Source organism: Qipengyuania citrea, assembly GCF_009828015.1.
GTDB classification, from domain to species: Bacteria; Pseudomonadota; Alphaproteobacteria; order Sphingomonadales; family Sphingomonadaceae; genus Qipengyuania; species Qipengyuania citrea.
Map to the genome: position 1 here is coordinate 1014223 of NZ_WTYG01000001.1, position 57671 is coordinate 1071893.

The following is a 57671-nucleotide window of genomic DNA, read 5'->3' on the forward strand; positions in this document are numbered from 1 at the left end:
TGCGCGAGACGCGCGACGGGGTCAACGGCTGGCGGATCGATGGCGAGAAGATGTGGATCACCGGCATGCATGTCGCCACGCATTGCGCGATGTTCGCGCGGACCAGCGGCCACAACGGCAAGCCCAGCGGGATAACCTGCTTCCTCGTCCCCAATCCCACGCCCGGCCTCGAGATCGAGGAATGGATGTGGACCTTCAACATGCCGACCGACCATCCGCGGCTGTCGGTGAATGACGTCTGGGTGCCCGATTCCGCGATCCTGGGGCGCGAGGGCGGCGGGCTGGCGCTGGCACAAAGCTTCGTCCACCAGAACCGCATCCGCCAGGCCGCCTCCAGCCTTGGCGCGGCGCAATACTGTATCGAGCAGAGCGTCCGCTATGCCCGGACCCGCAAACCCTTCGGCGAGGAGCTGGCCAAGAACCAGGCGATCCAGTTCCCGCTGGTCGAGCTCGCGACCCAGTGCGAGATGCTGCGCCTGCTGATCTACAAGACCGCGTGGGACATGGACAACATGCCGCACGAGGACATCGAAAAGACCATCTCGGACAAGGTGTCGATGTGCAATTACTGGGCGAACCGGCTGGTCTGCGAAGCCGCGGACCGCGCCATGCAGGTCCACGGCGGCATCGGCTATTCGCGGCACAAGCCGTTCGAGCACATCTATCGCCACCACCGCCGCTATCGCATCACCGAGGGCGCAGAGGAGATCCAGATGCGCAAGGTGGCGGCCTATCTGTTCGGCTATATTGGGCCGCGGCGGGGCAGCTTCGACGAAGCCTGATCGGTACGGTCCGCCGATGCTCGTGCTCCCACCCGGTCAATCGGCGCTTGACCCGGGCAGGCGGGCAAGGCCTTGTAAGCGGCAGATATTCAGGGGACCCATACGATGACACCGAAACTTCGGACACTGGCTGCCGGCCTGTTGCTTTCCACCGCCACCACTGCGCTCGCGCAGCAGGCTCCGATTGTTCTGCCCGGTGCGCCCGGCGCCGCGCCGCGGGTGATCGACGAAGACGAAGCCACGCGTCTGTCCGACACGCGTTTTTCACCCGCCGATGTCAAATTCATGCAGGACATGATCGTCCACCACCAGCAGGCGGTCGATCTTGCCGCGCTGGTCGAGGGCCGCAGCAACAATTCCGATATCGTGGCGATCGCGGGGCGCATCGATGCCAGCCAGGCCGATGAAATCGCCTTCATGCGCGAATGGCTGGCCGAACGCGGGCAACCCGCGGCGATGCAGCATCACGCGGGAATGGATCATGCAGCGCACCACCTGATGATGGGCATGGCCACGCCCGCGAAGGTGGCCGAACTCGGCACGCTGGAAAGCACTGCATTCGACCGCCTGTTCCTGCAGCTGATGGTGCGCCATCACGGCGGCGCGATCGACATGGTCGAAACGCTGCACGACCAGCCCGGTACTGCCTACGATCCGGTGATGTTCGAATTCACCAATGACCTGGTCAAGGAACAGCAAGCCGAGATCGACCGGATGAACGCGATCCTCGCCGAATTGTCGGACGACCCGCGGGCCAATCTCGCGGCAGGCTTTCGCGATGCCGAGGAGGCGATCAGCAATCTGCGGCTGGTCGCCGCGCTGCCCAAGCCGACCGGCTTCTACGATCCCGAGAACCCCGCGCAGCTTGCGCCGCGTATCGCGGAAGACGCCGAAGCCGACGAGGCGGGTGATCTGGTCGATACCGCGCGCCCCGATATCCGCGAGGAAGAGGACGAGGACGGCAATCCGCGCTTTGGCGAGCGCGGCTCGCTGCTGAGTTTTGCCAACACCGACATGGCGTTCAGCGGCGATCTTCTGGTCGCGGGCAATTACCACGGCTTCAACGTGTACCGGTTGGGCGATGACGGGATCCCGCAGCTGGCCAGCTCGATCGTCTGCCCCGGCGGGCAGGGCGATGTCTCGATCGCGGGTGATCTGCTGCTGATGAGCGTGCAGGACAGCCGTGCGCGCAAGGATTGCGGCCTGCAGGGGATCGAAAGCAATATCAGCGACGAGCGGTTCCGCGGCCTGCGCATCTTCGACATTTCCGACGTCACCCGCCCGCGGCAGGTGGGCCAGGTGCAGACCTGCCGGGGCAGTCACACCCATTCGATCGTCAGCGCCGACGACCAGCGGCTGGTGGTCTACAATTCGGGCACCAGCTACGTGCGCGACGATCGCGAACTGCCCGGCTGTTTCGAACGCGGCGGCGACACCACCGCGCTGTTCAGCATCGATGTGATCGAGATCCCGCTGGCCGATCCGGCCGCCGCGCGGATCGTCGACAGCCCGCGCATCTTCGCGCAGGACGGGCGGATCGCCGGCCTGTGGCGCGGCGGCGACCATGGCGAAGGCACGCAGGAAACACGCGTGACCGACCAGTGCCACGACATCACCGTCTTCCCCTCGCTCAATCTCGCCGCGGGCGCGTGTTCGGGCAATGGCATCATTCTCGACATCGCCGATCCGCTGGCGCCGAAACGGCTCGACGACGTTACCGACACGGGCTTTGCCTACTGGCATTCGGCCACCTTCAACAACGATGGCACCAAGGTGCTGTTCACCGACGAATGGGGCGGCGGCGGGCGGCCGCGCTGCCAGGCGGGCGACCCGATGACCTGGGGCGCCAATGCGATCTATGCGATCGAGGATGGCAAGCTCGCCTTCCGCAGCCTCTACAAGCTGCCGGCCCCGCAGAGCGACGTGGAGAACTGCGTCGCGCACAACGGTTCGATCATCCCCGTGCCGGGCCGCGATATCTTCGTCCAGGCATGGTATCAGGGCGGCATTTCGGTGATCGATTTCACCGATGCGGAAAACCCCTTCGAAATCGCCTATTTCGACCGCGGCCCGGTCGATGCGGACCAGCTCATCACGGGCGGATACTGGTCGGCCTATTGGTACAACGGCCGCATCTACGCCACCGAGATCAGCCGCGGGCTCGACGTCTTCGCGCTATCGCCGAGCGAATTCCTGACGGCGGAGGAAATCGCCGCGGCGGAAGCGGCTCAATACGATGGCGGCGTGTTCAATCCGCAGACGCAGACGCAGGTCAGCTGGCCCGAGGCGGCGATCGCCGCAGCGGCCGCCAGCCGGAAGGGCGGATAGGATGGCTGCCCGCGAACGGACCCGGGGCAGCGGCCGGACACGCGCCGCGAAAATCGTGATCGGCCTTCTCGTGCTGCTGGTTGGCACTGCGCTGATATCCTTGCTCGACACCAATCGCGGTTCGGTCCGCATGCTCGACATGGTCCGCGAACCCTCGGTTTATCTGGCGGCGGCGCTGGCGGTGCTCGGCGTGATCCTGGCGCGCAGCCGCGCCGTCGTGGTGGTGGGCCTTGCCGCAATCGCCATCGGCATCAACATGTGGCGGTTGTGGCCCTATACGGCGCTTGCCGCGACGCAGGTTCCGCTACCCGACGAAGTCGACGGGATGAGCTGTGCCCGGCTGCTGTCGTTCAATGTCCTGCAGGGCAACGACCGGCACCGCGATACCGCCCGGCTGATCGAGCGGGTCGATCCCGACATCCTGCTGCTGATGGAAACCGACCAGTCGTGGCTCGATGCGCTCGAACCGGAGCTGTCGCGCTATGGCTACCGGCTCGACCGCCCGCTCGACAACAAATACGGCATGGCCTTCGCCACCCGGCTGACGGTGGATCGCGCCGAAATGGTGGCCAACACCAGTTCGAACACGCCGACGCTCTATGCCACGCTGCGGATGGGCGACGGGGCGCGGTTCGAAATGATCGGCCTTCACCCGCGGCCGCCGCTGCCCGGCCAGTCGACCGAAAGCCGCGACGCCAATATCGCGCACGCGGGTGCGCGCACGCCCGACGGCCTTTCGAACGTGCTCGCCATCGGCGATTTCAACGATGTGCCCTGGTCCAACACCACGTCGCGTTTCGTCGCCGAAGGCGGCTACCGCGATCCGCGCGCGGGCCGGGGCAGTTTCGCGACCTTTCCGGCGGACTATGCCTGGATCGGCTGGCCGCTCGACCAGATCTTCGTGAAGGACGGGGTGAAGGTGGAAGAGCTCGAGATCGGCGATGATGTCGGGTCCGATCACCTGCCGCTGATTGCCAAGGTGTGCGTGGATCCGATGTCGGCCGATGCGGATATCGAGGGATTGTTCGCGCCGGACACCGCGCCAGCGGGCGAGCTCTAGCGGCAGCGTCCGACAGCGCTTGGAGCCCCAATCAAAAAGGCCCGGCAGGATCGCTCCTGCCGGGCCTCTTCATGTGACCTGTCGGTCGGGGGCGGGGCTTAGAAGCCCATTCCGCCCATACCGCCCATGCCGCCCATGTCGGGCATTGCCGGGGCGCCCGACTTGTCGTCGGGCTTCTCGGCGATCGCAGCCTCGGTCGTGATCAGCAGGCCCGCCACCGAAGCGGCATCCTGCAGCGCGGTGCGCACGACCTTGGTCGGGTCGATGACGCCGGCCTTGACCAGGTCTTCATAGGTGTCGGTCGCGGCGTTGAAGCCCAGCGAGGTATCGTTGGCGTCAGTCAGCTTGCCGGCAACCACAGCGCCGTCATGGCCAGCGTTCGAGGCAATCTGGCGGACCGGAGCCTGCAGCGCACGACGGATGATGTCGATGCCGCGGGTCTGGTCGTCATTGACGCCTTCGAGGCCGTCCAGCGCCTTGGTGGCGTAGAGCAGCGCGGTACCGCCGCCCGGGACGATGCCTTCTTCGACGGCTGCGCGGGTTGCGTGCAGCGCGTCGTCGACGCGGTCCTTGCGTTCCTTCACCTCGACTTCGGTCGCACCGCCGACCTTGATCACGGCAACACCGCCGGCGAGCTTCGCCAGACGTTCCTGCAGCTTTTCACGGTCGTAGTCGCTCGACGTGTTGTCGATCTGCGCGCGGATTTCACCGACGCGAGCCTTGATGTCGCCTTCCGAACCGGCACCGTCGACGATGGTCGTGTTGTCCTTGTCGATGGTGACGCGCTTGGCTTCGCCGAGCATGCCCAGCGTGACGTTCTCGAGCTTGATGCCGAGATCTTCGCTGATCATTTCGCCCTGCGTCAGGATCGCGATGTCCTGCAGCATGGCCTTGCGGCGATCGCCGAAGCCCGGAGCCTTCACCGCTGCAACCTTGAGGCCGCCGCGCAGCTTGTTGACCACGAGGGTGGCCAGCGCTTCGCCTTCGATGTCTTCGGCGATGATCAGCAGCGGGCGACCGCTCTGAACAGCCGCTTCGAGCACCGGCAGCATTGCCTGCAGGTTCGACAGCTTCTTTTCGTGGATCAGGATGTACGGGTTTTCGAGTTCGACCGTCATCTTGTCCGGATTGGTGATGAAGTAGGGCGACAGGTAGCCGCGGTCGAACTGCATGCCTTCGACGGTTTCGAGCTCGAATTCGAGACCCTTCGACTCGTCGACGGTGATCACGCCTTCCTTGCCGACCTTTTCCATGGCTTCGGCGATCTTTTCGCCGACTTCACGGTCGCCATTGGCCGAGATCACGCCGACCTGGGCGATTTCTTCGCTGCCCGAAACGTCCTTCGAACGGCCCTTGAGGTCTTCGACGACCTTGGTCACGGCGAGATCGATACCGCGCTTGAGGTCCATCGGGTTCATGCCTGCAGCAACCGACTTCATGCCTTCGGTCACGATCGACTGGGCAAGAACGGTTGCCGTGGTGGTGCCGTCACCGGCGGCGTCGTTCGCCTTCGATGCGACTTCCTTGATCATCTGCGCGCCCATGTTCTCGAACTTGTCGGTCAGTTCGATTTCCTTGGCGACGGTGACGCCGTCCTTGGTGATGCGCGGGGCGCCGAAGCTCTTGTCGATCACGACGTTGCGGCCCTTGGGGCCCAGCGTGACCTTGACGGCATTGGCGAGGGTGTCGACGCCGCGCAGGATGCCTTCGCGCGCGTCGCGGCCGAACTTTACGTCCTTGGCTGCCATTGGTGTTTCTCCTGGAATTCGTGTGTCTGGGGGAAAGCGTCAGGATCCGGCGATCAGCCGATGATCCCCATGATGTCGCTTTCCTTCATGATCAGCAGGTCTTCGCCATCGAGCTTGACCTCGGTGCCGGACCACTTGCCGAACAGCACGCGGTCGCCTGCCTTCACGTCGAGCGGGGTAACCGTGCCGTCTTCCGCCTTGGCGCCCGAACCGACGGCGACGATTTCGCCTTCGCTCGGCTTTTCCTTGGCGCTGTCGGGAATGATGATCCCGCCGGCGGTCTTTTCTTCGGCTTCGATGCGACGGACCAGTACGCGGTCGTGCAGCGGACGAAATGCCATGATGATGACCTCTCTCTGTAAGAGTTGAAACATGCTTTGGCACTCCCATGCGGAGAGTGCCAGCGAGGCGCATTTGGGGATGCGCCGAAGCCGAGTCAACGGGTCGCCGGACAAAAATTGAACTCATCGGCAGGTGCCGCGTTGGGGGTGGCAAGAAGCGCGCGCCCGTTGCACCGGGCCGCGCCGCGAACTGCCAGAACGCCGCGAAAGGGCCGCAACCGAATGACGACCGACCAGACGATAGCCGCATTGACGATTCCGGAACAGATCTGGCTGTGGTTGCGGCTGCACATGATGGACATCGCCGGGGCTTTCGCCGTGCTCATCATCGGGCTGTTGCTGGCCGGGATCATATCGCGCTGGGTCGAACGCGCCATGACCCGCTCGTCGCGGTTCGAACCGACCGTCGCCAATTTCCTGTCCAGCGTGGTGAAATATGCGCTGTGGGCGCTGGTGCTGGTGACCGTGCTCGCGCAGTTCGGAGTGGAGACCACCAGCATCCTCGCCGCGCTCGGCGGGATGGCGCTGGCGGTGGGTCTCGCGCTGCAGGGCACGCTCAGCAACGTCGCTTCCGGGGTGATGATCCTCGTCCAGAAGCCGTTCAAGGTGGGCGAGGCGATCTCGGCCGGTGCAGTGACGGGAACCGTCCAGCAGATCGGCCTCTTTACCACCGAGCTCAAGCAATTCGACGGCCTGTTCGTGATGGTGCCCAATTCGGAGCTGTGGAACCAGGCAATCGTCAACTTCACGCGGCATGCGACCCGCCGGCTCGAACTCGTGGTGGGCATCGGCTATGGCGACAGCATGGATCAGGCGCGGCGCGAACTGCTGGCGCTCGCCGAAGCCGACGACCGCGTGCTCGACGATCCCGCCCCGGTGACCTTCGTCAATTCGCTCGACGACAGTTCGGTCGGCATCGGCATGCGTGTCTGGTGCAAGACGCCCGACTATCTCGGGCTGTCGTGGGACCTCACCGAAGCGGCCAAGGCGCGGTTCGACGAAACGGGCATCTCGATCCCCTTCCCGCAGCGCGAGATCGTCCAGCGCAGCGCGTAATTCAGCCCGGGAGCGGGCGCCGGGTCAGGCCCAGCCGCTCGCGCCGGTGCCAGCGCCAGCCCAGCAGCACCGCTGCAACGGTGAGGCCGGTGGCAAGGCCGATCCACACGCCAACTCCCTCGAGCGGGGTCATGAAGCCCAGCACCAGCGAGGTCCCGATTCCGGGGACCCAATACGCGAAGGCCGCGATCCACATCGGAATGCGCGTATCCTGCAGCCCGCGCAGGGCGCCCGCAGCCACCGCCTGCATCCCGTCGACCAGCTGGAACGCCGCTGCGATGACGATGTACTGCAGCGCGAAGCCGACCAGCACCGCGTTCTTGGGGTCCCATGGATCGACATAGATCGCGATCAGTGGCTTGGGGATGATCACCATCGCCAGCGCGGTGAGCGCCATGAAGCCGGTGCCGACGACGATCGCGGTCCAGCCCGCGCGCTTGACCCCCTCGGGGTCGCGCGCGCCGTAGAAATAGCCGACCCTTATGGTCGCCGCCTGACCGACCCCGAAGGGCACTTGGAAGGCGAGCGCGGCGATCTGCAACGCCACGGTGTGCGCAGCCAGCTGGCTGGCGCCGATATTGCCCATCAGGAAGGCCGCCGCCCCGAAGATACCGGCCTCGGCAGTGATCGTCAGCGCGATCGGCGTGCCGACACGGACGATATGCATGAGCCGCGCCCAGTCGGGCGACCACCAGCGACCGAAGACGTGGTAGCGGTGCAGTTTCTTGTCCAGCCGGATCGCGACCACATAGGCGGCCAGCGTGGTCAGCGTGGTGAAGATCGTCGCCACCGCAGCGCCCTTCAGCCCCAGTTCGGGCGCGCCCAGATTGCCGAAGATGAAGGCGTAATTGGCCAGCGCATTGACGAAGATGCCGCCCGCGGTGATCGCGGTGGCGAAGATCGGCCGGTCGAGCGTGGAGACGAAACTGCGCAGCACATTGCAGAACAGCATCGGGACCAGGCTGACCACCAGCAGCGTGTTGTATTCTATCGCCATGGCGATGATGTGCGGCTGCTGGCCCGTCACGCGCATCAGCGGGCCGAGCAGCAGGCACACGCCGATCCCGGCAGTGCCGGAAAACAGTGCCAGCCACAGGGCCATGCGCACCGATCGGCGGACCGCTCGCAGGGCCGGGGCCCGTTCGCCCAGTTCGGCGGCAACTACCGGTGCGACCGCTCCGGTCAGGCCCGACAGCGCCCACAGCACCAGCCCGAACAACGCGACCGCCAGCGCCGACGCGGCGAGCTGGTCGTCGCCCAGCCGCGCAATGAAGATCACATCGATCGCATAGGTCAGCATCTGCAACAGGTTCGCTGCCGCCAGCGGCCAGCTCAGCCGCAACGTGGCACGCAGTTCGGCGCGCCAGCCATCGCCGCCACGGGGCGGGGGCTCCATGGCGTATGCGTTCGTCATGCAGCCGGACCGGATAGGGGCAGGGCTGCGGGTGCTCAAACACTAAGTCCCGGCGCTGCACAGAACGCAGCCCGGGTGCGCCCGCCCGGCCACACTCAGCGGCATCGCCCAAGGGGATCGCGCGGCGTGCCGGGTGGATGGCGCTACGCTATCGGATCGGATCCGGATGCAACAGGATTGGCCAGCGGGTGTATGGCAGGCTCATATGAAGGCCATCTCGCACAAGTGGGGAGCGCGCATATGGGAGTTTCCGCCCTTGCCGACCATGTCGGCATCCTGCAGCAATTCGTCACCCGGTTCGGCGAAATTCGCCTGTTTTCGACCAGCGCCGCGGTGGTCACCTACCCAGCGCCGCTCTACAACGTGATCGGCAGCACGGACGATCCCAAGGTGCCCGGCTACTCCAGCTGGACCAGCCTGCTCCAGGGCAAGGGGATCGGCGTCGGCAGCGATAATCACTGCTATGTCGATCCGCAGGTTCCCGACCGGTCGCATCCCGGCTTCCAGGTCGGCGGACACATGACCCCGAACCAGGACGGAAGCGTCCCCGCGACCCAGACCTGCTATCTCATGCCGCTGTGCAAGCTGCACAACGGGAAGGGCTACAACCACGTAGCGATGTCGCATTCGCTGACGCAGATCCTCGAACTCAGCGGCTATATGACCGGCGAACCGGCCGCCACCTTCCTCGCGCGAATGGGGGGCGAAGCGCCCGCGGCGCTCGTTTTCGCGGACGAGGAGGGGGTCGGTTTCCAGACGCTGTCCGCCGAGGATTTCGTCCGGGCCAAGGAAAGCACGATCACCGAAGCGCTGGGGACGAATGCGCCGCCGCGGCATATCGTGCTGCACCGCCGCCGCGACGGGGACTCGGTCTATTACACCGTGGAGCACGCGCAGCTAGACTGATCCGAGCCGCTTGCGGGCACCGGCCAACAACGCAAAAGGGCGGCGCCTTGCGGCACCGCCCTTCCGTGATCTCGCGAAACGAGATCGAAGCGTAAGCGCCCAAACGGGCAGTCGCTTACTTGAGCTCGACGGTACCGCCGGCTGCTTCGATCTTGCCCTTGATTTCTTCGGCTTCTGCCTTGTTGACGCCTTCCTTGAGCGGCTTGGGTGCGCCTTCGACGAGAGCCTTGGCTTCCGAGAGGCCCAGGCCGGTGATGGCGCGGACTTCCTTGATGACCTGGATCTTCTTGCCACCGTCGCCGGTCAGGACGACGTCGAATTCGTCCTTTTCTTCGGCTGCGGGGGCGTCACCACCGCCGGCGGGGCCAGCAACAGCAACGGCAGCGGCGGCGCTTACGCCCCACTCTTCTTCAAGTGCCTTGGCAAGCTCAGCGGCTTCCAGGACGGTCAGCTTCGACAGTTCTTCAACAAGCTTGGCGATATCGGCCATGATGTTTCACTCCAAAATTAGGGCCGGGGTTCCCGAAGGTATTGCCCCGATGAATATATGTTCGTGCGTCGAACCAGCTCTTACGCGGCTTCCTTGGCGCCATAGGCACCGAAGACACGAGCGAGCTTGGCTGCGGGGGCGTTGACGACCTGGGCAACCTTGGTTGCCGGTGCGTTGACGAGACCCACAATCGTGCCACGAAGTTCGTCGAGGCTGGGCAGCGAGGCGAGTGCCCGTACCCCTGCTTCGTCGAGCTTCTGCGCGCCCATCGAACCACCGAGAATTTCGATCTTGTCGGTGGTCTTGGCGAACTCCACCACGGCCTTGGCCGCGGCGACCGGATCTTCGGAATAACCGAGAGCGGTCGGACCGGTCAGGAACTCGTCGAGTCCCGTGTAGTCGGTGTCCTTCAGGGCGAGCTTGGCGAGACGGTTCTTGGCAACCTTGTAGGTCGCACCGGCTTCACGCATCTTCGTACGCAGTTCGGTGGACTGATCCACCGTCAGCCCCAGATTGCGGGTGACAACCACCACGCCGGACTGGGCGAAGACTTCGCTGAGCTGGGCGACCGCGTCGGCTTTCTGCGAACGATCCATGCCATACTCCTTCACTATGGCCGCGCCGGGAGAACCCGCCGCGACCGGCTACGTTTGTCCGTTCCGGCGAACCGGGACGGGCGAGTCCGTTGATGGGGAAGGAGTGCGCCAGTTGGCGCGAAACGGCGCCGAAGCACCGGAAATCTCTGTTCCCCGCCTAGGTTGGAGATTAAGAAAGCGCCAATTCGCCTTCACCAACTGTCTCGGACGGATGCAGGGCGGAATCGAAAAGACCCGCCGTTGCGTGGCGGGCCTTTAGCGGTTTGGTTGCTGCGGTCAAGCCTGTCCGGCGCTTCCGCGCGGGCATCACATTGCGGCGTCGTCGTCCATCGCGGTCTCGTCGGCCGCGTCGTCGTCGCCCATCGGCTCCATGTCCGATTGCAGCAGGCCGTCTTCGCCGGGCTCGTAATCCAGCGGGCCGTCATCGGGTGCATCGGCAGCGGGCGCGGTGGTGGTGTCGTTGCCGAGATCGGCCGTGTCGCTGCCGTCGATCGGCTCGCCGCAGGCGCCAAGCGTCAGCGCCAGGGGAAGGGCGGCAAGAAGTGCGGTCTTGTTCATGTCTATTCTCCTGCGTGTGCGACGAAAATGGACCTATTCGGCGATTGTTCCCGCTGCGGCCCGCTGCCGCTGCGGGGCGCCGGGCAGCGGCGCGGGGCGGGTGGCGATCACGTATTGGGCGCAAATCATGACCAGGGCGAGCCATGCGGTCACCACGCTGTCGAGCCCCAGCATCACCCATTTGGTCGCATCCCCCGCGACGAAGATGGCCCCGATCCCGAGCGCGTAATGCACTGCCATCAGCGGGAGCATCGCGGCCAGCGGGAAGAGGATCGCGAAGACCGCATCGCGCGCCATTACCCGGATCGACTGCAGCGGGCTGATCAGCGTGCCCAGCGGTGCGGCGACGACGAAGCGCACGATCAGCGGCATGAAGATCAGGCCGAAGACGAAGAAGCCGATGGCGATCGGTCCGCCGGTCCAGACATAGAGGCCGAGCCACGCGAACAATGCTTGCAAGCCGATGACGAGGCCGAACAGCGCGGTGGCGGGTTTTTCCAACCGGACGGCAAAACCGCGATCGCCCTTGCTGTGCAGCCAGCGGATGAGGAAATAGGCGGGCAGGCCCAGCGCGATCGTCTTGAAGAAGCCGGCCAGGATCCGGTCCGGGTCGTTCTCTGCCAGTTGCGCGGCTTCGACGCCGGCATACATGCCGACACGCATCTCCACCACGTGCTGGACGAACTCGGCCACCAGAGGAATGGCCGCGGCGAACGGCAGCGCGGCAGCGAAGGCGAGGCTGCGGGTATGAACGGCGCGGAAAGCAGGCAGGAAAGTGGTCATTGGTCGATTCCCCCGGTTTCGGAATAGATCAGAAGGTCACCCGGCTGGCAGCGTAGCTCGCGGCAGATTGCCTCCAGCGTGGAAAAGCGGATCGCCTTGGCCTTCCCGGTCTTGAGGATCGAGAGATTGGCCAGAGTGAGTCCGATGCGGTCGGACAGTTCGGTCAATGTCATGCCGCGCTCGCGCAGCAGTTCGTCGAGGCGGACGGCGATGAAGGAGGTCTGGTCCGTCATCAGACCGTGCCTTCGAGATCGTCGCGCATCGCCGCCCCTTCGCGGAAGACATGCGCCAGTACGAACAGCAGCGGCACCGCGACCCAGCCGGTCAGCGAGAGCGACCAGCCGAAGTATTCGCCGGTGGCCGCGCTGGCCCGCACCGACAGCCAGCCATAGACGAGATCGGCGAGATTGATTGCCAGCAGGCACCAGCCGATGGTCCGCAACCGGTCCGCGTTGGCTTCGCTCAGCGCCGTGCCTGTACGCGCGTCGTGCACCAGCCCGGCCAGGCGGGTCAGTATGCGATCTATCGCGAGCGCCATCGGCAGAACCAGTCCGGTAACACCGAGCAGGTAGCCGCGCACCTGCGCTCTCACCGCGAGATCGCCTTCGACACCGGCCAGCACCGAGGTCCCGAGGCCCCCGGCATCGGTCAGCAGTACCACGAAAAACAGCGTCAGCAATGCGGCGACGATCCAGTTGACCCAGCGGAAAAACCTGAGCCCGGCGAGGATGAAAACGTACACGGTGCGATCTCCAATATCGAAAAACGATATGAATCGCCGTTTCCTTATCGTCAATCGATAATATCGGGAATCGATAAATTCTCGCTTGCAAGCCGTTCGCCGCTTGCCGCATGCCATTGGTGGAACAGCGGTCGCGGCTGCCGGGCGGATCGGCCATCCGGACTTCCGGCTCGCTGGAGGTATGGGATGCCGCGCTTCGCGTTATTGCTGATGGCCATGATGCTCGGCGCTTGTTCGCCGGGGGATTGCGCGCAGCCGGAGAGCATCGAACCGCGCCCGGCCGGGAGCCTGACCTCGGGCGACCGTGCGGCGCTCCGCGCGCTCGACAAGGCCTATGCGAAAGCGTGGCTGGTTCCCGACGCGGCGGCGCGCGAGCAGGCGCTCATGGCGCTGTTTGCCGAAGATGCGGTCGTCTATCCGGGCCATGGCACTTCGCCCATCGACGGCAAGCAGCGCCTGCGTGCATTCTGGTTCGCCGAAGAGGGCCAGCCGGCCGCGGTCGAGTTCATCGAGCACGACACTCTCGCCATCGAAGGGTCGATCGCGCTCGCGGCGATTACCGGCCACAGCCGGATCGCCTTCTTTTCGCGCGGGACGCGGGTTGCGCAGGAGGGGCATTACATCATCCATGCGCGCCCCGACGACCAGGGTTACTGGAAAATCGAACGGATGATGTGGAACGCCCGCGCGCCCGAATAAGTGGCCGATCCCGCGCCGCAGCGGTATCGCTATGCGGATGCCGATCTGCCGGTTTGACACGGCGCGGCGCAAATCCTACATGATGCGGCAACCGCACGCTTCGAGCGAATCCGATTCATGCGCGGGAATCGGGTACAGGATGGAAGCGGCGTTTCCATAATCGCGACGCTAGAGAAGCTGCAGCAGGCCGCCGGACGGGTGTGCTCACGCTGCGGCCTTTTCGCGTCCCGGCGATGGATCTCACGCGCATGAGACACGAAATTCCGGCTCTGTCCGCGCAGCGGCCGATGCACACGAGAAGAGGTATCTACCCCTTATGGCTACCAAGGCGAAGGCTCCCAAGAAGACCCGCGGCGCAAATGCGCAGGGTACGGCGAAGCGGCGCATCCGCAAGATCTTCGGCGACATTCACGAAGTCGTGGACATGCCGAACCTGATCGAGGTGCAGCGCGAGAGCTACGAGCACTTCCTGCGTTCGAACAAGGAGATCGACTACGTCTCCGGCCTCGAAAAGACGCTGCGTTCGGTTTTCCCGATTCGCGACTTCGCCGGCACTGCCGAACTCGATTTCGTCCATTACGAACTCGAAGCACCCAAGTACGACATCGTCGAATGCCGCCAGCGCGGGATCACCTATGCCGCGCCGATGAAGGTGACGCTGCGGCTGATCGTGTTCGAGGTGGACCAGGAAACCGAAACCCGTTCGGTGCTCGATATCAAGGAGCAGGACGTCTACATGGGCGACATGCCCCTGATGACGGGCAACGGCACCTTCGTGATCAATGGCACCGAGCGTGTGATCGTGTCGCAGATGCACCGTTCGCCGGGCGTCCTGTTCGACCATGACCGCGGCAAGACGCATTCCTCGGGCAAGCTCCTCTTCGCGGCGCGAATCATTCCTTATCGCGGCAGCTGGCTCGATTTCGAATTCGACGCCAAGGACGTCGTCAACGTGCGGATCGACCGCAAGCGCAAGCTGCCGGTCACCGCGCTGCTCTATGCGCTCGGCCTCGACAGCGAAGACATCCTCTCGCACTTCTACGACACCGTCACCTGGAAGCGGGCGACCGGCAAGAAGGGCGAAGGCTGGAACATTCCCTTCGTCGCCGAAAACTGGCGCGGCCAGAAGCCTGCCTTCCCGCTGATCGATGCCAAGACGGGTGAAGAAGTCTTCGCCGCCGGCCAGAAGATCAGCCCGCGCGCGGCCAACAAGGCGGCCAAGGACGGGCTCGAAACGCTGCTGCTGCCGACCGAGGAAATCTTCGGCCGCTACGCCAGCCGCGACCTGATCGACGAGAAGACGGGCCGCATCTACATCGAAGCGGGTGACGAGGTCTCGGCCGAGAATCTCGAAGTCCTCGACGCTGCCGGCGTCGACGTGATGGAACTGCTCGACATCGATCACGTGACCACCGGTCCGTGGATCCGCAACACGCTCAAGGTCGACAAGGCCGAGAACCGCGACGAGGGTCTCGAGGCGATCTACAAGGTCATGCGCCCGGGCGAACCGCCGACCAAGGAAACCGCCGAAGCGCTGTTCGAAGGCCTGTTCTTCGACAGCGAACGCTACGACCTTTCGGCAGTCGGCCGCGTCAAGCTCAACATGCGTCTCGAGCTCGATGCCGAAGACACCGTCACCACGCTGCGCAAGGAAGACATTCTCGCCGTGGTCAAGGAACTGGTCGACCTCAAGGACGGCAAGGGCGACGTCGACGACATCGACAACCTCGGCAACCGCCGCGTGCGTTCGGTCGGCGAACTGCTCGAAAACCAGTACCGCGTTGGCCTGCTGCGCATGGAGCGTGCAGTCAAGGAGCGCATGAGCTCGGTCGATGTCTCGACCGTCATGCCCAACGACCTGATCAACGCGAAGCCCGCGGTCGCCGCGGTGCGCGAATTCTTCGGCTCCTCGCAGCTGTCGCAGTTCATGGACCAGACCAACCCGCTGTCGGAAGTCACCCACAAGCGCCGCGTCTCGGCGCTTGGCCCGGGCGGCCTGACGCGTGAGCGGGCCGGCTTCGAAGTGCGCGACGTCCACCCGACGCACTACGGCCGTATCTGCCCGATTGAAACGCCCGAAGGCCCGAACATCGGCCTGATCAACTCGCTGTCGACCTTCGCCCGTGTCAACAAGTACGGCTTCATCGAAACCCCGTACCGCAAGGTCGTCGACGGCAAGGTCACCGACGAAGTGGTCTATCTCTCCGCCATGGAAGAGCAGAAGCACACGGTGGCGCAGGCATCGGCCGAGCTGACCGAGGACGGTTCGTTCTTCGAAGACCTCGTGTCGGCCCGCCACGACGGCGACAACCTCATGGCGCCGCGCGAATCGATCACGCTGATGGACGTCAGCCCCAAGCAGCTCGTCTCGGTTGCCGCATCGCTCATTCCGTTCCTGGAAAACGATGACGCCAACCGCGCGCTGATGGGATCGAACATGCAGCGCCAGGCCGTGCCGCTGGTCAAGGCGGAAGCGCCCTGGGTCGGTACCGGCATGGAAGAAACCGTCGCCCGCGACAGCGGCGCGGCCATTGCGGCGACCCGCGGCGGTATCGTCGACCAGGTCGACGCGACGCGTATCGTCATTCGTGCGATCGGCGATGTCGAACCCGGCCAGTCGGGCGTCGACATCTACACGCTGCAGAAGTTCCAGCGTTCGAACCAGGATACCTGCATCAACCAGCGCCCGCTGGTGAAGGTGGGCGAAACGGTTTCGCCGGGCGACATCATCGCTGACGGTCCCTCGACCGATCTCGGCGAGCTGGCGCTGGGCCGCAACAGCCTCGTCGCCTTCATGCCCTGGAACGGCTACAACTACGAGGATAGTATCCTCATCTCCGAGCGCATCGTGAAGGACGACGTCTTCACCTCGATCCATATCGAGGAATTCGAAGTCATGGCGCGCGACACCAAGCTCGGGCCCGAAGACATCACCCGCGACATTCCCAATGTCGGCGAGGAAGCGCTGCGCAACCTCGACGAAGCGGGCATCGTCTACATCGGCGCCGAAGTGCATCCGGGCGACATCCTGGCGGGCAAGATCACGCCCAAGGGCGAAAGCCCGATGACGCCGGAAGAAAAGCTGCTGCGCGCGATCTTCGGCGAAAAGGCCAGCGACGTGCGCGACACCTCGCTTCGCTTGCCGCCGGGTGTGGCCGGCACGGTCGTAGAAGTGCGCGTGTTCAACCGCCACGGTATCGAGATCGACGACCGTACCCGTGCGATCCAGAACGAGGAGATCGAACGGCTCCGCAAGGATTCGAACGACGAACGCGCCATTCTCAACCGGGCGACCTACAACCGCCTGCGCGACATGCTGATCGGCCAGACCGCATCGGCGGCGCCCAAGGGCGTCAAGAAGGGCACCGAGATCAGCGAAGAGCTGCTCGAGGACATCGATCGCCACGACTGGTTCAAGTTCGCCGTGGCCGACGACGGCCGCCAGGCGCAGCTCGAAGCGGTCAAGTCGCAGTATGACGAAGCGGTCAAGTTCATCGAAGAGAAGTTCGAAGACCGTAAGGAAAAGCTCGAACGCGGCGACGAACTCGCTCCGGGCGTGCTCAAGATGGTCAAGGTGTTCGTCGCGGTGAAGCGCAAGCTGCAGCCGGGCGACAAGATGGCCGGCCGTCACGGCAACAAGGGTGTGATTTCGCGCATCCTGCCGGTCGAGGACATGCCGTTCCTCGAAGACGGTACGCCGGTCGATATCGTGCTCAACCCGCTGGGCGTGCCCTCGCGCATGAACGTCGGGCAGATCTTCGAAACGCATCTCGGCATGGCGGCCCGCAACCTGGGCCACCAGATCGGCGAGCAGCTCGACGAGTGGAAGCGCGCCAACCCCGATGCGGCGAAGGACTATGCCAAGGCCAAGCCGCCCGAAGCGGTCGTCGATCGCCTCAAGGAGGTTTACGGCGAAGAGTATCACGATGCGATCGACGAACGTTCGACCGCCGAGATCGTCGAACTGGCGGGCAACCTGACCGCCGGCGTCCCGATGGGTACGCCGGTGTTCGACGGGGCGCGCGAAGGCGATGTCACCATCGAACTCGAGAAGGCCGGTCTGCATTCGTCGGGCCAGTCGGTCCTGTTCGACGGCCGTACGGGCGAGGCATTCGACCGCAAGGTTACCGTGGGCATCATCTACATGCTCAAGCTGCACCACCTGGTCGACGACAAGATCCACGCCCGTTCGATCGGTCCCTACAGCCTCGTCACTCAACAGCCGCTGGGCGGTAAGGCGCAGTTCGGCGGCCAGCGCTTCGGGGAAATGGAAGTCTGGGCGCTGCAGGCCTACGGGGCTGCCTACACGCTGCAGGAAATCCTCACCGTGAAGTCGGACGACGTGATCGGACGGACCAAGGTCTACGAAGCGATCGTCAAGGGCGACGATACTTTCGAGGCCGGCATTCCCGAGAGCTTCAACGTGCTCGTCAAGGAAATGCGCAGCCTGGGCCTCAACGTCGAACTCAAGTCGCTGGCCGACGACGAGGACGACGACGGTCTCGCGATCGCGGCGGAATAGGGGGAGCGGCAACGCCCCCCACCACCGCCCCAAGGAATTCACCCGCTAAGGGAATAAGTCATGAACGAACTGACCAAATTCACCAACCAGCTCGCGAAGCCCGAAACTTTCGACGAGATCCAGATCGGCATCGCCAGCCCCGAGCGCATTCGCTCGTGGTCCTTCGGCGAAATCAAGAAGCCGGAAACGATCAACTACCGGACGTTCAAGCCCGAGCGTGACGGCCTGTTCTGTGCTCGCATCTTCGGTCCCGTGAAGGACTACGAATGCCTGTGCGGCAAGTACAAGCGCATGAAGTACAAGGGCGTCGTCTGCGAGAAGTGCGGCGTCGAAGTGACCGTGACCAAGGTCCGCCGCGAACGCATGGGCCATATCGAACTGGCCGCACCGGTTGCGCACATCTGGTTCCTCAAGTCGCTGCCTTCGCGCATCGGCCTGCTGCTCGACATGCAGCTCAAGCAGCTCGAGCGCGTGCTGTATTTCGAAAGCTACATCGTCACCGAGCCCGGCCTGACCCCGCTCGAGAAGTTCCAGCTCCTCACCGAAGATGAACTGCTCGAGGCGCAGGACGAGTATGGCGAAGACGCCTTCACCGCCAACATCGGCGCCGAAGCGGTCAAGACCATGCTGATGGATCTTGATCTCGAACAGGAAAAGGAAGACCTGCTCGAAGACCTCGCGACCACCAAGTCCAAGCTCAAGCCGGCCAAGATCATCAAGCGTCTGAAGGTCGTCGAAAGCTTCATCGAATCGGGCAACCGCCCCGAATGGATGATCCTCGAAGTCGTGCCGGTCATCCCGCCCGAACTGCGCCCGCTGGTGCCGCTCGACGGCGGCCGCTTCGCGACGTCGGATCTCAACGACCTCTATCGCCGCGTCATCAACCGCAACAACCGCCTCAAGCGCCTGATGGAACTGCGCGCGCCCGACATCATCGTGCGCAACGAAAAGCGCATGCTGCAGGAATCGGTCGATGCGCTGTTCGACAACGGCCGCCGCGGCCGGGTGATCACCGGCGCGAACAAGCGTCCGCTCAAGTCGCTGTCCGACATGCTCAAGGGCAAGCAGGGCCGCTTCCGCCAGAACCTGCTCGGCAAGCGCGTCGACTATTCGGGCCGTTCGGTCATCGTGACCGGCCCCGAACTCAAGCTGCACCAGTGCGGCCTGCCCAAGAAGATGGCGCTCGAACTGTTCAAGCCGTTCATCTACGCCCGGCTCGACGCCAAGGGTCTCTCGATGACCCTGAAGCAGGCGAAGAAGTGGGTCGAGAAGGAACGCAAGGAAGTCTGGGACATCCTGGATGAAGTCATCCGCGAACACCCGGTCCTGCTGAACCGCGCGCCGACGCTTCACCGTCTCGGCATCCAGGCATTCGAACCCGTGCTGATCGAAGGCAAGGCGATCCAGCTGCACCCGCTGGTCTGCGCGGCCTTCAACGCCGACTTCGACGGCGACCAGATGGCCGTTCACGTCCCGCTTTCGCTCGAAGCCCAGCTCGAAGCACGCGTGCTGATGATGTCGACCAACAACATCCTCTCGCCCGCCAACGGCAAGCCGATCATCGTGCCCTCGCAGGATATGGTTCTGGGTCTCTACTACCTCTCGATGGAGCGGCAGGAGAAGACGCCCGAGTTCGTCGAGGACAGCGATGGGAACAAGGTCGAGAAGCTGCCGATGTTCTCGGACATGGCCGAGGTTCACCAGGCGCTCGAAACCAAGCAGGTCTCGCTGCACACCAAGATCCTCGCCCGCGTTCCGCAGGCCGACGAAGATGGCAAGATCGCGATGAAGCGGTTCGAGACCACTGCCGGCCGGATGCTGATCGGCGAATGTCTGCCCAAGAACCACAAGGTTCCGTTCGACATCGTCAACCGTCTGCTGACCAAGAAGGACATCGCCGACGTTATCGACGAGGTCTATCGTCACACCGGCCAGAAGGACACGGTGCTGTTCGCCGACGCGATCATGTCGCTCGGCTTCCGCCACGCGTTCAAGGCCGGCATCTCCTTCGGTAAGGATGACATGATCATCCCCGAGGAGAAGGTCGAGATGGTCGAGAAGACCAAGGCGCTGGTTGCCGATTACGAGCAGCAGTACCAGGACGGCCTGATCACCCAGCAGGAAAAGTACAACAAGGTGATCGACGCGTGGAGCCAGTGCGGCGACCGCGTGGCCGATGCCATGATGGAAAAGATCAAGGCCCGCCCGATCGGCAAGGACGGGGTCCAGGCCGAGATCAACTCGATCTACATGATGGCCCACTCGGGCGCTCGTGGTAGCCCGGCGCAGATGAAGCAGCTCGCGGGGATGCGCGGCCTGATGGCCAAGCCGTCGGGCGAGATCATCGAGAACCCGATCATCTCGAACTTCAAGGAAGGCCTCAACGTCCTTGAATACTTCAACTCGACCCACGGCGCCCGTAAGGGCCTGGCCGACACCGCGCTCAAGACGGCGAACTCGGGTTACCTGACCCGCCGTCTGGTCGACGTGTCGCAGGATTGCACCATCGTGGTGCAGGACTGCAAGACCGAGAACTCGCTCGACATGCGGGCGATCGTCCAGGGCGGCAGCGTGATCGCCTCGCTCGGCGAACGTATCCTCGGCCGCACCGTGGCCGAAGACATCGTCAATGCCGCGACCGGCGAAGTGATCGCCAAGGCTGGCACGTTGCTCGACGAACCGATGATCAAGGTCATCGAGGAAGCCGAAGTGCAGGTCGCCAAGATCCGCTCGCCGCTGGTCTGCGATGCGCAGCAGGGCGTGTGTGCGACCTGTTACGGACGCGACCTTGCCCGCGGTACGCCGGTCAACATCGGTGAAGCTGTCGGCGTCATCGCCGCGCAGTCGATCGGTGAACCCGGCACGCAGCTGACCATGCGTACCTTCCACATCGGCGGTGCCGCACAGCTCAACGAGACTTCGCATCTCGAAGCCGTGTCGGACGGCAAGGTCGTCTATCGCGACATGCCCACCATCACCGACAAGAAGGGCCGGATCCTGTCGCTCGCCCGCAATGGCGAACTGGCCGTGATCGACGCCGAGGGCCGCGAACGCGAAATCCACAAGGTGCCCTACGGTACCGTGCTGATGCACAAGGATGGCGGCAAGGTGAAGGAAGGCGACCGTCTGGCGGAATGGGATCCGTTCTCGCTCCCGATCATCACCGAACAGTCGGGTGTGGTGAAGTTCCAGGACCTCATCGACGGCACGACCATGGAAGAGCGCGTCGACGATGCCACGGGCATCGCGCAGCGTGTGGTCACCGACACCAAGACCACCGGCCGCAAGAAGAACGAGGACCTGCGTCCGCGCCTGACCCTGTTCAACGATGCAGGGGACGAAACCGAAGCCGCGCGCTACATGCTGGCGCCGGGTACGGCCGTGTCGGTCGAGGATGGCCAACAGGTCGAAGCGGGCGACATTCTCGCCCGTGCCAGCCGCGAAGCCGCCAAGACCCGCGACATCACCGGCGGTCTGCCGCGCGTCGCCGAACTGTTCGAGGCGCGTCTGCCGAAGGACAATTCGGTCATCGCCAAGATTTCGGGCAAGATCGAATTCGTTCGCGAATACAAGGCCAAGCGCAAGATCGCGATTGTGCCGGAAGAAGGTGATGCAGTCGAATACCTGATCCCCAAGACCAAGGTGATCGACGTGCAGGAAGGCGACTTCGTGAAGAAGGGGGATACCCTGATTTCCGGTTCGCCGAACCCGCACGACATCCTCGAGGTGCTGGGCGTCGAGGCGCTGGCCGAATATCTCGTCAACGAGATCCAGGAAGTCTACCGACTGCAGGGCGTGAAGATCAACGACAAGCACATTGAGGTGATCGTTCGCCAGATGCTGCAGAAGGTCGAGATCACCAATGGCGGCGACACCGTGCTGCTGCCCGGCGAACAGGTCGACCTGGAAGAGCTGAAGGAAACCAACGCCAAGCTCGGGAAGAACAAGGAGCATGCCACCGGCACGCCGATCCTGCTGGGCATTACCAAGGCTTCGCTGCAGACGCGTTCGTTCATCTCGGCCGCTTCGTTCCAGGAAACCACCCGCGTGCTTACGCAGGCCGCGGTCGAAGGGAAGAAGGACACGCTGGTCGGTCTCAAGGAGAACGTGATCGTGGGCCGTCTCATCCCCGCCGGTACCGGCGCGGGCATGAACCGGATGCGGATCACCGCCTCGAGCCGCGACGCGGCGCTGCGGGCGCAGTGGAAGAAGGCGCAGGATGCGATCATCGCGGCCAACACCGCCGAGGAAGAGCACAAGGCGGAACTGGCCCAGGGCGCGGAAGCGGCCATCGGCGACGATCCGCTGGCGGCCGTCGAAGGCGAAACCCACGGCACCGATGCAGATGCCGGCGAATACCTCAACGAGGAAGCCAAGGACGGCGAATAAGCCGCACCAGCTTTAGCGCACAACATTGGCCCCGTCGGAGCAATCCGACGGGGCCTTTTCTTTGCCGAAACGGATTATACTTGGCCGGCTTCTGGCAAGTAGTTGGCGCTTGACGCAAACTTGTTGTAAATGCACGGTGAACCATCGTGTTGCCGCCCCGCGCGGCCACCACAGGCGCGGGGGGAGCGCGAACATGGCGGAGTTCGCAAGCGAACTGCCGGAAGCTGACGGGAAGGAAGGCACGAGCGAAGCCGTCGCGCGCCTGCTGCTGACCCGCCGGATGGAAGATTTCCGCGCCGGCGCCCGGCTGGCGCTGCTCCCGTCGCTCGGCTCGATGATCGCGCTGATCTACATGTTCAGCGACCGCGTTCCGCTGGCCGTCCTGCTCGGCTGGGCGGGCGCATTGGTGAGCGCGATCGTGGTCCAGCTCATCGCCGACTACCGGTTCACCTGCGCAGACGCGACGCTGGCCGGCCTGCGCGGCCACTGGCGCCGGCTGATGGCGCTGGAATGGCTCAGTTCCGCAATCTGGGCGGCGATGATCCCCTATCTGGCCACCGCCGCCGAGGGGCTGACGGCCGCCGTGCTCGCGGTCATCGCCATCACCCTGCTCAGCGGGGTCCTGCTGGTTTACCGCACCGCCCCGTCTGCCGCCCGCGTCCACATCGCGCTGCTAACCGCTTCGATCGCGGTCGCCACCATGATCCAGGCGGGCAGCGGCGGTTGGCCGGCGTTGTTGCTGCTTGCGGTCTTCGTGCTCGCGCTGGTCTGTTCGGTTCAGGCGCAGAACGGTCAGATCATCGCGGCGGCCCGCGCCGAAATCAGCCGGCGCGAGGCAGCGGGCACGGTGCGCATGCTGCTCTACGATTACGAGGAGCATTCGTCCGACTGGCTGTGGACCGTCGATCCCGCGGGCAAGCTGCGCGATGTGTCGCGGCGCTTTGCCGAGGCGGCGGGCAAGGCGGTCCACGAGCTCGAAGGCATGGCGCTGCTCGACATGTTCGCCCCGGGCGAGGACCGCGACCGGCTTGAGCGGCATCTGCTCGAACACAGCCGGTTCCGCGATTTCGTGATCAAGGTCAGGGTCGACGACGGCGTGCGCTACTGGAAGCTTTCCGCGCGGCCGCGCAGCGACGGGCGGATGAGCGGGGTCGCGCGCGATGTCACCGGCGACCGGCTGTCCGAAGACCGCGTCGCCTTCATGGCGCATTACGACAATCTCACCGGCCTCGCCAATCGCTACCTGTTCAACGAACGGCTGCGGTCGGCCCTGTCGCAGGACGACCAGCCGCAGAACGTCGTGCTGTTCTACCTCGACCTCGACAATTTCAAGGCGGTGAACGACACGCGGGGGCACCTGGTCGGCGATCGCCTGCTGCGCGAGGTCGGCACCCGGCTCGAAAAGGAAGTGCGCGGGCAGGACCTCGTCGCGCGGCTGGGCGGGGACGAGTTCGCCGTGCTGCTCGAAACGCGCGCCGGGGCAGGAATGCTGATCGAACGCGCGCACCGGTTCCTCGCCGTGATCCGCGAACCGTTCGAAATCGACGGGCATAGTTACCGGATCTCGGGCAGCATCGGCATTGCCAAGCGCTCCGACGGCTGCGGCGAGGCGGAAGAGCTGATGCGCCGTGCGGACCTGGCGCTTTTCGCCGCCAAGGCGAAGGGGCGCGACACCATCGCGCTTTATGACCATGCGATGGACCATGCCGCGCGCGAACGCCGCGAGATCGAGACCGATCTGCGCGAAGCGGTCGCGCGTGACCAGCTGAACATCCACTACCAGCCGGTGATCGATCTCGATTCGGGCCAGGTGTCGGGATACGAAGCGTTGCTGCGCTGGTACCATCCGCAGCGCGGCGTGGTCCGGCCCGACGATTTCCTGGGCGTGGCCGAGGAAACCGGGATGATCGTGCCGATCGGCGAATGGGTGATCCGCAAGGCGCTGGAAGAAACCTCGCGCTGGAGCGGCGATTTCCGCATTGCGATCAACCTTTCGCCGACGCAGGTGCGCAGCCCGCATCTGGTCGATGTCGTCGCGCGGGCGATCCACGCCTACGGCATCCGGCCCGCGCGCGTCGAATTCGAAATTACCGAACACGTGCTGATGCAGAAGAGCAATGTCTGTGTCGGCAATCTGGAAAAGCTGCGCGAACTCGGCGCCAAGATCGCGCTCGATGATTTCGGCGTGGGCTATTCCTCGCTCAGCTACCTGCGCCGCTTTCCCTTCGACCGGATCAAGATCGACAAGGATTTCGTCGAGGGAATCGAGACCTGTTCGGACAATAAGGCGATCGTTTCCAGCATCACCCGGCTGGCCGAAGCGCTGGGGATGGCGGCGACTGCCGAAGGCGTCGAAACGCGCGGCCAGCTCGATTTGCTGCGCGAACTGGGGTGCCAGGAAGCACAGGGCTATCTGATCTGCGAACCCGTGCCGGGAGAGAACTTCGCCACCGCCGATGCGGTCGAGGCCGCGATGAAGGCCGATGCCAGCGGCATCCTCGATTACCGCAAGGCGCGCGAGGCCGCGCTCAAGCGGCGCAGCGCGGGGACCGGCTGAACGCTCGCCAAGTGCGCCGGCCTCGGCTATCGGCGCGCGCATGACCATCGTCACACGCTTCGCCCCTTCGCCCACCGGGCGCCTCCATGTCGGCAACATTCGCACCGCGCTCCACAACTGGATGCTCGCCAAGCAGGCGGGCGGCCGCTTCCTGCTGCGGATCGATGATACCGACGCCGACCGCAGCCGCGAGGAATTCGTCGACGCGATCCGCAGCGATCTCGGCTGGCTGGGGCTCGCGAGCGATGGCGAGGAGCGGCAGTCGGACCGGCTCGCCGGCTACCAGGCGGCGTTCGACACGCTGCGCGAGGCGGGGCGGGTCTATCCCTGTTACGAAACGCAGCAGGAACTCGAGCTGAAGCGCAAGATCCGCCTCGGGCGGGGTCTGCCGCCGATCTACGATCGCGGCGCGCTGGAACTGGGCGACGCGGAGCGCGCCGCCAAGGAGGCCGAGGGCATCACCCCGCACTGGCGGTTCAAGCTCGACCACGGCGAAGCCATCAGCTGGCACGACGGCATCCGCGGGCCGCAGAAGTTCGATCCCGCCCAGCTGTCCGATCCGGTCATCCGCCGCGCCGACGGCAGCTGGCTCTACATGCTTCCCAGCGCGGTCGACGATCTCGCGATGGGGGTGACCAACGTGCTGCGCGGCGAAGACCATGTCAGCAACACCGCGGTGCAGATCCAGATGTTCGGCGCGCTTATCGCCGCGGGCGATGGTGCGGCGCAAATGCCCCGGTTCGCGCATGAGGCGCTGCTGGTCGGCAAGGAAGGCAAATTGTCGAAACGGCTCGGTTCGCTGGGCTGCGATGCCTTCCGCGAGCGCGGGTTCGAGCCGCAGGCGATCGTCGCGCTGCTCGCGCGGCTGGGCACGTCGCTTCCGGTCGAGCCGATCGCCGACCGGGGCGCGCTGCTCGAAACCTTCGACCTGGCGACCTTCGGCCGTGCCCCGGCGAAGTTCGACGAAGCCGAATTGGAGCGGATCAATGCCGCGCTGGTCCACCAGATGGACCACGCCGCGGTCGCCGACCGCCTGCCCGCGGGGATGGACGCCGCCGGCTGGCACGCGATCCGGCCCAATCTCGCGCTGGTCGGCGAGGCTGCCGAATGGTGGCGGCTGGTGACCGGTCCGATCGAGCGGCGCGAGTTCGCGGATGAGGACCGCGCCTATCTGGCCGAGGCGGTGCGAGCCTTCGGGCAGCTCGAGTGGCGGCACGATGACATCCGTGCAGAGCTCTGGAAAACGTTCACGCAGGTTTTGAAAAGGGAGACCGGACGCAAGGGCAAGCAATTGTTCCTGCCGCTGCGCCAGGCCTTGACGGGAATGGACCATGGGCCCGACATGGGCGAATTGCTGCCGCTGATCGGAGAGACGCGGGCACGCGAGCGGCTGGAGCAAGCCGCGCAAGGGTAGGGGAAACGCGATCATGGCCGTGACTTTGGGATCCGAGCTGGAACTGCCGTGCGGCGCCGTGCTGCCCAACCGGCTGGCGAAGGCCGCGATGACCGAAGGGCTGGCCACCCCCGACGGACGCCCCACGCCTGAACTCGAGCGGCTTTACGGGATCTGGGCCGATGGTGGTTCGGGCATGCTGCTGTCGGGCAACATCATCGTCGATGCGGACCATCTCGAACGGCCCGGCAATGTCGTGATCGACCGCGAACCCGATGCCGACATGCAGGCGCGGCTGGCCCGCTGGGCGCAGGCGGCGACCCGGCAAGGCAATCATTTCTGGGCGCAGATCAGCCATGGCGGCCGCCAGACGCAGAAGGTGGTCAATCCGCACCCCAAATCCTCTTCCGACGTCGCCCTGGCGCTCCCCGGGGGGCAGTTCGGCAAGCCGACGCCGCTGACAACGGCGGAAATTGCCGATCTGGTCGCGCGCTGGGCCATTGCTGCGCGCGCGTGCAAGGATGCGGGCTTCACCGGCGTGCAGGTGCATGGCGCGCATGGCTATCTGGTGTCGCAATTCCTCTCGCCGCGCGTGAACCGGCGGACCGATGAATATGGCGGCAGCCTGGAAAACCGCGCGCGGTTCCTACTCGACATCGTCGCCGCGGTGCGCGCGGCCGTGGGGCCAGGATTCCCGGTCTCGGTCAAGCTCAACAGCGCCGACTTCCAGAAAGGCGGGTTCGATTTCAGCGACAGCCTGAAGGTGGTCCGCTGGCTCGAGGCGGCCTCGGTCGATCTGATCGAGATTTCGGGCGGCACCTACGAACAGCCCAAGCTGCTGGGCGTGGCCGGTCAGGAAGCCGAGGACGAACAGGTCGTCGCGCCCTCGACCGCGGCGCGCGAGGCCTATTTCGTCGATTTCGCCAAGGCCATGCAGGCCGAGGTTTCGGTCCCGCTGATGGTCACCGGGGGCTTTCGCAGCCGCGCGGCGATGGAGCAGGCGCTGACCAGCGGCGCGGCCGATGTGATCGGGCTGGGCCGCCCGCTCTGCGTCGATACCGATGCACCCGCACGGCTGCTCGAAGGCGCGGAGCAGTTGGCACGATATGAGGACGACCTCGATCTGGTGCCCGAATGGCTCGGCTTCCTGAAGCGGTTCCAGATGGTCAAGGCGATCAGCGGTTTCGCGGGAATCTACTGGTTCTACCAGCAGCTCTGGATGCTCGGGCACGACGGGCGCGTCGATCGTGACTTCCCCGTGTTCAAGGCCTTCCGCCTGGTCGATGCGCGCGGCAAGCGGATCATGAAAGAGCGCGCCGCGGCCTTGTAGCGCGCGCTCCGGCTCCCCAGTTCTTCGCGGTCATGCTTGCTTCCCTCTGCCGATGGCCCCTGCGCCTGTGCGCTGCGATGCTGCTGGCAGTGCTGTGCGCGCAGGCACTGCCGCATCAGCCGATCTCGCCCGATCGCGGGCGCGGCGCGGTGTTCAGCGCAGCCACGGCGGATGTCACGCTGCCGCCGGGCGAGGGCGAGACGGCGCAGGTCTGTCCGCTCGCGGCGCCATGTCCCGACAAGCGGCTGGCCGATGCCGCTGCACTGCCGCCCCTGGCACTGGCGGCGGCGCCTGCAACACCCCAGCGCTGGGCGGCGCATCGCGTTCGCGGCCCGCCGCTGCGCCCCCCGCCGCGGTCCATCGCCGCCCCCCGCGGACCCCCGCACCTGATCTGAACCGCCACGCGTCCCACCGGGCGCGGATTCCCGTTCAGACAGGACATGACAGATGACTATTCCCACCGACGGCGGCCCTGCCGTCCACGACCGCTTCGACCGGATCGAAGCGCTGCTGCACCGCTATCCCGCCATCGCCGAGACCGAGCGCGCCGAACTGAAACGCTGGTTCACCAAGGAGGCGACCGCCTTCGAGGTCGCCAGCCTGTCGAGCAAGGACGAGCTCCGCGCGAACTATCGCGCTTTCCGTGCCGAACACGTCGACCGGCTGACCATGGCCGAGCTGGCCGCGATCATCATCGCCAGCGTGGTGCTGCTGGGGGCGATCGCTTTCGTTGCGCTGAGCGGCTGAGCGGCTGAGCGGCTCAGCGGCTGGGCAAGCGGCGGCAGGCGGGGCAATCCGCGCCCGCCTGCCGCGGCATTAGCCGCCGTGCTTGTCGAGCTCGTCGCCGCTCACGGTCACCACATGCATCAGATTGGTCGATCCCGGCGTGCCGAAAGGCACCCCGGCCAGGGCGATCAGCTTGCTGCCCGCAGCGCTGAAGCCGTGGCGCAGCGCCATGCGCTTGCCCTTGGCAATCATTTCCTCGAAACTGCCGATGTCCTTGGTCGCCACGGCATGCGCGCCCCACAGCAGGCCCAGCCGGCGCGCGGTCTTCATGCTCGGCGTCAGCACCAGCATCGGCACGCTGGGCCGTTCGCGCGCCACGCGCCGCGCGGTCGAACCCGAACCGGTGAACACGGTTATCGCGCTGATCGGCACCGTATCGGCCACCGTCATGCAGGCATGCGCCAGCGCATCGGCGGTGGTCGCATCGGGCGGCGTGTCGAGGAAACGCACGCGGTCGAGATAGGCTTCATCGGTTTCGACCTGCCGTGCGATCTTGTGCATGATCGTGACCGCTTCCTCGGGCCAGTCGCCCGCCGCGGTTTCGGCCGACAGCATGACGCAATCGGCCCCGTCATAGACCGCATTGGCCACGTCGGAGACTTCGGCGCGCGTCGGTGCGGGGCTTTCGATCATGCTTTCGAGCATCTGCGTCGCCACGATCACGGGCTTGCCCTTGAGCCGCGTCGCATTGACGATCTTCTTCTGCAGCGGCGGGACTTCCTGTGGCTCGAGCTCGACGCCCAGGTCGCCGCGGGCGACCATGATGCCGTCGCTCATGTCGATGATTTCATCGAGCCGGTGCACTGCCATCGGCTTTTCGATCTTGGCGCACAGCGCGCCGTAGCCGCCCATCAGCTTGCGCGCTTCGGCAAGGTCTTCGGGGCGCTGGACGAAGGACAGGCCGATCCAGTCGACCCCCTGCGCCATGGCGAAGGCCAGATCCTTGCGGTCCTTGTCGGTCAGCGCGGGGATCGGCACTTCGGCATCGGGCACGTTGACGCCCTTGCGGTCGGAGATGACCCCGCCGACTTCGGCCGAGCAGAGAATTTCGTTTTCGTCCGCGCGGATCACCCGCAGGCGGATCTTGCCATCGTTGATCAGCAGCCGCTGGCCCTTGTCGAGCAGGCCGAACAGTTCCGGGTGCGGCAGCTCCACGCGCGTGTCGTCGCCGGGTTCGGGATTGCGGTCGAGCGTGAAGTGGCCCGAATGCCGGATGACCGCCTGCCCGTCCTTGAACTTGCCCACCCGCAGCTTGGGGCCCTGCAGGTCCGCAAGGATCGCGATCGGGCGCATGAACCGCTTTTCCAGCGTGCGGATCGTTTCGATCGTCTGCGCGTGATCGGCATGCTCGCCATGGCTCATGTTGACGCGGAAGGCGTCGACCCCGGCCTTGAACAGCCGGGCGAGCATTTCGGGAGAGCGGCTGGCTGGGCCGACGGTTGCGAGGATCTTGACCTTGCGGCCACGAGGATCGAGCTTGGGGGCGGATTTGGCCATGGGCATCGCCTATGGCAGCGGTGTGCGACAAAGCAAGGACGATACGATCATGACGACGAATGCACACGATGCGCTCGATACGCTGCCCGATGCCGTAGCGGCAGCGGCCTTCCGCCGGCTCGTGCGGCATTTGCAGCACCGCCACGACGCGCAGAATATCGACCTGATGGGGCTATCGGGCTTCTGCCGCAATTGCCTGGCCGACTGGATCCGCGACGCGGGTTTCGAAGGCGACAAGGCGGCCGCGCGCGCGCTGATCCACGGCATGCCGCAGGAGGAATGGAAGGCCACCCGCCAATCGCCCGCGACCGAGGAACAGCTGGCGCTCATGGAGGCGAGCATTGCGAAAAATCGCGTGGAGTAACGAGTCGGCGCCTTCACCCTGCATCGCCTGATGGCTATCGCACCGCCAACCGATTCTCATTTCTTACCGGAGCACACCCCGAACATGGCCGAAGCCACCGACGACCGCCTGCGCCTGCTGATCGAGCGTATCGAGCGCCTCGAGGAAGAGAAGAAGGGCATCGCCGACGACATTCGCGACGTGTACGCCGAATCCAAGGCGGTCGGGTACGATACCAAGATCATGCGCCAGATCATCCGCCTGCGGAAGATGAAGCCCGACGAGCGCAGCGAACAGGAAACCATCCTCGATACCTACAAGGCCGCGCTCGGCATGGGTTGAGGCCTGGCTGCGGCGGGCTGCCGGAACGGGGCGGGAAGCTGCTGTGTTGGTCGGGTGAAAGGAGTTTTCACCCATGGCCGATCCGCAGCATGTCGATACCGCATTCGTAGAGGAAACCAGCGAGGAGCCCCGCATGCCGGGGCACGAAAGCGCGCTGGATCGCCAGCCTCAATGGCAGCCACGCTACCCCGGTTCGGGCCGTCTCGCAGACAAGGTGGCGATTGTCACCGGCGGCGATAGCGGCATCGGCCGGGCCACTGCCGTGCTGTTCGCGCGCGAGGGTGCGAAGGTCGCCATCGCCTATCTCGAAGAGCATGACGATGCGCGGATTACCCGCGAAGCGTGCGAGGCCGAGGGCGCCGAAGTGCTGCTGTCGGCGGGCGATTTGGGCGATCCCGACCATTGCCGCGGGTTCGTCGATGCGGTGATCGGCAAATGGGGCCGGCTGGATGTGCTGGTCAACAATGCCGGCGAACAGCACCCCGACGAGGACGTGACGGATATCACGGCCGAACAATTGCAGCGCACCTTCCAGACCAACATCTTCTCGATGTTCTACCTCGTCCAGGCGGCACGCCCGCACCTGCAGCGCGGTGCGGCGATCGTGAACTGCACCAGCGTGACCATGTACAAGGGCGCGCCGATCCTGCTCGACTACAGTGCCACCAAGGGCGCGATCACCGCCTTCACCCGCTCGTTGTCGGAAAACCTCGTGGCGGACGGCATCCGGGTCAATGCGGTCGCACCGGGGCCGATCTGGACCCCGCTCAATCCCTGCGGCGGCCAGCCGCCCGAGAATATGGACGATTTCGGCGAGGATACGCCGATGGGCCGTCCGGGCGAACCCAACGAAGTGGCCCCCGCTTTCCTGTTCCTCGCCTGCGATGACAGTTCCTACATGTCGGGACAGGTGCTGCATCCCAATGGCGGGATCGTGGTCAACGGTTGACCTGACATGCTGGCGTAATATCTGTCTAACACAGCTCAAGCGAGGAGACAGAACATGCCCAGCCCCTGGAAAGACGCGCGCGGGATCACCGTGACCACCACGCCCACGATCGAGGGCAAGCCGATCCAGGAATACCTCGGCATCGTCACCGGCGAGGTGATCGTGGGCGCGAACCTGTTCCGCGACCTGTTCGCCAATATCCGCGATATCGTCGGTGGCCGCTCGGGCAGCTACGAACGGATCCTGCGCGATGCCCGCGAGCAGGCGATCGAGGAACTGCAGGCCGAATGCGGCTCGCGCGGGGGCAATGCGGTGGTCGGGGTGGATCTCGACTACGAGGTCATCGGCGACACCGGCTCGATGCTGATGGTCAGCGCCAGCGGGACTGCGGTCAAGGTCTGATCAGGCCGCGCTGCTGGCCGCCAGCACCAACGCGATGATCGCGCCATTGTGGAGCATGTGCAGCAGCACGCTCGCCCACAGGCCGTAGTGCACGCGCGTATAGCCCAGGATCGTGCCGGTCACGAATTGCGGCAGGACCAGCGGCAATGCGGTGGCCAGCTGGTCGGCGGGGAAATTGGTCAGGTGCACCAGCGAAAAGCCCAGCGTGCTGAGCCAGAACAGCGCTGGGAACAGGCGCCTGAACCAGCCGATCGTATTGCGATGCCGCAAGCGGTAGACGATCGCCAGCGCTACCAGCGTGCCTGCCGCCAGCGCGACAAGTCCGGCCGTCGCCAACGCCGCGCCGAAAAAGGCCATGGCTGCCAGCCCCGCCATCATTGCAGCGAGGGCTCCCGCCAGCAGGCCGAAGATATGCCCCGGGCGGCCCGACAGCCAGCCGCGGAAGGCGATTTCCTCGGTCAGCGGGGCGATCACCACCACGGCCAGGATGATCCCGGTGCCGATTTCCATTCCGGCGAGCGCGGTTTCCGGCAGGCTCACCCCGGCGGCCATCACCGCGCCTGCAACGCCCACCAGCGCGGCCATGACCAGCAGGTCCAGCAACACCAGCCAGACGACCGCGCGCAGGCCGGCCGCTTGCGGCAGCGGGGCCCGCTCGGGGAGCGTCGGGCGCTTCAGGAAGGCGGCAAACCGCCGCCATTCGCCGCGCATTGAATTCGCGGGCGCAAGACTTGTCGTTGCGGCGTGCATGAGGCTAAGGCGACCCTCTGATTCCAACCATTTCAGCTACGCAAAGCGAAACCATGGCCGGCCATTCCAAATTCAAGAACATCATGCATCGCAAGGGCGCGCAGGACAAGAAGCGCAGCGCGATGTTTTCCAAGCTCAGCCGCGAAATCACCGTGGCGGCGAAAATGGGCATGCCCGATCCCGACATGAACCCGCGCCTGCGGCTGGCCGTCAATGCCGCCAAGGCGCAGTCGATGCCCAAGGACAACATCCAGCGCGCGATCGACAAGGCCAGCGCGCAGGACGGCGAAAGCTACGAGGAAGTGCGCTACGAAGGCTACGGCCCGGGCGGCAGCGCGATCATCGTCGAGGCGCTGACCGACAATCGCAACCGCACCGCCACCGCCGTGCGCACCGCCTTTTCGAAGAACGGCGGCAATCTGGGCACCGAGGGTAGCGTTGCGCACGGCTTCGACCGGCTGGGCTTCATCTTCTACCCGGCCGAGGCCGGCGGCGAGGAAAAGGTCCTCGAAGCGGCGATGGAAGCGGGCGCGGAAGATATCGCCTCGAGCGATGATGGCCACGAAATCTGGACCGCCGCCGAAGACCTGCACCAGGTCGCGGCCGATCTCGAGAAGGCGCTGGGCGAGGCCGAGACGGTCAAGCTGGCGTGGAAGCCCAACCTGACCGTCGACATGGACGAGAAGAATGCGAGCACGCTGCTCAAGCTGATCGACGCGCTGGACGACGATGACGACGTGCAGACCGTGTGGGGCAATTACGACATCTCCGACGAGGTGATGGAAAAGCTGGACAGCTGACCTGGCGCGAATGGGCCTTGGCCGGCGTACTGGGCGCCGCATTCCTGCTGGCCCTGGCCTGGCGGCTCGGATGGCGCATCGGCCTGCCGGGCTGACACGGCGCGGGGGCCACGCCGCATGGCGCTGATCCTCGGCCTCGACCCCTCGCTCAGTTGCACCGGCTGGGGCGTGATCCGCACCGAGGGGTCGCGCATCGTGCATATCGCCAACGGCCAGGTGCCGACCGACGCCAGGGCCCCGATGGCGGCGCGGCTGGCGAGCCTGCAGGCGGCGCTGGCCGATGTCATTGCCGCGCACCGGCCCGACCGCGCGGCAGCCGAAGAAGTCTTCGTCAACAAGAACCCGCAATCGACGCTCAAGCTGGCGCAGGCGCGCGGCTGCGTGCTGGCCGCCTGCGGGGCCGCCGGGCTGGCGGTCAACGAACATGCCGCGCGGCTGGTCAAGAAGGCCGTGGTCGGCACCGGCGGGGCGGACAAGACGCAGGTGCAGGCCATGGTCAAGGTGCTGCTGCCGGGCGTGCAGATCGCCGGCGCCGATGCCGCCGATGCGCTGGCCGTGGCGATCGCCGACGCGCATCTGGCCTAGGCTGCGGATTTCGCACGGCGCAGGCGCGGCCGTCCGCTGTCCAATAGCTGTCCCAAATCCTTCTTATAATTGAAAGACTTTCGCCGCCGGGGTGTCACAAGGCGGGGCTAGGCGCGTTGCAATCCAATCCAACGACAGGGGCCTTCCATGACATTTCCTGCTCTTCGCAGCGCCTTGCTTGCTTCCATCGCTCTCGTTCCCGCTCCGCTGATGGCGCAGGAGGTGGCCGCCGCGGACCAGCCCGCCAGCAGCACCACGATCATCGTCACTTCGCAGAAGATCGAACAGCGCGCGCAGGATGTGCCGATCACCATTTCGGCAGTGACCGGGGACCGGATCGAAGAACTCGGCGTGTCGGATTTGGACGAGCTGTCGAACTATGTTCCGGGGCTCAACATCCAGGAGCAGAGCGCCAACAACCCCGGCATCGTCATCCGCGGGATCACCTCGGATTCGGGCTCTTCGCAGCAGGGCCCACGCGTCACGCTCTATTACAACGGCGTCGACATCTCGCGTTCGCGCGGGTCGTACCAGGCGATCTACGATCTCGAGCGGGTCGAGGTCATCAAGGGGCCGCAGGCGACGCTGTTCGGCACTGCCTCGGCGGTCGGCGCGATCAGCCTCGTCTCGGCGCGTCCGCGCGCAGGCTTCTCGGGCGAGATCACCGGCGGCTACGGCAATTTCGACCAGACGCTGCTGGGCGGGTATCTCAATGCCGGCTCGGACGTGCTGGCCGGGCGTATCGCCTTCGAATGGCGCCAGCGCGATGGCTATGTCGAAAACCTCAACCCCGGGCAGGACGAAGAGCTCTACGCGCAGGACCAGTTCGGCGTGCGCGCCTCGCTGCGGTACACGCCGAGCATGGACCTGACGATCGACCTGATCGGCACCTACGACCAGCAGCGCAATGGCGGTACGCCCTTCATCTCGGGCACGCTCCCGGCCTTCGCCGGCGCACCGGGCGGGCCGGGCAATGCTTTCGAGGATGCCAATCTTGGCGGCTATCCGGCGGGTGCCGCCAGCCTTGGCGACGACCAGCTCGGTCTCGATCGCGAAGTCTACGATCTCAACCTGACCGCCGCGTACGAATTCGGCGACAATTGGACCTTCACCACGGTCAATGGCTATCGCGAGTTCGACAGCGCCGAAGTGTTCGATGCCGATGGTTCGGCCGCGCCGTTTCTCGAGTTCGCCGAAATCGCGCAGGGGCACCAGTTCAGCCACGAAGGCCGGTTCAGCTATGCGGGTTCCGCCCTGCGCGCGTCGTTCGGCTGGAATTTCTTCACCGAGGACGGGTTGCAGAACGTGCCCTTTGCAACCGAGGAAGGCACCTTCCTCCAGTGCCTGACCAGCCTGTTCGGCGCACCGCTGATTGCGGGTATTCCCTGTGTCGCGCCCGATGGCAGTGTGCCCGCGACCGGAGTGACGGCGCTCGCCACCAACGGCGCCGCAAACGCGATTCCTTATGCGTCGGTGTTCGAGAACCAGGGCCGGAACGAAGCCTATTCAGTGTTCGCCGATGTTACCTGGCTGGCGACCGACAGCCTCGAGCTGACTGCCGGCGCGCGGCTGCTCGAGGAAAACCGCAAGTCGGCCTATCGCAGCAATGTCCCGGACGCGGTGCTTAGCGGCGCGCCGCTGATCCCCGGCCAGATCGACACCGGCGGCCGCCTGTTCTCGGCCGAGGACAGTTTCTCGGCGCTGCTGCCGCGGTTCAATGCGCTCTACCGGATCAGCAACGACGCCAATGTGTTCGCGACCGTGTCGAAGGGCCGCCGTTCGCCGGTCGTCCAGATGGGCGCGCGCGTTGACGATGCCGGGAACGTCGTGCCGAACCGGCAGGACATTCCGGAAGAGACAGTGTGGAACTACGAGGCCGGGCTCAAGCTTGCCACCGGCAGGGTCTCGGGCTCGCTGGGCGTCTATTACCAGGTCTATGACAATTTCCAGGTCTCGGTCGAGGAGCTGGACGCCAACGGCAACCCGACCGGCAGCTTCGTCACGCGGAGCGCGGGGGCGGCCTCCAACCTCGGCGTGGAAGCCGAGATCGCGGTCGAGGCCACCGACTGGCTCAGCTTCTTCGGCAATGTCGGCTATATCGACGGCGGGATCGACGAGGACAACAGCTTCGCCCCCGAGTTTTCGGGTGCGCGTTTCCGCCTCCAGCCCGAATGGCAGGCCGCAGCCGGTTTCACGGTCGATTATTCGCTGGGCGGCGGGGCACGGCTGTTCGCCACGCCGAGCATCACGCATCGCAGCCGGATCTACTTCGAAGTGCCCAATAACGAGTTGACCTCGCAGGGCCCGGTGACGCTGGTGAATGCGCGTGCGGGGGTAAGCTTCGCCGGTGACCGCTACGAGATCGCCGGATTCATCCGCAATGCGTTCAACGAGGATTATCTGCTCGATGCGGGCAATACCGGCGGGGCCTTCGGCATCCCGACCTTCATCCCGGCGGAACCGCGCTTCTTCGGCGTCCAGCTGACCGCGAGCTTCGGCGACTGATTTGACAGCGCCGCCGGGGTTCGCGCCCCGGCGGCCTGTTCAAGCGCTGCGCAAGCCGTTAGCGAGGCGCGTTCCAACGAAAACGGGCAGATCAGTGACTGAGACTATCCTTTACGGCATTCCCAATTGCGACACGGTCAAGAAGGCGCGCAAATGGCTCGACGCGCAGGGCGTCGATTACGCGTTTCACGACTACAAGAAGCAGGGCGCCGATCCGGCCAAGCTGGCCGCATGGATCGAGACGGCGGGGGTCGATACCGTGCTCAACCGCCGCGGGACCACCTGGCGCAAGCTGCCCGAAGCCGACAAGGCCGATGTCGATGCGGCGAAGGCCGTCCAATTGCTGCAAGACAATCCGTCCATGATCAAACGCCCGATCGTCGAAGACGGCGGGGCCCTGCTGGTCGGTTTCAAGGAAGACGAATGGTCCGCGCATTTCTCCTGATCCTCGCGGCACTCGGTGCCGTCCCCGCGGCCGCGGCCGCTGCGGCTGAGGGCGACTTTCTCGTCATCGCGCATCGCGGCGCCAGCGGCGAACGGCCCGAGCATACGCTGGCCGCGTATGAGCGCGCGATCGACCAGGGGGCGGACTATATCGAGCCCGATCTCGTGGCGACGAAGGACATGCGGCTGGTGGCGCGGCATGAGACCGAGATCGGCGAGACGACCGATGTCGGCACGCACGAGGAATTTGCCGATCGCAAGCGCTCCAAGACGATCGAGGGGCGGCTAGTGACCGGCTGGTTCGCCGAGGATTTCACGCTCGCCGAATTGCGCAGCCTGCGCGTGAAGGAGCGGCTGCCCGGATTGCGGCCCGCCAATGCACGGTTCGACGGGCTCTACCAGATCCCGACCTTCGAAGAGATCGTGACGCTGGTGCGCGCGAAGGAGGCCGAAGCCGGCCGCGCGATCGGCATCTACCCCGAGCTCAAGCACCCCACCTGGCTGCTGCAGGAAGAGGGAATCGACACGGTCGACCTGCTCGCCACCGCGCTGCGCCAGGCCGATCTCGACGACGCCGATGACCGCGTATTCGTGCAGGCGTTCGAAATCGGCCCGCTGCAGCGGCTGGACGCGCTGGTCGAGAGCCCGCTGGTGCTGCTGATCGCCCCCACCGGCGGCCCCTATGACGAACCTGCGATGAGCTGGGCCGAGATCATGACTCCGACGGGTCTGGCGCAGGTCGCCACCTATGCCGACGGGATCGGGCCCTATCTGGGCCATGTGCTGGCTGCGGACGGAAGTCCGACCGCGCTGATTGCCGATGCGCATGCCGCCGGGCTGCAAGTTCACCCGTGGACCCTGCGCAAGGAAAACGCCTTCCTCCCGCCCGCGCTCCGCCGGGGCACTCCCGAAGGCGCGCCGGGCGATCTGGCGGCGCTTGCGGGAATGGTCGTGGCAGCAGGAGCCGACGGTGTCTTTACCGACGATCCCGCGCTGGTGCTCAGCGCGCTCGGGCGGTGACGATGTAGTTCAGCGACAGATCGCCCGACAGATGCAGCCCCTTGGCGGGTGAGAAGCCGATCCCGCGCGGTTCGCTCATGTCGAGGCCCGCATCGCCGAGCAATTCGTCCAGTTCCTCGGGCGTGATGAAATCGTCCCAGTGATGCGTGCCCTTGGGGATCAGCCCGATGCCTTCCGCCGCACCGATCATCAGCAGGCGCGATTGCGGCGTGCGATTGGGCGTCGACAGCACCATCAGCCCGCCGGGCGCCAGCCGGCCGGCAAGCGCTGCCACGAAGGCGGCTTTGTCGGCGACATGTTCGATCACTTCCATCGCGGTGACCAGGTCGAAGCTGCCGATATCCAGCGCGCCGACCTCGCCCGCGATATAGCGGATATCGAGACCCGCGCCTTCGGCATGCACCGCTGCAGCCGCGGCGTTCTCGGGCGCGGCATCGACGCCGGTGACATCCGCCCCCAGCCGCGCCAGCGGTTCGCACAGCAATCCGGCACCGCAGCCGACATCCAGCGCGGTCTTGCCCGCGAGCGGTTGGCGCGCCTCGATGTCGCCAGCCCAGTGCAGGTCGATCGCCTCGCGCAGCAATTGCAGCCGCACGGGGTTGAGCCGGTGGAGCATGGCCGAAGAGCCCTTGGGGTCCCACCAGTCCTTGGCCAGCCTGCCGAAATGCGCGGCTTCGTCGGCGCGGATCGTTGCGCCCGAAATTGTGCCGGCCGAAGTATTGCTACGCGGCTGTGTGGTTGCATCGCTCATGCCCTCTGGCTAGCAGCCTAGCTCGACGCATTCCAGCACGGAGACCTCTACGCTTGGCCCGTATCGTGATGAAATTTGGCGGCACCTCGATGGCGGGGACCGAACGCATCCGGCGCGTGGCCAATATCGTGCGCAAGCAGCAGGCGCGCGGGCACGAGGTCGCGGTGGTGGTTTCGGCCATGGCGGGCGAGACCGACCGGCTGGTCAATTTCTGCCGCGAGGCCAATGCGCTCTACGACCCGGCGGAATACGATGTGGTGGTGGCCAGCGGCGAACAGGTGACCAGCGGGCTGCTGGCGCTGACGCTGCAGTCGCTCGGTTGCCAGGCGCGCAGCTGGCTCGGCTGGCAGATGCCGATCAACACGATCGAGGCGCATGCCAAGGCGCGGATCGACAGCATCGATGCGGACGCGCTGATCGCCAGCATGGAGCGCGGCGAGATAGCCGTGATCCCCGGCTTCCAGGGCCTCTCGGGCGAGGGCCGGCTGACCACGCTGGGCCGCGGCGGGTCGGATACGTCCGCCGTGGCGGTGGCTGCAGCCATTGGCGCGGATCGCTGCGACATCTATACCGATGTCGACGGTGTCTATACCACCGACCCGCGGATCGTCGCCAAGGCGCGCAAGCAGACCGCGGTGACCTATGAGGAAATGCTCGAACTCGCCAGCGTCGGGGCCAAGGTGCTCCAGACACGCTCGGTCGGGCTGGCGATGAAGGAGGGCGTGCGCGTGCAGGTCCTCTCCAGCTTCGTCGGCGACGACGCGGTTCCCGCAGACGAATACCCCGGCACGATGATCGTGTCGGAGGAAGAAATGAACGCACTGGTGGAGAAGGGCGATATGGAACGCCAGCACGTGACCGGCATCGCGCATGACAAGAACGAGGCCAAGGTGATCCTCACCCGCGTGCCCGACAAGCCCGGCGCGGTGGCCCACATCTTCGAACCGCTCGCCGCGGCCAGCATCAATGTCGACATGATCATCCAGAACGTCGGCCGCGACAAGGGCGAGACCGACGTGACCTTCACCGTGCCGCAGGCCGATCTCGCCCGCGCGCAGGCGCTGCTCGAGGACAAGCGCGACGACATCGGCTACAACCGCCTGATCACCGACAGCAAGGTCGCCAAGATCAGCGTCGTCGGCGTCGGAATGAAAAGCCATGCGGGTGTCGCCAGCACGATGTTCAAGGCGCTGGCCGACCGCGCGATCAACATCCAGGCGATCACCACCAGCGAGATCAAGGTCAGTGTGCTGATCGACGAGGACGAGACCGAACTCGCGGTCCGCGTGCTCCACACCGCCTATGGGCTGGACGCTGCCGACGAGGCGGCATGAGCCACACCGCCCGGATCCTCCTGCTCGGCTCGGGCGAGCTGGGGCGCGAGTTCGTCATTTCGGCCAAGCGGCTCGGCGCCTATGTCATCGCCTGCGACGCCTATGACGATGCGCCCGCCATGCAGCTGGCCGATGCACGCGAAGTGTTCTCCATGCTCGATGGCGACAAGCTGCGCGAGGCGGCCGAGAAGCACCGGCCCGATTACATCGTCCCCGAGATCGAGGCGATCCGCACTTCGGTACTGGCCGAACTGGAGGAGGAAGGTTTCACCGTCGTGCCCTCGGCGCGCGCCGCGCAGCTGACGATGAACCGCGACGCGATCCGCGACCTTGCGGCCAACAATCTAGGGCTCGTCACCTCCCGATACCGCTACGCGAAGAATTTCGAGGAAGTGCAGGCGGCCGCGCAGCACACTGGGCTGCCCTGTGTGATCAAGCCGGTCATGTCGTCCTCGGGCAAGGGCCAGTCGACCGTGCGCGACGCGGCCGAGCTCGAAGCGGCCTGGGCCTATGCCTGCGCCAACATGCGCGGCGACCGCCAGCGTGTGATCGTCGAGCAATTCGTCGATTTCGATTACGAGATCACGCTGCTGACCGTGCGCCACAAGGACGGCATCAGCTTCTGCCCGGCGATCGGCCACCGGCAGGAACGCGGCGATTACCAGGAAAGCTGGCAGCCGACGCCGATGACCGACGCGGCGACCGCCAAGGCGCAGGACATGGCGCGCACCGTGGTCGACGATCTGGGCGGCTACGGCCTGTTCGGGGTCGAGTTTTTCGTGAAAGGCGAGGACGTGATCTTTTCCGAGCTTTCCCCGCGCCCGCACGACACCGGAATGGTCACGCTGGTCAGCCAGAACCTTACCGAATTCGACCTCCATGCGCGGGCAGTGATGGGGCTGCCGGTTCCGCCCGTGCTGCGCGCACGCCCCGCCGCCAGCGCGGTGATCCTCGCCGAACGCGACAGCGCGGCGCTGGGTTACGAAAGCCTCGCCGAGGCGATGGGCGAGGGGGCCGACATCCGCATCTTCGCCAAGCCCACCAGCCGTCCCTACCGCCGCATGGGCGTGGCGCTGGCCACCGCGGGCGATACCGACGAAGCGCGCCGCATCGCGCGCGAGGCGGCGCACAAGGTCCGCATCACCTACGGCGACTGATCAGCCTCAGCCCAGCAGCATCACGTTCATCAGCCGCCCGGGCAGCAGGAAGGCCGCGAGCCCAGGAAAGACCAGTCCGGTGACATAGGTGAAAACGAGCTGCCGCTTGTGTGCCGGGATGTTGCCACGCCGCGCGGTCGCCACCGAACGCCAGGCCGAGAAGATCGTCAGCGGGATGAAGACATGGATCGGGCCGTAGCCGCCGCCCGAAGTGATGAAGATCGCCGAAAAGGCGGTCACCAGCATCAGCGCGAGCCAGATCTTGCCCAGCAGCCGGTGCCGCGCATCGCCCTTGCGCGTCAGCAGCACATAGGCGCCCAGCGGGATCGCGGGGATAACTGCAACCACATGCACCGCGATCGCGGCATGGCGCAGATGCGGCAATTCGGGAGTCATGCCGGTAAGCGCGCGGCCGATCGCGATGACGCAGAGCAAGGTCATCACGGTCCCGATGGTGGCCACCAGCGCGCGGCTGGCCGGACCGATATCGAATGCGGACGGGCGGCGGGGGGCGGGCGGCGCGGACAGCGGAAGTGCGAACATTGTCTGGGTCTCCAGGCGGGTGGTTTCGCCCCCTTGGTGGCAGCGCGCCGCTGGCGGGCAAGCGGGCTTGCGCAAAGGGGCCGATCGCTTCGCGAAAGGACGCGAAATCGGGTGTTTGACCACTTTACGAAGCGCGAACGGGCACTAGTCTGCAGGATATGGAACAGGCCCGCCCCGCTGCAGCGCGCATTGCTCGCAAGCTGGTGATCGATCTGTCGGTCATGACCGCGGTCGGGCTGGTCTTGGCGATCATCGGCCCCTTCGGGACGGCCGCCGCGCCGCTGGCATGGCGGCTGGTGAGCTGGATCGGGCTCGCCTGGCTCGGCTATGCCTTCTACCGTCCGCTCGCCCCGCTGGTCGCCTGGCTGCACCCGCGGCTCGAGCTGCCCCGGGCCGGGCTGTGGATCGGCTTGACCATGCTCGCCACGGTGCCGCTGACGGCAGCGATCTGGACGATCGAATTTCTTCCCGGGCCGGTTCCCGCGCCCACGCTCGAACAGGCGCTGCTGGCTTATCTCAATGTGCTGGCGATCGGGGCCAGCGTCACCGTCGTCTTCTACCTGCTCGAACGCGGCCGGCCGAAGGCGGCGGCGCACGACGCGATGGCCCGGTCCGTCGCCGCGAGCGACGTGCAAAATGCCCCGCAGGGCGAGCCGCATTCCGCATTCCTGCAGCGCCTGCCGGCCGAGCTGGGAAGCGACCTGATCGCGCTGGAGATGGAAGACCACTACGTTCGCGCGCATACCATGCTCGGCTCGGACCTCGTGCTGCTGCGGCTGCGCGATGCGATCGCGGAACTCGACGGGATCGAGGGCGCGCAGGTCCACCGCAGCTGGTGGGTGGCCCGCGATGCGGTCGAAGGCGTCGAGCGCGAAGGGCGCAAGCTGCGGCTGCTGTTGCCGCGGGGGATCGCGGCGCCGGTTGCGCGCAGCCGCATGAGCGAACTGGGCGCGGCCGGCTGGTTCTAAGCATCTTGCCGTTGCCCCGCGCGCGCCGTAAGCGCCGCATCATGACGACCTACCCCAAGACCGCCCGCCTGATGCAGCGCGGCGCAGATTTTCTCGGCAGCGAAACCGCGATTCTGTGCGGCGCGATGAGCTGGGTGTCCGAACGCAATCTGGTGTCGGCGATTTCGAACGCCGGCGGCTTCGGCGTGATCGCTTGCGGGGCGATGACCCCCGAACTGCTCGACCGCGAGATCGCCGCAACCCGCGCGCTGACCGACAAGCCCTTCGGCGTGAACCTGATCACCATGCATCCCGACCTGTTCGAGCTTATCGCCGTGTGCGAGAAGCATGCCGTGGGCCATGTCGTGCTGGCGGGCGGCATCCCGCCCAAGGGCAGTGTCGAGGCGATCAAGGGCGGCAAGAACCCCGCCAAGGTCATCTGCTTCGCGCCCACGCTGGCGCTGGCCAAGAAGCTGCTGCGCTCGGGCGCCGATGCGCTGGTGATCGAGGGCATGGAAGCGGGCGGCCATATCGGCCCCGTATCGACCAGCGTACTGGCGCAAGAAATGCTGCCCGAGCTGGCCGAAGACCACCTTATCTTCGTTGCCGGCGGGATCGGCCGCGGGCAGGCGATCGCGGGCTATCTCGAAATGGGTGCGGCGGGCGTCCAGCTGGGCACGCGTTTCGCCTGCGCCCAGGAAAGCATCGCGCATCCCGATTTCAAGAAGGCCTTCTTCCGTGCCAGCGCCCGCGACGCGGTGGCCAGCGTCCAGGTCGATCCGCGCCTGCCGGTGATCCCGGTCCGCGCGCTGAAGAACAAGGGCAGCGAGGAATTCACTGCCAAGCAGCGCGAGGTTGCGGGGACGCTCGACCGCGAGGAAATCGCGATGAACGAGGCGCAATTGCAGATCGAGCATTACTGGGCCGGCGCGCTGCGCCGCGCAGTGATCGATGGCGATGTCGAAACCGGCAGCCTGATGGCGGGGCAATCGGTCGGCATGTTGAAGGAAGAAGAGCCGGTCGCGGCCATCATCGAGAAGCTGATGTCGCAAAGCGAAGAGGCGCTAACCCGCCGCTGACATGAACCACCGACCGCTCGACCTGGACGTCGCGATCTATCGCGACCGGGTCCAGGTGATCAATCGCGCTACCAAGACCTTTGCCGACCAGCGTGCCTATCGCAGCTTTTCGAGCGATCAGTCCGTGGTCGCCGAACCGGCGCGTTTCGAAGACACGATCGTTCGCGCGATCCGCCAGATCGCGCACGGAGACAAGGCCCTCATGCTGTGCGATCCGGTTGCGCATGTGGTGGGCTGCGAAACCCCGCTCAACCACCTCGAGCGCGGTATCGTGCAGACCGCGCTGCACCAGTCGGGCATCAGGACCGTGGTCTTCGAGATCGACTGACCAAGCCTGCGTTGCGCGCGGCCAAGCGGGTTTGCGCTTGCGCGGCGGGGCGCTTGCGGCACATGGAAGGCCCATGGCCGATCCGCTAGTCCTGACCCTGTCCTGCGCCGACCGCCCCGGCATCACCGCGCGCGTCACCTCGTTCCTGTTCGAGCGCGGGGGCAATATCCTCGAAGCGCAGCAGTTCAACGACCGGCTGAGCGATGCTTTCTTCATGCGCGTCGAATTCGATCCCGGCAGCACCACGCGCGATGCGATCCGCAGCGAATTCGCTGCGCTGGCCGGCGAATTCGCGATGGACTGGAAGCTGGCGCTGCGCGAACGGCCGCGGCGCGTGCTGATCATGGTCAGCAAGTTCGACCATTGCTTGGCCGACCTGCTCTATCGCTGGCGCATCGGTGAACTAGCGATGGAGCCGGTGGCGATCGTGTCCAACCACCCGCGCGAAGCGATCGGCCACACCGACCTCGGCGATATCCCCTTCCACCACCTGCCGGTCACGCGCGACACGAAGGCGGCACAGGAAGCCCAGGTCCGCGCCATCGCGGTAGATACCGATGCCGAGCTGGTGGTGCTGGCGCGCTACATGCAGATCCTGTCGGACGAGCAGGCGGCGCATTTCGCCGGGCGCTGCATCAACATCCACCACAGCTTCCTGCCCGGCTTCAAGGGCGCCAAACCCTATCACCAGGCCTATGAGCGCGGGGTCAAGATGATCGGCGCCAGCGCGCATTACGTTACCGCCGACCTCGATGAAGGCCCGATCATCCATCAGGATGCCGAGAGCATCGGCCATGCCGACACCCCCGATGCGCTGGTGCGCAAGGGCCGCGATATCGAAAGCCGCGTGCTCGCCGAAGCGGTCCGCCTGCATCTCGAGGAGCGCGTCCTGCTCAACGGCCAGCGGACCGTCGTGTTCAGGGGCTGATCAGCGCCGCGTGATGCGCGTCTTGGCGCGCTCCGCCTCCATCGCTTTGTCCTCGTTGGCGCGCTTGATGACATATTGGCGGATCGCCTCGACTTCGTCCTCGGATAGCGAGGGGGCGAAGCTGGCCATGCCGTTGTCGCTCAGCGCGCCGCCATGGACGATCTGCAGCCATGCGGTCCGGTTTTCGAGCGCGCCCGAGCGGCGCAGGTCGGGCAGTTCGGTCGATCCGACCGCGCCCGGGGCGTGGCACACCGCGCAATAGCGCGCGTATTTCGTGCGCCCCAGTTCGATCACCTCCGCGCTCGCTTTCGAAAGCGGCGGATCGAGCGGCGCGAGCGCGAAATCGGGTTCTTCGGGCAGGACAGCGGTCCCGCCCAGCTTGAACACCAGCAGGCGGCTGATGTTGCGCACCGGGTGCATGTTGTCGATCAGCGCGCCATCGGCGGACAGCGCGAAGGCCCCGCCCCAGCCGGCCAGCACGGCGACATATTGTTCGCCGTCCACGGTGTAGGTGATCGGCGGGGCGACCACGCCGGTCTGCGCGGCGAAACTCCACAGCCGCTCGCCAGTGGCCGAATTATAGGCGGCAAACTCGCTGCCCGAATTGCCCTGGAAGACCAGCCCGCCGCCGGTCGCCAGCAAGCCGCCGTTCCACGGCCCGGGATGCTCGACGCTCCAGCGCGCTTCCTGCGCCACCGGGTCCCACGCGACGAGCCTGCCCTTGATCGTGCCCTGCACTTCGCGGCGGATGCCCAGATCGGGCGGCAGATCGCCCGCGCCTAGGTCGAAGCCGATGTTGAACCCGCGCGCGCGGTCGGGCTTCCAGTTGGCTTCGGGGGCATAGAGCATCGCGGCTTCGAATGCGGGGATGTACACTAGGTTCTCGCCCGGGTGGTACGCCATCGGGTGCCAGTTGTGCCCGCCCAGCGGCCCGGGCATCACCAGCGCGGGCTGGCCGGTGATGTCGATCCGCGTTTCGGGATTCATCTGCGGGCGGCCATCCTCGCTCATCCCGGTCGACCAGTTGAGCGGGATATAGGGCTCGGCCGAAATGAACTCACCCGTCGCGCGGTCGAGCACGTAGAAATAGCCGTTCTTGGGCGCCTGCATCAGCACCTGCCGGCTGCGCCCGTCGATTTCCATATCGGCCAGGACGATGTGCTGCGTGGCGGTGTAGTCCCAGGTTTCGCCCGGCGTGGTCTGGTAGTGCCAGACATATTCGCCCGTATCGGGGCGGATTGCGACGATGCTCGAAAGATAGAGATTGTCGCCTTCGCCGCGCCCGTCGGGGCCGGGGCTGCGATAGGCGCGGTTCCACGGGGATCCGTTGCCGACTCCGAAATAGAGCAGGTCGAGCTCGGGATCGTAGGCCATCGAGTCCCACACAGTGCCGCCGCCGCCGATGCCGTTTTCGCTGCCGAGCGCATCGCCGCTCCAGGTCTCTGCCGCCGCCTTGAGGTAGTCGGGCGCGTCATCGCCCTCGTCGCCGGGCACGGTGTAGAAGCGCCACAGCTCCTCCCCGTCGTCGGCGCTGTAGGCGGCGATATAGCCGCGCACGCCGAACTCGGCGCCGCCATTGCCGATCAGCACCTTGCCATCGACCACGCGCGGCGCGCCGGTGATGGTGTAGCTCTTGTCCTGGTCGACCGTGACCTTCTCCCACGCCACCGCGCCGGTGTCGCGGTCGAGCGCGACCAGCCGCCCGTCGAGCGTGCCGAAGAAGAGCTTGTCCCCCCAGGCCGCCAGCCCGCGATTGACCACGTCGCAGCACGCTTTCACTCCGGTTTCGCCGGGCACTTGCGGATCATAGCTCCACAGCGGTTCGCCGGTCGCGGCGTCATAGGCGAAGACCTTGCTCCACGCGGTGGTGACATAGAGCTTGCCGTCCATCACCAACGGCGTGGCTTCCTGCCCGCGCGCAGTGTCCATGTCGGCGAACCAGGCGAGCCCGAGGTCGCCCACGCTGTTGCGGTCGATCTGGGCCAACGGCGAGAAGCGCTGTTCGGAATAGGTCCCGCCATGGGTGATCCAGTTGGCCGGGTCCTCGCCCGCATTGACCAGCCGGACGGTGTCGATCCCGCCTTCGGGTGTTTCGCCCGCTGCCATGCTGCAGCCCGCCAGTGCGCCTGCCAGGCCAAGCGCGGCCATTGCCGCCCAACCGATCCCTCGCATCTTTCTCTCCCCGGCGACATTTGCGTCGCTCTATGCAACCTATCCTGCCGTCGATGCGCGGGCTTGTCCATAAGGCTGCACCCTGCAAGGGTCGCCGCGGACGGGTTTGCGAGGAGAGACGAGCGATGTGCGATGAACAGGATCTGGCGCGGTGGGCGCGCGGCAAGGTTTCGCGCCGGGCCTTCGGCGGCGGTGCGATGGCGGTGGGCGTGGCGGCTTGCGCGCCGGTCAACGCCGATGTCGATCGTCCGGCGGCGGGCGGGTTGACCGAGCGCATGGTGAGCTTTGCCGCACCCGGCGGGACGATGGACGGGTTCTTCGTGCATCCCGCGGACAGGGCCAGCCCGTTGGTGCTGCTCTGGCCCGACATTGCCGGGCTGCGCGAAGCGAAGCGGCAGATGGCGCGGCGGCTGGCGGGCGAAGGCTACGCCGTGTTCGTCGCCAATCCCTATTACCGCGATGTCGCAGGCGAGCAGTTCGCCGACTTTGCTGCCTTCGCAGCCGCCGACGGGTTCCAGACGGTCCGCCCGTGGCGCGCCAAGCTCGATGCCCCGGCGATCCAGGCCGATGCCCGCGCGGCGACCGCCTGGCTCGACACGCAGGACGGGGTCGACACCGCCCGCGGCATCGGCACGCAGGGCTATTGCATGGGCGGCCCCTTCACCGTGTGGAGCACTGCGGCGGTCGAACGCATGCGCGCGGCGGGCAGTTTCCATGGCGGCGGGCTGGTGCGCGACGATGCGGACAGTCCGCACCGGATGCTGCGCGGCGATGCGCATTACCTGATCGCGATCGCCCAGAACGACGATGCCAAGGAACCCGATGCCAAGACCGCGCTGCGCGAAGCGGCGGATGCTGCCGGTGCCGCTGCCGAGATCGAGGTCTATCCTGCCGATCACGGCTGGTGCGTGCCCGATTCGCCCGCTTACGACCAGCCCGCTGCAGAGCGCGCCTGGGGACGCTTGCTGGCGACCTACGCAGAGGCGCTGTAACACGCTTTCGCTTGCCGCCACCCCCGCGGGCGCTACCATGCCTTGCAGCTAGAGGAGGCTTTACATGCTAGGCGGTACGCTCGTCCTGATTTTGCTGGTCCTGCTGGCCGTGCTGTTCCTCGTCATGGGCGTGCGCGTGGTCAAGCAGGGCTATGTCTACACCATCGAACGGCTGGGCAAGTACACGCTCGCCGCGAACCCCGGGCTGCACCTGATCATCCCGTTCATCGACCGGGTGGGGCACAAGATCAACATGATGGAACAGGTGCTCGACATCCCGGGCCAGGAAATCATCACCAAGGACAACGCCATGGTCGGCGTCGATGCGGTGGTCTTCTTCCAGGTGCTCGATGCGGGCAAGGCGGCATATGAGGTCTCGGGTCTTCAGAACGCCATCCTCGCGCTCACCACCACCAATCTGCGCACGGTCATGGGCTCGATGGATCTCGACGAGACGCTGTCCAAGCGCGACGAGATCAACGCGCGTCTGCTCAGCGTGGTCGATCACGCGACCTCGCCCTGGGGGATCAAGATCACCCGCGTCGAGATCAAGGACATCCGCCCGCCGCTCGACATCTCCGAAGCGATGGCGCGGCAGATGAAGGCCGAACGGCTGAAACGCGCCGAGATCCTCGAGGCGGAAGGCGACAAGACCAGTTCGATCCTGCGCGCCGAAGGGCGCAAGCAATCGGCCATCCTCCAGGCCGAGGGCCAGCGCGAGGCGCTCTTCCGCGATGCCGAGGCGCGCGAACGCGCCGCCGAAGCCGAGGCCAAGGCCACGCAGATGGTGTCCGATGCGATTGCCTCCTCGGGCAATCAGGCAATCAATTACTTCATCGCGCAGGAATACACCAAGGCAGTCGGCAAGTTCGCCGAAAGCCCCAATGCCAAGACGATCCTGTTCCCGGTCGAAGCGACGCAATTGATCGGCTCGCTCGGCGGAATCGGCGAATTGATCAAGGGCACATTCGACGGTGTCGAAGGCACGGTGGATACGGGCACACCCGTGCCCGAGCCGAAGGACCGGGCCCCGGTTCGGCGGCCCAGCGTGCCGCGTTCGCGCGACAGCTAGGCGGGGCCGTGGACGGTATCGAAACCTACTGGATCTGGCTGATCATCGGGCTGGCGCTCGCCTCGCTCGAACTGGTCGTCCCGGGGGTCTATCTGATCTGGATGGCGATGGCAGCGCTGGCGGTGGCCGTGCTGGCCTTCGTCTCGGTCCCCCCGCTCGCGCTGCAAATCATCGCCTGGGTTTCGCTATCGCTGATTTTCGTTTTCTCCGCGCGCCGCTGGCTGCGCGAACGGCCGATCGTGTCCAGCGACCCGCTGCTCAACAATCGCGGCGGCCGGATGGTCGGCCAGACCGCGCTGATAACGCAGGCGATCGAAAACGGGTCGGGGCGGGTCAAGGTCGGCGACAGCGAATGGATCGCGCGCGGCGCGGATGCCGCAGCGGGCGCCCGCGTGCGGATCATCGGCAATGACGGCAGCGAGCTGCTGGTCGAACCGGTCGCGCTGATCGAAGGCTGACGCGCTGCGCAGCCGCGGTTCAGACCGCCGATTCGGCGTGGAAGCGGCCGTGCTTGCGATACCGCACCATCCACCGGTCGAGAAACAGGTCGAGCGGCTTCGGCTCGATACCCAGCCTGTCGAACCCGGGAAACGCGCCCGAGGCGACATTGCCCTGCTTGAGCAGCTTCCACTGGTCGCTGCCCATCGGGGTTCCCGGTAGCGCCGCGAAGGTGGCCGACAGACCGTCGGGCATCGGCAGGAAGGTGCGCTTGCGCTTCTGCGCTGCCGCGATCGCTTCGTTGATTTCCATCATCGAAAGCTCTTCCGGGCCGCCGAGTTCGTAGATCTTGCCGCCATGCTTGCCCGGATCCTCGAGCGCGCGCACCGCCGCCTCGGCGACATCGTCGACATAGACCAGCTGCAGTTTCGCATCGGGACCGAACACCGGCAGCACGGGCAGGGTGGAAATCAGCCCCGCGAACATGTTGATGAAATTGTCGTCCTCGCCGAACAGGATGCTCGGGCGCAGGATCGTCGCCTTGGGGAAGGCCGCGAGCACGCGTTCCTCGCCCAGCTTCTTGGCGGCGGCGTATTCGATTTCGGTCTCGTCCTCGGGTTCGGCGGCGATCGCGCTGACATGGACGAAGGCCTGCGCGCCTGCGCGGGCGGCTGCTTCGGCCATCCAGCCGGGCGCTTCGCCCATCAGGCGGCGCAGATTGCCACTGAACGCGCCGACCAGGTTCACCACGGCATCCGCGCCGGCAATGCACCGGTCGACCGATTGCCGGTCGCTGGCATCGCAGCGCGCGAACTGCATCTGGCCGAGATTGGCGAGCGGCTTGAGCTTGAACGCCTTTTCCGGATGGCGGGCGGCGATCCGCACGCGTGCGCCGCGTTCGAGCAATGCCTGCGCCACGTAATTGCCGATGAAGCCGCTGCCACCCATCAGCACCACCAGCTTGCCGTTCAACGCGCCGCTTTTCGCCATGATATTCGCCTGATTCCTCGAAGGGAGAAGTGTCGCTCCGCCCCTAGCCTCAACCCCCGCCGCGCCGCAAGCGTTCCAGCATGTGCGAAAGGCGTTGACAGGTAAGCCCCTGCTTCGCTAGTGGCGCGCCCCTACCCATGGCCGTGCTTCGAAGACCGGCCATCGATAGTGTGCCCAGATGGCGGAATTGGTAGACGCACCGTCTTCAGGTGGCGGCGCTCGCAAGGGCGTGGAGGTTCGAGTCCTCTTCTGGGCACCATCGGCTTGATCGCGGCAGGATGCCGGGGGTCGGTTTTTCTGACAGATCGATCATGCGAACCGCTCCGGCGTGCGCGCGCGCGGCGTTGACAACGACGGACAATCGCGCCACGCCTGAGCGATGCCGCGGGAAAAGAAGCGTTCGACGATCGTCGATGTCGCCAAGCTGGCGCAGGTTTCGCCCAAGAGCGTCTCGCGCGTCTTCAACAACGAACCGCACATCACCCCCGCGCTGCGCAAGAAGGTGCTGCGCGCGGCGGAGGAACTCAACTACCAGCCCAATGTGATGGCGCAGGGGCTGGTGCGCCAGCAATCCTATCTGATCGGGCTGGTCTATGAAAAACCGAGCCCGAGCTATGTCGTCGAATTGCAGCGCGGCGCGCTCGAGCGGCTGCATGGCGAACGCTACCGGCTGATCGTGCTGCCGGTGGAATCGGTCAGCGACCACCCGCGCGACGTGGTTGCCACGATCCGCTCGGCCGCGCTCGACGGGGTGATCCTCGCACCGCCCGCGGCGGACCATCCCGACGTGCTCGACGGGCTGGCGCAGGCGCGCATCCCCTTTGCCCGCATCACGCCGCAATCGCGCGAGGAACTGGGGCTGGCGACGACGATGGACGATATCGCCGCCGGCCGCGAGATCGCCGAACACGTGATCGGTTTCGGACACCGGTGCATTGCCATCATCAAGGGCGATCCCGACCATCCGGTGAGCGAACAGCGGCTGACCGCCTATCGTGCGGCCTTCGCCGATGCGGGCGTCGAATACCTGCCCGAACTGGTCGAGACCGGCGATTTCAGCTTCGAATCGGGTTACGAGGCGACGCGGCGGATCCTGTCGCGCAAGCTCCGCCCGACCGCGATCATCGCGCAGAACGATGACATGGCGGTGGGGGCGATGTCCGCCGCGCGCGAACTGGGCTTCGACGTCCCGGGCGATCTGAGCGTGGTCGGCTTCGACGATTCCGAAATTTCGCGCGTGGTCTGGCCGCGGCTGACCACGGTGCGCCAGCCGGTGGTCGAGATGGCGCACACGGCGGCTGACATGCTGCTGCGCCAGCTCGCCGGCGAGGATCCCGGCCCTACCGTGGTCCATACGCACAGCCTGGTCGAACGCCTGACCGTGGCGCCTCCGCCCGCCTGAGCGGACCCATCGGCGCCTCTAGCGCGTCGTCCAGCCGCCGCCGGTGCCGAACTGGGGGCGGCGTGTCTCAGCCGGGTCGAGCAGGCGGTCGAGGATCGCGTCGTGCGTGGGCGCAGCGCTGCGGAACGCCTGCATTGCCCCGCGCAGCTGGTCGATCACCTTGCGCACCTCGCCGAAGGGTGCGGCCTCGGCGAGCGGATCGAGCGCCGCGGGGGTCAGCCCCATGCCGTGCATGACGTAGAACCAGCTGATGTCCGAAAACAGCTCGCGCTGGCGCGACATGATCCGTCCCGTGCGCGTGAAGAGCTCGATCTTTTCCGCCAGCGTATCGGGCAGGTCGAGGCCGCGCATATGGTCCCAGAAGGGTTCGCCCTCGCGCCGGTTGGGCACGTAATGCAGCAGCAGGAAGTCGCGGATATGCGCGTATTCGCGGTGCACGTCGCGATTGTAGGCCGCGATCAGCGCGGGATCGAAGCGGCGATCGGGAAACAGGTCGAGCAGCCGGTTCAGCCCGGTGTGGATTAGGTGGATGCTGGTCGATTCGAGCGGTTCGAGGAAACCGGCCGACAGCCCGATCGCGAGGCAGTTGCCGACCCAGGCGCGCTTGCGCAGCCCGGCGGTGAAGCGCAGCACGCGCGGATCGGCCTGCGCTTCGCCATCGAGCCCGGCGAGCAGCTGTGCCTGCGCATCGGCATCGGAAATGAAGTCGCTGGCATAGACCAGCCCGTTGCCGGTGCGGTGCTGCAGCGGGATGCGCCACTGCCACCCGGCCGAGCGGGCGGTGGCGACGGTGTAGGGCGCGCGCTGCTCCTGCGCGGCAGTGGGGGCGGCTACCGCGCTGTCGCAGGGCAGCCAGTGTTTCCAGTCCTCGAAACCCGCGCCCAGCGTCTCCTCGATCAGCAGGCCGCGGAAACCCGAACAGTCAATGTAGAAATCGGCTTCGAGACTCTCGCCATCGTCGAACTGCACCGCCGCGATCCTCTCGCCTTCGCCGCGCGTGGCGCCGACGATGCGGCGGTCGAGCCGCTCGACCCCGGCGGCCACGGCATGGTCGCGCAGGAAGGCGGCGACCAGCCCGGCGTCGAAATGCAGCGCATAGGCGACCGCGCCTCCGGGCCACTGCCCGTCGGGCGAGGGGAAGGCGAACTTGCCGTCCTCGGCCAGCGCGACCGAGGGGCACAGATCGGCAAGGGTCTCGCCATGCCCAGCCGCGCGGTTCATGCAGTAATAGTGATGGAAGGGGCGCTGGTTGATCGTCACCCCGAGATTGCCGAAGGGGTGCCAGTAGGCATGGCCATGGTGCAGCCAGTCGCGAAACTGGATGCCCAGCTTGAAGGTGGCCCGGCAGCGGCGGATGAATTCGACCTCGTCGGCGCCGATATTGCGCAGGAAATCGAAGATGGGCGGGATCGTGGCCTCGCCCACGCCCACCGTTGGGATGGCGGAGGATTCGACCAGCGTGATGCGGCATCCACTGCCGCGCAGCACCTGCGACAGCAGCGCCGCAGCCGACCAGCCGGCGGTTCCCCCGCCGACGATGCAGATCGAACCGATCGCCTGCGCTTGGCCGTCGTCTGGGCGCATCGAAGCCGTCATGCCGGGTACCTTACCATCGAAAGCGGAGAAAACGATGGCGACCCCTGCGGGCAGGGGCCGCCACCAGTTTCCGGAGAGGACCGCTGATCAGAAGTTGAACTTCACCCCGGCGTAGAGCCGGCGCGAACCCGATTCGAAGCGGAAGGGCAGTTCGGGGAATTGCAGATAGACCTTGGTATCCGCCTTGGTGATGTTGATCGCTTCGGCGAAGACTTCGAAATTGTCAGTCAGTTGGTAGCTGATCTGTCCGTCGAGCTGGCCGTAGGACTTCTGGTAAATGCCCAGCGTCCGCGTGACCGAGCCGTCGGAAAAGCCGAAATTGCCCAGATACTGTTTCGAACGCCAGCTGTAGGAGGCGCGCGCGGCGAACCCGTAGCGTTCGAAATAGACCTGCCCGTTGGCCGAGTGCTTGGACACGCCCGGCAGCGGGAGGTTGTCGGCAAAGTCGGTGCTGAAATCGGTGTCGGTGTCCGAGAAAGTGTAGTTCGCGGTAAAGCCGAGACCGAAGTCGAAGGCATATTGCGCGGCGAGTTCGAACCCCTTCACACGGCCGCCCGATCCGTTGGCCGGCTGCGACACCGGACCCAGCCGCCCGCCCGCCTGGTCGTTGACGAACACTGCCACCGTCTCGTTGACGACGAAGCTGTCGACTTCCTTCCAGAACAGCCCGGCCGACAACAGGCCCTGATTGCCGAAGTAGTGCTCGACCCCCAGGTCGAACTGGTAGGCGCGGAACGGATCGAGCTCGGCATTACCGCGCGAACCGCTGGTGAACTTGAACAGATCGTCAGCGGGATCGCGGGTGAAGTCGGTTGCGAAGCCCTGTCCCAGCGACACCAGCGGCTGGCGGGCGACGACCCTTGCCGCGGCAAAGCGGACCTTGCTGTCGTCGCCGACGTCGAACACCGCGTTCGCGCTGGGCAGGAAGTCGGTGTAGCTGCGCATCACCGTGGTGGTGGTGAAATCGCGCAGCACGCCGTTCCAGCTGTCGGTGCCCCAATAGCTGGGATCGGCATTGGCGGGCTGGTTCTGGTCGACCGTCAGGTCGGTGTTGACGATGCGCAGGCCGACATTGACGTGGTAGGGATCGTCCAGCCCCCCGATATCGGCCATGACATAGCCCGATTTTACTTCTTCCTTGACCCGGTAGGTCTGCAGCGGGTCTTCGAAGAAGGTGAAGGGCGTGTCGGGATAGAGCGCCTGGATCCATTCGAGCGCATTGGTCATCTGCGAGCGGTCGGCCACCAGCACCGTATCGCCTTCGACCCGGCCGCCGCCGGCGAAATTGGCGATCGCCTCCACCCGCTCGGGATTGCTCAGGAAGGTTTCGTAGGGCGTCAGCAGCGCGGGCGAATTGCCGAACCGGCTGCACCCGGCAAAGGCCGCCGGCTTGTTCACTTCGGGCAGGTCGCAGATTTTGTATCCGATCGCCCCGTCCTGGAAGTAGCTGTAGGGCGTCCAGTTGTAGGAGAAGCCGTCGACGCGTTCGGCCTCGGGAATCTGCGTGGCATCAAGTTCGCCCTTGCCGCTGAGATCGGCGAGATAGCGGCCCGAGGTGAAGTCCACCGTGCGTTGCCCGTACCGGAAGCCCGCGCTCAGCGTGATGGTGTCCGCATAGCTGTCGTCGACGTCATAGGCGAAATCCGCACGGATCGAATGGCCGTCGATGTCCGACCGGTCACCAAATGCCCAATGCGACTTGAAGAAGCCGAAGTCGGGGTTGTTGAACAGGTCCTGCGGGCTGCCTGCGCCGATGCCGAAGCTGGGAAAGTCGCCATTGGTGTAGGTGAAGTCGAAGGTCGGCGGCGCCGAGGCGTTCGGGGTGAAGCCGGGCTGCGGCCCCGAAGTGCCCGGCCCGCGCACGCCATAGGCGGTGTAGCGCACGTCGTTGTTGGCCACTTCGCGTTCCATGCTCGAAGTCGCATAGGCAGCCATGACCGAGGCGCGGAAATTGGTATCGTTGTCCCATTCGAGCGCGAATTGCAGATTGTCCGACTTGATGTTGGACACGTCGACGAAGGAGATCGCCTCGGCCGACTGCGCCCGCACCGTGCCCTGGGTCAGCACGCCGTTCTCGTTGATCGAGTAATCCCCGACCAGGCCCTGCGATTCGCCCTGTCCGAAGGGGAATTTGACCGAAGCTTCGCGGGTGTCGATCTCGAGGTCGGAATGGAAATACTGGGCGCTGACTTCGAGCGCGTCGGTCGGCCGGTAGGTGATGCCCAGCGAAGCGCCCCAGCGCCGCCGGTACTGGTCGCGGTCGGTGACATAGCGGTATTCGGGCGCGTAGTAATTGGTCGGCACGGTCGCGGTGTCGCGGCGTCCTTCGGCGAACGCCCAGTTGCCGCGGTTGTCGCCGCCCAGCACGTTGACGTGGTTGTTGGTCTTTTCGTAGCTGAAGGATGCGATGACCCCCAGCCGGTCGTTGAAATTGTAGCCCAGCACGGCGGCGCCGGCGGGTTCCCAGCCCGAAATCTCGCTGCCCTTGCTCATTTTCGCGTTGCCCGCCAGCGTCAGGCCCTGCTTCAGGTCGAGCGGGTTGCGCGTCTTGAGATTGACGATCCCGCCCAGGCCGCCCGACAGCAGCGAGGCATTGGGCGACTTGAACACTTCGATCCCGCCGATCAGTTCGGACGGCACGCCTTCGAGGCTGTCGTTGCGATTGTAATTGCCTTCGCCGACCTTGTAGACTTCGAGCCCGCTGACGAAGAGCTCGCCGTTGAGCAGCGTGACGTTCTGTTCGAGCCCGCGAATGCGGACCTTCGAACCCTGGCCGTTCTCGCGGTCGATCTGGATGCCGGGCAGGCGCTGGAGCGATTCCGCCACGTTCTGGTCGGGAAACTTGCCGATGTCCTCGGCGGTGACCGATTCGATGATCAGGTTCGATTCGCGCTTGGCCTCGAGCGCGTCTTCGAGCGAGGCCCGGAAGCCGGTGACGACGATGACGTTCCCGCCCGGATCGGAGGCCTGCTGGCCGGTGTCGGTAGCGTCCTGCGCCTGCGCGAAAGCCGGCGCCGCATGCGACCCCAGCGCCAATATCGATGCGGCGGCCAGCAACGTCGACCGGTTACGCAAAATCCCGCTGTCCATTTCAGTATCCCTCCCAAGCCGCATCTTGTGTGCGGACCTCTCAACAGTGCGTTGACCCGCCATGCGACCCGACTCGGGGTGCTGGCGATCATCCGCGACTTTACTGGTTGCATATTTCTGTCAACGTTGTCAAACAAAGCCCACAACAAGCTGCCGGAGCGGGTTTTTCGCAGGGCGCACTGTCAACCTTGTCAGCGCCTTTCGGACGCGCCTCGGGCGGCCGCCGCATGGGATGGGGTTTATGCTTTCGAAGACGATACTTCTGGCGGCCGGATCGGCCGCGCTTGCACTCTCCGCGCAAGCGGCGGATCCCGCTGCCGCATCCGTGGCGGAGGACATTCCGGCGGCAAGGGTCCATCCTGAACGCTGGCCCGAAGTGGCGTTCCCCACGGTGCTGACCGAAGCGGGCGAGGCGCGGGTCCAGGCGATCCTCGCGCGGATGACGCTCGAACAGAAGGTCGGGCAGATCATCCAGGCCGACATCGCCAGCGTGACGCCCGAAGACGTGCGCCGCTACCGGCTCGGCTCGGTGCTCAACGGCGGCAATTCGGGCCCCGGGGGCGACGATCTGGCCCCGGCGCAGGACTGGCTCGCGCTTGCCGATGCCTTTTACGAGGCCTCGATGGATGTCGGTCCCGGCGAACCGGCCATCCCGATCGTGTGGGGCACCGATGCGGTGCACGGCCACAGCAATATCGTGGGAGCGACGATCTTCCCGCACAACGTCGGACTGGG

At 65.7% G+C, this 57671-nt stretch carries 50 protein-coding genes and 1 tRNA gene (2 of these 51 only partly in view); 34 read left to right on the top strand and 17 right to left on the bottom strand.

The window, feature by feature from the left end; translation table 11 throughout:
* From GRI55_RS04840 to GRI55_RS04850, 3 genes are all read left to right on the top strand, one after another.
* Positions 1-782 carry the 3' portion of an acyl-CoA dehydrogenase family protein gene (locus GRI55_RS04840; protein ID WP_160766350.1) on the top strand. It extends 511 nt beyond the left edge of the window, so 782 of the gene's 1293 nt are visible here — the last part of the coding sequence; its start codon lies beyond the left edge, outside the window; its stop codon occupies positions 780-782.
* Between the two features lie 105 nt (positions 783-887).
* Complete coding sequence (locus GRI55_RS04845) at positions 888-3110, top strand: DUF305 domain-containing protein (RefSeq protein ID WP_160766351.1); 2223 nt, start codon at positions 888-890, stop codon at positions 3108-3110.
* Position 3111: 1 nt separating this feature from the next.
* Positions 3112-4170 carry an endonuclease/exonuclease/phosphatase family protein gene (locus tag GRI55_RS04850; protein WP_160766352.1) on the top strand — a complete coding sequence of 353 codons (1059 nt, stop codon included), beginning with the start codon at positions 3112-3114 and terminating at the stop codon, positions 4168-4170.
* Between the two features lie 98 nt (positions 4171-4268).
* Here GRI55_RS04850 and groL read toward each other — a convergent pair whose 3' ends face one another.
* Positions 4269-5918 carry a chaperonin GroEL gene (groL, locus tag GRI55_RS04855; protein ID WP_050601742.1) on the bottom strand — a complete coding sequence of 550 codons (1650 nt, stop codon included), beginning with the start codon at positions 5916-5918 and terminating at the stop codon, positions 4269-4271.
* Between the two features lie 53 nt (positions 5919-5971).
* Positions 5972-6259: a co-chaperone GroES gene (gene groES, locus GRI55_RS04860; protein ID WP_050601743.1), complete on the bottom strand. Its 288-nt coding sequence runs from the start codon at positions 6257-6259 to the stop codon at positions 5972-5974.
* A gap of 222 nt (positions 6260-6481) precedes the next feature.
* Between groES and GRI55_RS04865 the strand changes: the two genes are divergently transcribed.
* Positions 6482-7315, top strand: a complete 834-nt coding sequence (locus GRI55_RS04865) for a mechanosensitive ion channel family protein (protein WP_050601745.1) — start codon at positions 6482-6484, stop codon at positions 7313-7315.
* 1 nt (position 7316) lies between these two features.
* On the opposite strand, the gene GRI55_RS04870 is transcribed toward GRI55_RS04865, so the two are convergent.
* On the bottom strand, positions 7317-8711 hold the full coding sequence (locus tag GRI55_RS04870) for an MATE family efflux transporter (protein WP_160766353.1): 1395 nt from the start codon (positions 8709-8711) through the stop codon (positions 7317-7319).
* A gap of 258 nt (positions 8712-8969) precedes the next feature.
* Here GRI55_RS04870 and GRI55_RS04875 point away from each other — a divergent pair, with 258 nt between their 5' ends.
* The gene (locus GRI55_RS04875) at positions 8970-9635 is read left to right on the top strand and encodes a hypothetical protein (protein WP_160766354.1); all 666 of its coding nucleotides are present in this window, start codon (positions 8970-8972) and stop codon (positions 9633-9635) included.
* A gap of 115 nt (positions 9636-9750) precedes the next feature.
* Here GRI55_RS04875 and rplL read toward each other — a convergent pair whose 3' ends face one another.
* The 6 genes from rplL to GRI55_RS15220 form a co-directional block, all read right to left on the bottom strand.
* Positions 9751-10125: a 50S ribosomal protein L7/L12 gene (rplL, locus tag GRI55_RS04880; RefSeq protein WP_050601748.1), complete on the bottom strand. Its 375-nt coding sequence runs from the start codon at positions 10123-10125 to the stop codon at positions 9751-9753.
* An 80-nt stretch (positions 10126-10205) separates the two neighbouring features.
* Positions 10206-10721, bottom strand: coding sequence for a 50S ribosomal protein L10 (gene rplJ / locus GRI55_RS04885; RefSeq protein ID WP_050601749.1), 516 nt, complete (start codon positions 10719-10721; stop codon positions 10206-10208).
* A gap of 306 nt (positions 10722-11027) precedes the next feature.
* Positions 11028-11279, bottom strand: a complete 252-nt coding sequence (locus tag GRI55_RS04890) for a hypothetical protein (protein ID WP_050601750.1) — start codon at positions 11277-11279, stop codon at positions 11028-11030.
* Positions 11280-11312: 33 nt separating this feature from the next.
* Positions 11313-12062, bottom strand: a complete 750-nt coding sequence (locus GRI55_RS04895) for a hypothetical protein (RefSeq protein ID WP_160766355.1) — start codon at positions 12060-12062, stop codon at positions 11313-11315.
* A complete protein-coding gene (locus tag GRI55_RS04900; RefSeq protein WP_063505725.1) occupies positions 12059-12295 on the bottom strand; it encodes a helix-turn-helix domain-containing protein in 237 nt (78 codons plus the stop codon). The genes GRI55_RS04895 and GRI55_RS04900 overlap by 4 nt, the downstream gene beginning before the upstream one ends.
* On the bottom strand, positions 12295-12804 hold the full coding sequence (locus GRI55_RS15220; protein WP_160766356.1) for a DUF2975 domain-containing protein: 510 nt from the start codon (positions 12802-12804) through the stop codon (positions 12295-12297). Before GRI55_RS15220 ends, GRI55_RS04900 begins: the two co-directional genes overlap by 1 nt.
* Positions 12805-12990: 186 nt before the next feature.
* Here GRI55_RS15220 and GRI55_RS04910 point away from each other — a divergent pair, with 186 nt between their 5' ends.
* The 8 genes from GRI55_RS04910 (at position 12991) to GRI55_RS04945 (ending at position 28441) form a co-directional block, all read left to right on the top strand.
* Positions 12991-13503: a YybH family protein gene (locus GRI55_RS04910; RefSeq protein ID WP_160766357.1), complete on the top strand. Its 513-nt coding sequence runs from the start codon at positions 12991-12993 to the stop codon at positions 13501-13503.
* Between the two features lie 316 nt (positions 13504-13819).
* A complete protein-coding gene (rpoB, locus tag GRI55_RS04915) occupies positions 13820-18025 on the top strand; it encodes a DNA-directed RNA polymerase subunit beta (RefSeq protein WP_050601755.1) in 4206 nt (1401 codons plus the stop codon).
* Between the two features lie 60 nt (positions 18026-18085).
* Entirely contained in the window at positions 18086-22414 is a 4329-nt protein-coding gene (gene rpoC / locus GRI55_RS04920; RefSeq protein WP_050601756.1) for a DNA-directed RNA polymerase subunit beta', read from the top strand.
* A gap of 193 nt (positions 22415-22607) precedes the next feature.
* On the top strand, positions 22608-24971 hold the full coding sequence (locus tag GRI55_RS04925; protein ID WP_160766358.1) for a putative bifunctional diguanylate cyclase/phosphodiesterase: 2364 nt from the start codon (positions 22608-22610) through the stop codon (positions 24969-24971).
* A 40-nt stretch (positions 24972-25011) separates the two neighbouring features.
* Positions 25012-26385: a glutamate--tRNA ligase gene (gltX, locus tag GRI55_RS04930; RefSeq protein ID WP_160766359.1), complete on the top strand. Its 1374-nt coding sequence runs from the start codon at positions 25012-25014 to the stop codon at positions 26383-26385.
* 13 nt (positions 26386-26398) lie between these two features.
* A complete protein-coding gene (locus GRI55_RS04935) occupies positions 26399-27694 on the top strand; it encodes an NADH:flavin oxidoreductase/NADH oxidase family protein (protein ID WP_160766360.1) in 1296 nt (431 codons plus the stop codon).
* Positions 27695-27726: 32 nt separating this feature from the next.
* Positions 27727-28089, top strand: coding sequence for a hypothetical protein (locus GRI55_RS04940; RefSeq protein ID WP_160766361.1), 363 nt, complete (start codon positions 27727-27729; stop codon positions 28087-28089).
* Between the two features lie 52 nt (positions 28090-28141).
* Complete coding sequence (locus GRI55_RS04945; RefSeq protein ID WP_160766362.1) at positions 28142-28441, top strand: hypothetical protein; 300 nt, start codon at positions 28142-28144, stop codon at positions 28439-28441.
* 69 nt (positions 28442-28510) lie between these two features.
* Here the strand turns inward: GRI55_RS04945 and pyk are convergent, their stop codons facing one another.
* Positions 28511-29977, bottom strand: coding sequence for a pyruvate kinase (gene pyk, locus GRI55_RS04950; RefSeq protein WP_160766363.1), 1467 nt, complete (start codon positions 29975-29977; stop codon positions 28511-28513).
* Positions 29978-30026: 49 nt separating this feature from the next.
* Here pyk and GRI55_RS04955 point away from each other — a divergent pair, with 49 nt between their 5' ends.
* From GRI55_RS04955 to GRI55_RS04970, 4 genes are all read left to right on the top strand, one after another.
* The gene (locus GRI55_RS04955; RefSeq protein WP_063506200.1) at positions 30027-30341 is read left to right on the top strand and encodes a DUF1244 domain-containing protein; all 315 of its coding nucleotides are present in this window, start codon (positions 30027-30029) and stop codon (positions 30339-30341) included.
* Positions 30342-30425: 84 nt separating this feature from the next.
* Complete coding sequence (locus GRI55_RS04960) at positions 30426-30662, top strand: DUF2312 domain-containing protein (protein ID WP_050601763.1); 237 nt, start codon at positions 30426-30428, stop codon at positions 30660-30662.
* Positions 30663-30735: 73 nt separating this feature from the next.
* On the top strand, positions 30736-31611 hold the full coding sequence (locus GRI55_RS04965; RefSeq protein ID WP_202392333.1) for an SDR family oxidoreductase: 876 nt from the start codon (positions 30736-30738) through the stop codon (positions 31609-31611).
* 84 nt (positions 31612-31695) lie between these two features.
* Entirely contained in the window at positions 31696-32013 is a 318-nt protein-coding gene (locus tag GRI55_RS04970) for a heavy metal-binding domain-containing protein (RefSeq protein ID WP_050601844.1), read from the top strand.
* Here the strand turns inward: GRI55_RS04970 and GRI55_RS04975 are convergent, their stop codons facing one another.
* Positions 32014-32724: a CPBP family glutamic-type intramembrane protease gene (locus GRI55_RS04975; protein WP_160766364.1), complete on the bottom strand. Its 711-nt coding sequence runs from the start codon at positions 32722-32724 to the stop codon at positions 32014-32016. It lies immediately after the preceding gene.
* A gap of 92 nt (positions 32725-32816) precedes the next feature.
* Between GRI55_RS04975 and GRI55_RS04980 the strand changes: the two genes are divergently transcribed.
* The 5 genes from GRI55_RS04980 (at position 32817) to GRI55_RS05000 (ending at position 38117) form a co-directional block, all read left to right on the top strand.
* Positions 32817-33563, top strand: a complete 747-nt coding sequence (locus GRI55_RS04980) for a YebC/PmpR family DNA-binding transcriptional regulator (RefSeq protein ID WP_050601765.1) — start codon at positions 32817-32819, stop codon at positions 33561-33563.
* Between the two features lie 117 nt (positions 33564-33680).
* Positions 33681-34148, top strand: a complete 468-nt coding sequence (gene ruvC, locus GRI55_RS04985) for a crossover junction endodeoxyribonuclease RuvC (RefSeq protein ID WP_160766365.1) — start codon at positions 33681-33683, stop codon at positions 34146-34148.
* 147 nt (positions 34149-34295) lie between these two features.
* Positions 34296-36653 carry a TonB-dependent receptor gene (locus GRI55_RS04990; protein WP_160766366.1) on the top strand — a complete coding sequence of 786 codons (2358 nt, stop codon included), beginning with the start codon at positions 34296-34298 and terminating at the stop codon, positions 36651-36653.
* Between the two features lie 94 nt (positions 36654-36747).
* Positions 36748-37098: an ArsC family reductase gene (locus tag GRI55_RS04995; protein WP_160766367.1), complete on the top strand. Its 351-nt coding sequence runs from the start codon at positions 36748-36750 to the stop codon at positions 37096-37098.
* Entirely contained in the window at positions 37077-38117 is a 1041-nt protein-coding gene (locus GRI55_RS05000) for a glycerophosphodiester phosphodiesterase family protein (protein WP_160766368.1), read from the top strand. The genes GRI55_RS04995 and GRI55_RS05000 overlap by 22 nt, the downstream gene beginning before the upstream one ends.
* On the opposite strand, the gene ubiG is transcribed toward GRI55_RS05000, so the two are convergent.
* Positions 38098-38868, bottom strand: coding sequence for a bifunctional 2-polyprenyl-6-hydroxyphenol methylase/3-demethylubiquinol 3-O-methyltransferase UbiG (gene ubiG, locus GRI55_RS05005; protein ID WP_160766369.1), 771 nt, complete (start codon positions 38866-38868; stop codon positions 38098-38100). The genes GRI55_RS05000 and ubiG overlap by 20 nt on opposite strands.
* A gap of 53 nt (positions 38869-38921) precedes the next feature.
* On the opposite strand from ubiG, the gene GRI55_RS05010 reads away from it, so the two are divergent.
* Together GRI55_RS05010 and purT are read left to right on the top strand one after the other, a co-directional pair.
* On the top strand, positions 38922-40202 hold the full coding sequence (locus tag GRI55_RS05010) for an aspartate kinase (protein ID WP_050601771.1): 1281 nt from the start codon (positions 38922-38924) through the stop codon (positions 40200-40202).
* On the top strand, positions 40199-41359 hold the full coding sequence (gene purT / locus GRI55_RS05015) for a formate-dependent phosphoribosylglycinamide formyltransferase (protein ID WP_160766370.1): 1161 nt from the start codon (positions 40199-40201) through the stop codon (positions 41357-41359). Before GRI55_RS05010 ends, purT begins: the two co-directional genes overlap by 4 nt.
* Before the next feature lie 6 nt (positions 41360-41365).
* On the opposite strand, the gene GRI55_RS05020 is transcribed toward purT, so the two are convergent.
* A complete protein-coding gene (locus GRI55_RS05020; RefSeq protein ID WP_160766371.1) occupies positions 41366-41902 on the bottom strand; it encodes a DUF2306 domain-containing protein in 537 nt (178 codons plus the stop codon).
* A 158-nt stretch (positions 41903-42060) separates the two neighbouring features.
* Here GRI55_RS05020 and GRI55_RS05025 point away from each other — a divergent pair, with 158 nt between their 5' ends.
* The 4 genes from GRI55_RS05025 (at position 42061) to purU (ending at position 45184) form a co-directional block, all read left to right on the top strand.
* Positions 42061-42870, top strand: coding sequence for a LytTR family DNA-binding domain-containing protein (locus tag GRI55_RS05025; protein WP_160766372.1), 810 nt, complete (start codon positions 42061-42063; stop codon positions 42868-42870).
* 41 nt (positions 42871-42911) lie between these two features.
* Positions 42912-43928: an NAD(P)H-dependent flavin oxidoreductase gene (locus GRI55_RS05030; protein WP_160766373.1), complete on the top strand. Its 1017-nt coding sequence runs from the start codon at positions 42912-42914 to the stop codon at positions 43926-43928.
* A 1-nt stretch (position 43929) separates the two neighbouring features.
* Entirely contained in the window at positions 43930-44256 is a 327-nt protein-coding gene (locus GRI55_RS05035) for a hypothetical protein (RefSeq protein ID WP_160766374.1), read from the top strand.
* Between the two features lie 73 nt (positions 44257-44329).
* Complete coding sequence (gene purU, locus GRI55_RS05040; RefSeq protein WP_160766375.1) at positions 44330-45184, top strand: formyltetrahydrofolate deformylase; 855 nt, start codon at positions 44330-44332, stop codon at positions 45182-45184.
* Here the strand turns inward: purU and GRI55_RS05045 are convergent, their stop codons facing one another.
* The gene (locus GRI55_RS05045) at positions 45185-47356 is read right to left on the bottom strand and encodes a PQQ-dependent dehydrogenase, methanol/ethanol family (protein ID WP_202392334.1); all 2172 of its coding nucleotides are present in this window, start codon (positions 47354-47356) and stop codon (positions 45185-45187) included.
* A gap of 125 nt (positions 47357-47481) precedes the next feature.
* On the opposite strand from GRI55_RS05045, the gene GRI55_RS05050 reads away from it, so the two are divergent.
* From GRI55_RS05050 to GRI55_RS05060, 3 genes are all read left to right on the top strand, one after another.
* Positions 47482-48348, top strand: a complete 867-nt coding sequence (locus GRI55_RS05050; protein ID WP_160766376.1) for a dienelactone hydrolase family protein — start codon at positions 47482-47484, stop codon at positions 48346-48348.
* A 64-nt stretch (positions 48349-48412) separates the two neighbouring features.
* Entirely contained in the window at positions 48413-49420 is a 1008-nt protein-coding gene (locus tag GRI55_RS05055; protein ID WP_063505114.1) for an SPFH domain-containing protein, read from the top strand.
* 8 nt (positions 49421-49428) lie between these two features.
* Positions 49429-49878, top strand: a complete 450-nt coding sequence (locus GRI55_RS05060) for an NfeD family protein (RefSeq protein ID WP_160766377.1) — start codon at positions 49429-49431, stop codon at positions 49876-49878.
* A 19-nt stretch (positions 49879-49897) separates the two neighbouring features.
* Here GRI55_RS05060 and GRI55_RS05065 read toward each other — a convergent pair whose 3' ends face one another.
* Positions 49898-50848: a complex I NDUFA9 subunit family protein gene (locus GRI55_RS05065; protein WP_160766378.1), complete on the bottom strand. Its 951-nt coding sequence runs from the start codon at positions 50846-50848 to the stop codon at positions 49898-49900.
* Positions 50849-51020: 172 nt separating this feature from the next.
* Between GRI55_RS05065 and GRI55_RS05070 the strand changes: the two genes are divergently transcribed.
* Positions 51021-51107, top strand: a tRNA-Leu gene (locus GRI55_RS05070).
* A 120-nt stretch (positions 51108-51227) separates the two neighbouring features.
* Positions 51228-52250 carry a LacI family DNA-binding transcriptional regulator gene (locus GRI55_RS05075; protein ID WP_160766379.1) on the top strand — a complete coding sequence of 341 codons (1023 nt, stop codon included), beginning with the start codon at positions 51228-51230 and terminating at the stop codon, positions 52248-52250.
* Between the two features lie 18 nt (positions 52251-52268).
* Here the strand turns inward: GRI55_RS05075 and GRI55_RS05080 are convergent, their stop codons facing one another.
* Together GRI55_RS05080 and GRI55_RS05085 are read right to left on the bottom strand one after the other, a co-directional pair.
* Positions 52269-53846, bottom strand: coding sequence for a tryptophan halogenase family protein (locus GRI55_RS05080; RefSeq protein WP_202392335.1), 1578 nt, complete (start codon positions 53844-53846; stop codon positions 52269-52271).
* An 87-nt stretch (positions 53847-53933) separates the two neighbouring features.
* Positions 53934-56936: a TonB-dependent receptor gene (locus GRI55_RS05085; RefSeq protein WP_063510724.1), complete on the bottom strand. Its 3003-nt coding sequence runs from the start codon at positions 56934-56936 to the stop codon at positions 53934-53936.
* 241 nt (positions 56937-57177) lie between these two features.
* Between GRI55_RS05085 and GRI55_RS05090 the strand changes: the two genes are divergently transcribed.
* Positions 57178-57671, top strand: partial view of a glycoside hydrolase family 3 protein gene (locus GRI55_RS05090; protein WP_202392336.1) — the 5' end (the start) only. It continues 2047 nt past the right edge of the window; only the first 494 of its 2541 coding nucleotides appear in the window; its start codon is at positions 57178-57180; its stop codon lies off the right edge, out of view.

Bases quoted from the DNA above. Each gene is read 5' to 3' on its own strand.
- GRI55_RS04845 (WP_160766351.1), top strand. From the start codon at position 888: ATGACACCGAAACTTCGGACACTGGCTGCCGGCCTGTTGCTTTCCACC.
- GRI55_RS04850 (WP_160766352.1), top strand. From the start codon at position 3,112: ATGGCTGCCCGCGAACGGACCCGGGGCAGCGGCCGGACACGCGCCGCG.
- groL (WP_050601742.1), bottom strand. From the start codon at position 5,918: ATGGCAGCCAAGGACGTAAAGTTCGGCCGCGACGCGCGCGAAGGCATC.
- groES (WP_050601743.1), bottom strand. From the start codon at position 6,259: ATGGCATTTCGTCCGCTGCACGACCGCGTACTGGTCCGTCGCATCGAA.
- GRI55_RS04865 (WP_050601745.1), top strand. From the start codon at position 6,482: ATGACGACCGACCAGACGATAGCCGCATTGACGATTCCGGAACAGATC.
- GRI55_RS04870 (WP_160766353.1), bottom strand. From the start codon at position 8,711: ATGGAGCCCCCGCCCCGTGGCGGCGATGGCTGGCGCGCCGAACTGCGT.
- GRI55_RS04875 (WP_160766354.1), top strand. From the start codon at position 8,970: ATGGGAGTTTCCGCCCTTGCCGACCATGTCGGCATCCTGCAGCAATTC.
- rplL (WP_050601748.1), bottom strand. From the start codon at position 10,125: ATGGCCGATATCGCCAAGCTTGTTGAAGAACTGTCGAAGCTGACCGTC.
- rplJ (WP_050601749.1), bottom strand. From the start codon at position 10,721: ATGGATCGTTCGCAGAAAGCCGACGCGGTCGCCCAGCTCAGCGAAGTC.
- GRI55_RS04890 (WP_050601750.1), bottom strand. From the start codon at position 11,279: ATGAACAAGACCGCACTTCTTGCCGCCCTTCCCCTGGCGCTGACGCTT.
- GRI55_RS04895 (WP_160766355.1), bottom strand. From the start codon at position 12,062: ATGACCACTTTCCTGCCTGCTTTCCGCGCCGTTCATACCCGCAGCCTC.
- GRI55_RS04900 (WP_063505725.1), bottom strand. From the start codon at position 12,295: ATGACGGACCAGACCTCCTTCATCGCCGTCCGCCTCGACGAACTGCTG.
- GRI55_RS04910 (WP_160766357.1), top strand. From the start codon at position 12,991: ATGCCGCGCTTCGCGTTATTGCTGATGGCCATGATGCTCGGCGCTTGT.
- rpoB (WP_050601755.1), top strand. From the start codon at position 13,820: ATGGCTACCAAGGCGAAGGCTCCCAAGAAGACCCGCGGCGCAAATGCG.
- rpoC (WP_050601756.1), top strand. From the start codon at position 18,086: ATGAACGAACTGACCAAATTCACCAACCAGCTCGCGAAGCCCGAAACT.
- GRI55_RS04925 (WP_160766358.1), top strand. From the start codon at position 22,608: ATGGCGGAGTTCGCAAGCGAACTGCCGGAAGCTGACGGGAAGGAAGGC.
- gltX (WP_160766359.1), top strand. From the start codon at position 25,012: ATGACCATCGTCACACGCTTCGCCCCTTCGCCCACCGGGCGCCTCCAT.
- GRI55_RS04935 (WP_160766360.1), top strand. From the start codon at position 26,399: ATGGCCGTGACTTTGGGATCCGAGCTGGAACTGCCGTGCGGCGCCGTG.
- GRI55_RS04940 (WP_160766361.1), top strand. From the start codon at position 27,727: ATGCTTGCTTCCCTCTGCCGATGGCCCCTGCGCCTGTGCGCTGCGATG.
- GRI55_RS04945 (WP_160766362.1), top strand. From the start codon at position 28,142: ATGACTATTCCCACCGACGGCGGCCCTGCCGTCCACGACCGCTTCGAC.
- pyk (WP_160766363.1), bottom strand. From the start codon at position 29,977: ATGGCCAAATCCGCCCCCAAGCTCGATCCTCGTGGCCGCAAGGTCAAG.
- GRI55_RS04955 (WP_063506200.1), top strand. From the start codon at position 30,027: ATGACGACGAATGCACACGATGCGCTCGATACGCTGCCCGATGCCGTA.
- GRI55_RS04960 (WP_050601763.1), top strand. From the start codon at position 30,426: ATGGCCGAAGCCACCGACGACCGCCTGCGCCTGCTGATCGAGCGTATC.
- GRI55_RS04965 (WP_202392333.1), top strand. From the start codon at position 30,736: ATGGCCGATCCGCAGCATGTCGATACCGCATTCGTAGAGGAAACCAGC.
- GRI55_RS04975 (WP_160766364.1), bottom strand. From the start codon at position 32,724: ATGCGCGGCGAATGGCGGCGGTTTGCCGCCTTCCTGAAGCGCCCGACG.
- GRI55_RS04980 (WP_050601765.1), top strand. From the start codon at position 32,817: ATGGCCGGCCATTCCAAATTCAAGAACATCATGCATCGCAAGGGCGCG.
- ruvC (WP_160766365.1), top strand. From the start codon at position 33,681: ATGGCGCTGATCCTCGGCCTCGACCCCTCGCTCAGTTGCACCGGCTGG.
- GRI55_RS04990 (WP_160766366.1), top strand. From the start codon at position 34,296: ATGACATTTCCTGCTCTTCGCAGCGCCTTGCTTGCTTCCATCGCTCTC.
- GRI55_RS05000 (WP_160766368.1), top strand. From the start codon at position 37,077: ATGGTCCGCGCATTTCTCCTGATCCTCGCGGCACTCGGTGCCGTCCCC.
- ubiG (WP_160766369.1), bottom strand. From the start codon at position 38,868: ATGAGCGATGCAACCACACAGCCGCGTAGCAATACTTCGGCCGGCACA.
- purT (WP_160766370.1), top strand. From the start codon at position 40,199: ATGAGCCACACCGCCCGGATCCTCCTGCTCGGCTCGGGCGAGCTGGGG.
- GRI55_RS05020 (WP_160766371.1), bottom strand. From the start codon at position 41,902: ATGTTCGCACTTCCGCTGTCCGCGCCGCCCGCCCCCCGCCGCCCGTCC.
- GRI55_RS05025 (WP_160766372.1), top strand. From the start codon at position 42,061: ATGGAACAGGCCCGCCCCGCTGCAGCGCGCATTGCTCGCAAGCTGGTG.
- GRI55_RS05030 (WP_160766373.1), top strand. From the start codon at position 42,912: ATGACGACCTACCCCAAGACCGCCCGCCTGATGCAGCGCGGCGCAGAT.
- GRI55_RS05035 (WP_160766374.1), top strand. From the start codon at position 43,930: ATGAACCACCGACCGCTCGACCTGGACGTCGCGATCTATCGCGACCGG.
- purU (WP_160766375.1), top strand. From the start codon at position 44,330: ATGGCCGATCCGCTAGTCCTGACCCTGTCCTGCGCCGACCGCCCCGGC.
- GRI55_RS05045 (WP_202392334.1), bottom strand. From the start codon at position 47,356: ATGCGAGGGATCGGTTGGGCGGCAATGGCCGCGCTTGGCCTGGCAGGC.
- GRI55_RS05050 (WP_160766376.1), top strand. From the start codon at position 47,482: ATGTGCGATGAACAGGATCTGGCGCGGTGGGCGCGCGGCAAGGTTTCG.
- GRI55_RS05055 (WP_063505114.1), top strand. From the start codon at position 48,413: ATGCTAGGCGGTACGCTCGTCCTGATTTTGCTGGTCCTGCTGGCCGTG.
- GRI55_RS05065 (WP_160766378.1), bottom strand. From the start codon at position 50,848: ATGGCGAAAAGCGGCGCGTTGAACGGCAAGCTGGTGGTGCTGATGGGT.
- GRI55_RS05075 (WP_160766379.1), top strand. From the start codon at position 51,228: ATGCCGCGGGAAAAGAAGCGTTCGACGATCGTCGATGTCGCCAAGCTG.
- GRI55_RS05080 (WP_202392335.1), bottom strand. From the start codon at position 53,846: ATGACGGCTTCGATGCGCCCAGACGACGGCCAAGCGCAGGCGATCGGT.
- GRI55_RS05085 (WP_063510724.1), bottom strand. From the start codon at position 56,936: ATGGACAGCGGGATTTTGCGTAACCGGTCGACGTTGCTGGCCGCCGCA.